This window comes from uncultured Leifsonia sp. (assembly GCF_945957465.1).
Taxonomy (GTDB): domain Bacteria; phylum Actinomycetota; class Actinomycetes; order Actinomycetales; family Microbacteriaceae; genus Leifsonia.
The window spans coordinates 55,107-109,975 of the sequence record NZ_CAMFLC010000005.1; the positions used below are offsets into that span (position 1 = coordinate 55,107).

The 54,869-nt window shown below is 71.6% G+C and carries 58 protein-coding genes and 1 pseudogene (2 of these 59 cut by a window edge); 34 read left to right on the plus strand and 25 right to left on the minus strand.

Annotated elements, in window-relative coordinates:
* The 6 genes from Q0Q23_RS04120 to Q0Q23_RS04145 all read left to right on the plus strand — a co-directional run.
* On the plus strand, positions 1–387 hold the final stretch of the coding sequence (locus Q0Q23_RS04120; RefSeq protein ID WP_295119724.1) for a LacI family DNA-binding transcriptional regulator. It extends 618 nt beyond the left edge of the window; 387 of the gene's 1,005 nt are visible here — the last part of the coding sequence; its start codon lies off the left edge, out of view; its stop codon occupies positions 385–387.
* 102 nt (positions 388–489) lie between these two features.
* Positions 490–1,998, plus strand: coding sequence for an alpha-N-arabinofuranosidase (locus tag Q0Q23_RS04125; RefSeq protein ID WP_295119727.1), 1,509 nt, complete (start codon positions 490–492; stop codon positions 1,996–1,998).
* A 65-nt stretch (positions 1,999–2,063) separates the two neighbouring features.
* The gene (locus Q0Q23_RS04130; protein WP_295119730.1) at positions 2,064–2,771 is read left to right on the plus strand and encodes a YafY family protein; all 708 of its coding nucleotides are present in this window, start codon (positions 2,064–2,066) and stop codon (positions 2,769–2,771) included.
* An 80-nt stretch (positions 2,772–2,851) separates the two neighbouring features.
* Positions 2,852–3,265 (plus strand): VOC family protein, encoded by a 414-nt coding sequence (locus Q0Q23_RS04135; protein WP_295119733.1) that lies wholly within the window; start codon positions 2,852–2,854, stop codon positions 3,263–3,265.
* A gap of 76 nt (positions 3,266–3,341) precedes the next feature.
* Positions 3,342–3,794 (plus strand): helix-turn-helix domain-containing protein, encoded by a 453-nt coding sequence (locus Q0Q23_RS04140; protein ID WP_295119736.1) that lies wholly within the window; start codon positions 3,342–3,344, stop codon positions 3,792–3,794.
* A 1-nt stretch (position 3,795) separates the two neighbouring features.
* The gene (locus Q0Q23_RS04145) at positions 3,796–4,350 is read left to right on the plus strand and encodes a PIN domain-containing protein (protein WP_295119739.1); all 555 of its coding nucleotides are present in this window, start codon (positions 3,796–3,798) and stop codon (positions 4,348–4,350) included.
* 384 nt (positions 4,351–4,734) lie between these two features.
* On the opposite strand, the gene Q0Q23_RS04150 is transcribed toward Q0Q23_RS04145, so the two are convergent.
* Positions 4,735–5,280, minus strand: coding sequence for a hypothetical protein (locus Q0Q23_RS04150; protein WP_295119741.1), 546 nt, complete (start codon positions 5,278–5,280; stop codon positions 4,735–4,737).
* A 145-nt stretch (positions 5,281–5,425) separates the two neighbouring features.
* Between Q0Q23_RS04150 and Q0Q23_RS04155 the strand changes: the two genes are divergently transcribed.
* The gene (locus tag Q0Q23_RS04155; protein WP_295119744.1) at positions 5,426–5,656 is read left to right on the plus strand and encodes a hypothetical protein; all 231 of its coding nucleotides are present in this window, start codon (positions 5,426–5,428) and stop codon (positions 5,654–5,656) included.
* A gap of 136 nt (positions 5,657–5,792) precedes the next feature.
* Positions 5,793–6,353, plus strand: a complete 561-nt coding sequence (locus Q0Q23_RS04160) for a GNAT family N-acetyltransferase (RefSeq protein WP_295119746.1) — start codon at positions 5,793–5,795, stop codon at positions 6,351–6,353.
* On the opposite strand, the gene Q0Q23_RS04165 is transcribed toward Q0Q23_RS04160, so the two are convergent.
* Positions 6,343–7,038: an ABC transporter ATP-binding protein gene (locus Q0Q23_RS04165; RefSeq protein WP_295119748.1), complete on the minus strand. Its 696-nt coding sequence runs from the start codon at positions 7,036–7,038 to the stop codon at positions 6,343–6,345. The genes Q0Q23_RS04160 and Q0Q23_RS04165 overlap by 11 nt on opposite strands.
* Positions 7,035–8,111, minus strand: coding sequence for an ABC transporter permease (locus Q0Q23_RS04170; protein WP_295119751.1), 1,077 nt, complete (start codon positions 8,109–8,111; stop codon positions 7,035–7,037). The genes Q0Q23_RS04165 and Q0Q23_RS04170 overlap by 4 nt, the downstream gene beginning before the upstream one ends.
* 151 nt (positions 8,112–8,262) lie before the next feature.
* Between Q0Q23_RS04170 and Q0Q23_RS04175 the strand changes: the two genes are divergently transcribed.
* Both Q0Q23_RS04175 and Q0Q23_RS04180 read left to right on the plus strand, forming a co-directional pair.
* The gene (locus Q0Q23_RS04175; protein ID WP_295119753.1) at positions 8,263–9,441 is read left to right on the plus strand and encodes a sensor histidine kinase; all 1,179 of its coding nucleotides are present in this window, start codon (positions 8,263–8,265) and stop codon (positions 9,439–9,441) included.
* Positions 9,438–10,058, plus strand: coding sequence for a response regulator transcription factor (locus Q0Q23_RS04180; protein ID WP_295119756.1), 621 nt, complete (start codon positions 9,438–9,440; stop codon positions 10,056–10,058). The genes Q0Q23_RS04175 and Q0Q23_RS04180 overlap by 4 nt, the downstream gene beginning before the upstream one ends.
* Before the next feature lie 514 nt (positions 10,059–10,572).
* On the opposite strand, the gene Q0Q23_RS04185 is transcribed toward Q0Q23_RS04180, so the two are convergent.
* Both Q0Q23_RS04185 and Q0Q23_RS04190 read right to left on the minus strand, forming a co-directional pair.
* Entirely contained in the window at positions 10,573–11,268 is a 696-nt protein-coding gene (locus tag Q0Q23_RS04185) for an SDR family oxidoreductase (RefSeq protein WP_295119759.1), read from the minus strand.
* A 166-nt stretch (positions 11,269–11,434) separates the two neighbouring features.
* Entirely contained in the window at positions 11,435–12,175 is a 741-nt protein-coding gene (locus Q0Q23_RS04190; RefSeq protein WP_295119762.1) for a hypothetical protein, read from the minus strand.
* Between the two features lie 197 nt (positions 12,176–12,372).
* On the opposite strand from Q0Q23_RS04190, the gene Q0Q23_RS04195 reads away from it, so the two are divergent.
* Entirely contained in the window at positions 12,373–13,782 is a 1,410-nt protein-coding gene (locus tag Q0Q23_RS04195) for a 3' terminal RNA ribose 2'-O-methyltransferase Hen1 (RefSeq protein ID WP_295119764.1), read from the plus strand.
* The gene (locus Q0Q23_RS04200) at positions 13,779–16,319 is read left to right on the plus strand and encodes a polynucleotide kinase-phosphatase (RefSeq protein WP_295119767.1); all 2,541 of its coding nucleotides are present in this window, start codon (positions 13,779–13,781) and stop codon (positions 16,317–16,319) included. Before Q0Q23_RS04195 ends, Q0Q23_RS04200 begins: the two co-directional genes overlap by 4 nt.
* A gap of 37 nt (positions 16,320–16,356) precedes the next feature.
* On the opposite strand, the gene Q0Q23_RS04205 is transcribed toward Q0Q23_RS04200, so the two are convergent.
* A complete protein-coding gene (locus Q0Q23_RS04205; RefSeq protein WP_295119770.1) occupies positions 16,357–16,494 on the minus strand; it encodes a hypothetical protein in 138 nt (45 codons plus the stop codon).
* A gap of 46 nt (positions 16,495–16,540) precedes the next feature.
* On the opposite strand from Q0Q23_RS04205, the gene Q0Q23_RS04210 reads away from it, so the two are divergent.
* From Q0Q23_RS04210 to Q0Q23_RS04220, 3 genes are all read left to right on the plus strand, one after another.
* Entirely contained in the window at positions 16,541–17,380 is an 840-nt protein-coding gene (locus Q0Q23_RS04210; protein ID WP_295119774.1) for a thioesterase family protein, read from the plus strand.
* A gap of 85 nt (positions 17,381–17,465) precedes the next feature.
* The gene (locus Q0Q23_RS04215; RefSeq protein WP_295119779.1) at positions 17,466–17,900 is read left to right on the plus strand and encodes a VOC family protein; all 435 of its coding nucleotides are present in this window, start codon (positions 17,466–17,468) and stop codon (positions 17,898–17,900) included.
* Between the two features lie 5 nt (positions 17,901–17,905).
* A complete protein-coding gene (locus tag Q0Q23_RS04220; RefSeq protein WP_295119784.1) occupies positions 17,906–18,547 on the plus strand; it encodes a helix-turn-helix domain-containing protein in 642 nt (213 codons plus the stop codon).
* A gap of 79 nt (positions 18,548–18,626) precedes the next feature.
* Here Q0Q23_RS04220 and Q0Q23_RS04225 read toward each other — a convergent pair whose 3' ends face one another.
* Both Q0Q23_RS04225 and Q0Q23_RS04230 read right to left on the minus strand, forming a co-directional pair.
* A complete protein-coding gene (locus tag Q0Q23_RS04225) occupies positions 18,627–19,163 on the minus strand; it encodes a dihydrofolate reductase family protein (RefSeq protein ID WP_295119787.1) in 537 nt (178 codons plus the stop codon).
* Between the two features lie 19 nt (positions 19,164–19,182).
* The gene (locus Q0Q23_RS04230) at positions 19,183–20,112 is read right to left on the minus strand and encodes a carbohydrate-binding protein (protein WP_295119789.1); all 930 of its coding nucleotides are present in this window, start codon (positions 20,110–20,112) and stop codon (positions 19,183–19,185) included.
* Positions 20,113–20,332: 220 nt separating this feature from the next.
* Between Q0Q23_RS04230 and Q0Q23_RS04235 the strand changes: the two genes are divergently transcribed.
* Positions 20,333–20,656, plus strand: a complete 324-nt coding sequence (locus Q0Q23_RS04235; protein ID WP_295119793.1) for a hypothetical protein — start codon at positions 20,333–20,335, stop codon at positions 20,654–20,656.
* 398 nt (positions 20,657–21,054) lie between these two features.
* Here Q0Q23_RS04235 and Q0Q23_RS04240 read toward each other — a convergent pair whose 3' ends face one another.
* Positions 21,055–21,459 (minus strand): hypothetical protein, encoded by a 405-nt coding sequence (locus Q0Q23_RS04240; RefSeq protein ID WP_295119796.1) that lies wholly within the window; start codon positions 21,457–21,459, stop codon positions 21,055–21,057.
* A gap of 131 nt (positions 21,460–21,590) precedes the next feature.
* Here Q0Q23_RS04240 and Q0Q23_RS04245 point away from each other — a divergent pair, with 131 nt between their 5' ends.
* Positions 21,591–22,772: an MFS transporter gene (locus tag Q0Q23_RS04245; RefSeq protein ID WP_295119799.1), complete on the plus strand. Its 1,182-nt coding sequence runs from the start codon at positions 21,591–21,593 to the stop codon at positions 22,770–22,772.
* Between the two features lie 495 nt (positions 22,773–23,267).
* Here Q0Q23_RS04245 and Q0Q23_RS04250 read toward each other — a convergent pair whose 3' ends face one another.
* From Q0Q23_RS04250 to Q0Q23_RS04280, 7 genes are read right to left on the minus strand one after another with little or no spacing between them, the layout of a single operon-like run.
* A complete protein-coding gene (locus tag Q0Q23_RS04250; RefSeq protein ID WP_295119802.1) occupies positions 23,268–24,854 on the minus strand; it encodes a CDP-alcohol phosphatidyltransferase in 1,587 nt (528 codons plus the stop codon).
* Positions 24,855–24,907: 53 nt separating this feature from the next.
* On the minus strand, positions 24,908–25,690 hold the full coding sequence (locus Q0Q23_RS04255; protein ID WP_295119805.1) for a dihydrofolate reductase family protein: 783 nt from the start codon (positions 25,688–25,690) through the stop codon (positions 24,908–24,910).
* The gene (locus tag Q0Q23_RS04260; RefSeq protein WP_295119808.1) at positions 25,687–26,721 is read right to left on the minus strand and encodes a lysylphosphatidylglycerol synthase domain-containing protein; all 1,035 of its coding nucleotides are present in this window, start codon (positions 26,719–26,721) and stop codon (positions 25,687–25,689) included. Before Q0Q23_RS04260 ends, Q0Q23_RS04255 begins: the two co-directional genes overlap by 4 nt.
* Complete coding sequence (locus tag Q0Q23_RS04265; protein WP_295119811.1) at positions 26,718–27,560, minus strand: SAM-dependent methyltransferase; 843 nt, start codon at positions 27,558–27,560, stop codon at positions 26,718–26,720. The genes Q0Q23_RS04260 and Q0Q23_RS04265 overlap by 4 nt, the downstream gene beginning before the upstream one ends.
* Positions 27,557–28,606 carry a glycosyltransferase family 4 protein gene (locus Q0Q23_RS04270; RefSeq protein WP_295119814.1) on the minus strand — a complete coding sequence of 350 codons (1,050 nt, stop codon included), beginning with the start codon at positions 28,604–28,606 and terminating at the stop codon, positions 27,557–27,559. The genes Q0Q23_RS04265 and Q0Q23_RS04270 overlap by 4 nt, the downstream gene beginning before the upstream one ends.
* Positions 28,607–28,619: 13 nt before the next feature.
* Positions 28,620–29,018, minus strand: coding sequence for a 6-carboxytetrahydropterin synthase (locus Q0Q23_RS04275; RefSeq protein WP_295119817.1), 399 nt, complete (start codon positions 29,016–29,018; stop codon positions 28,620–28,622).
* Positions 29,018–29,995 carry a zinc-binding alcohol dehydrogenase gene (locus Q0Q23_RS04280; RefSeq protein ID WP_295119821.1) on the minus strand — a complete coding sequence of 326 codons (978 nt, stop codon included), beginning with the start codon at positions 29,993–29,995 and terminating at the stop codon, positions 29,018–29,020. Before Q0Q23_RS04280 ends, Q0Q23_RS04275 begins: the two co-directional genes overlap by 1 nt.
* Before the next feature lie 109 nt (positions 29,996–30,104).
* Here Q0Q23_RS04280 and Q0Q23_RS04285 point away from each other — a divergent pair, with 109 nt between their 5' ends.
* The 4 genes from Q0Q23_RS04285 (at position 30,105) to Q0Q23_RS04300 (ending at position 32,003) form a co-directional block, all read left to right on the plus strand.
* Entirely contained in the window at positions 30,105–30,869 is a 765-nt protein-coding gene (locus Q0Q23_RS04285; RefSeq protein WP_295119824.1) for a CDP-alcohol phosphatidyltransferase family protein, read from the plus strand.
* The gene (locus Q0Q23_RS04290) at positions 30,847–31,065 is read left to right on the plus strand and encodes a hypothetical protein (RefSeq protein WP_295119827.1); all 219 of its coding nucleotides are present in this window, start codon (positions 30,847–30,849) and stop codon (positions 31,063–31,065) included. The genes Q0Q23_RS04285 and Q0Q23_RS04290 overlap by 23 nt, the downstream gene beginning before the upstream one ends.
* Before the next feature lie 93 nt (positions 31,066–31,158).
* Entirely contained in the window at positions 31,159–31,422 is a 264-nt protein-coding gene (locus Q0Q23_RS04295; RefSeq protein WP_295119830.1) for a DUF1905 domain-containing protein, read from the plus strand.
* A gap of 17 nt (positions 31,423–31,439) precedes the next feature.
* Positions 31,440–32,003, plus strand: a complete 564-nt coding sequence (locus Q0Q23_RS04300; RefSeq protein ID WP_295119833.1) for a YbhB/YbcL family Raf kinase inhibitor-like protein — start codon at positions 31,440–31,442, stop codon at positions 32,001–32,003.
* Between the two features lie 102 nt (positions 32,004–32,105).
* On the opposite strand, the gene phoA is transcribed toward Q0Q23_RS04300, so the two are convergent.
* The 3 genes from phoA to Q0Q23_RS04315 form a co-directional block, all read right to left on the minus strand.
* Positions 32,106–33,986 carry an alkaline phosphatase gene (phoA, locus tag Q0Q23_RS04305; protein WP_295119836.1) on the minus strand — a complete coding sequence of 627 codons (1,881 nt, stop codon included), beginning with the start codon at positions 33,984–33,986 and terminating at the stop codon, positions 32,106–32,108.
* A gap of 189 nt (positions 33,987–34,175) precedes the next feature.
* Positions 34,176–35,582: an MATE family efflux transporter gene (locus Q0Q23_RS04310; protein WP_295119840.1), complete on the minus strand. Its 1,407-nt coding sequence runs from the start codon at positions 35,580–35,582 to the stop codon at positions 34,176–34,178.
* Between the two features lie 87 nt (positions 35,583–35,669).
* Complete coding sequence (locus Q0Q23_RS04315) at positions 35,670–36,221, minus strand: MarR family winged helix-turn-helix transcriptional regulator (protein WP_295119844.1); 552 nt, start codon at positions 36,219–36,221, stop codon at positions 35,670–35,672.
* Positions 36,222–36,285: 64 nt separating this feature from the next.
* Here Q0Q23_RS04315 and Q0Q23_RS04320 point away from each other — a divergent pair.
* The 9 genes and pseudogenes from Q0Q23_RS04320 to Q0Q23_RS04360 all read left to right on the plus strand — a co-directional run bounded on the left by Q0Q23_RS04320 (position 36,286) and on the right by Q0Q23_RS04360 (position 46,800).
* A pseudogene (locus Q0Q23_RS04320) lies at positions 36,286–37,206 on the plus strand (ABC transporter ATP-binding protein).
* Positions 37,203–38,018: an ABC transporter permease gene (locus tag Q0Q23_RS04325; protein WP_295119846.1), complete on the plus strand. Its 816-nt coding sequence runs from the start codon at positions 37,203–37,205 to the stop codon at positions 38,016–38,018. Before Q0Q23_RS04320 ends, Q0Q23_RS04325 begins: the two are co-directional and overlap by 4 nt.
* Positions 38,019–38,237: 219 nt before the next feature.
* Positions 38,238–39,233, plus strand: coding sequence for a 5-dehydro-2-deoxygluconokinase (gene iolC / locus Q0Q23_RS04330; RefSeq protein ID WP_295119850.1), 996 nt, complete (start codon positions 38,238–38,240; stop codon positions 39,231–39,233).
* A complete protein-coding gene (locus Q0Q23_RS04335) occupies positions 39,220–40,140 on the plus strand; it encodes an aldolase (protein WP_295119852.1) in 921 nt (306 codons plus the stop codon). Before iolC ends, Q0Q23_RS04335 begins: the two co-directional genes overlap by 14 nt.
* A 35-nt stretch (positions 40,141–40,175) precedes the next feature.
* Positions 40,176–41,801 (plus strand): CoA-acylating methylmalonate-semialdehyde dehydrogenase, encoded by a 1,626-nt coding sequence (locus Q0Q23_RS04340; RefSeq protein ID WP_295119855.1) that lies wholly within the window; start codon positions 40,176–40,178, stop codon positions 41,799–41,801.
* A 10-nt stretch (positions 41,802–41,811) separates the two neighbouring features.
* The gene (iolB, locus tag Q0Q23_RS04345) at positions 41,812–42,714 is read left to right on the plus strand and encodes a 5-deoxy-glucuronate isomerase (protein ID WP_295119858.1); all 903 of its coding nucleotides are present in this window, start codon (positions 41,812–41,814) and stop codon (positions 42,712–42,714) included.
* Between the two features lie 71 nt (positions 42,715–42,785).
* Positions 42,786–44,699 (plus strand): 3D-(3,5/4)-trihydroxycyclohexane-1,2-dione acylhydrolase (decyclizing), encoded by a 1,914-nt coding sequence (gene iolD / locus Q0Q23_RS04350; RefSeq protein ID WP_295119989.1) that lies wholly within the window; start codon positions 42,786–42,788, stop codon positions 44,697–44,699.
* A 47-nt stretch (positions 44,700–44,746) separates the two neighbouring features.
* Positions 44,747–45,685, plus strand: a complete 939-nt coding sequence (locus tag Q0Q23_RS04355) for a sugar phosphate isomerase/epimerase (protein ID WP_295119861.1) — start codon at positions 44,747–44,749, stop codon at positions 45,683–45,685.
* 50 nt (positions 45,686–45,735) lie between these two features.
* The gene (locus Q0Q23_RS04360) at positions 45,736–46,800 is read left to right on the plus strand and encodes a Gfo/Idh/MocA family protein (protein ID WP_295119864.1); all 1,065 of its coding nucleotides are present in this window, start codon (positions 45,736–45,738) and stop codon (positions 46,798–46,800) included.
* Between the two features lie 55 nt (positions 46,801–46,855).
* On the opposite strand, the gene Q0Q23_RS04365 is transcribed toward Q0Q23_RS04360, so the two are convergent.
* Both Q0Q23_RS04365 and Q0Q23_RS04370 read right to left on the minus strand, forming a co-directional pair.
* A complete protein-coding gene (locus Q0Q23_RS04365) occupies positions 46,856–47,614 on the minus strand; it encodes a GntR family transcriptional regulator (RefSeq protein WP_295119867.1) in 759 nt (252 codons plus the stop codon).
* 101 nt (positions 47,615–47,715) lie between these two features.
* Entirely contained in the window at positions 47,716–48,345 is a 630-nt protein-coding gene (locus tag Q0Q23_RS04370) for a LysE family translocator (RefSeq protein WP_295119870.1), read from the minus strand.
* Positions 48,346–48,376: 31 nt separating this feature from the next.
* Here Q0Q23_RS04370 and Q0Q23_RS04375 point away from each other — a divergent pair, with 31 nt between their 5' ends.
* Positions 48,377–49,114 (plus strand): class I SAM-dependent methyltransferase, encoded by a 738-nt coding sequence (locus Q0Q23_RS04375; RefSeq protein WP_295119873.1) that lies wholly within the window; start codon positions 48,377–48,379, stop codon positions 49,112–49,114.
* A gap of 132 nt (positions 49,115–49,246) precedes the next feature.
* Here the strand turns inward: Q0Q23_RS04375 and Q0Q23_RS04380 are convergent, their stop codons facing one another.
* The 3 genes from Q0Q23_RS04380 to Q0Q23_RS04390 are packed head-to-tail and all read right to left on the minus strand — an operon-like array spanning position 49,247 to position 51,654.
* Positions 49,247–50,233 (minus strand): sensor histidine kinase KdpD, encoded by a 987-nt coding sequence (locus Q0Q23_RS04380; protein WP_295119877.1) that lies wholly within the window; start codon positions 50,231–50,233, stop codon positions 49,247–49,249.
* A 13-nt stretch (positions 50,234–50,246) separates the two neighbouring features.
* Positions 50,247–50,912, minus strand: a complete 666-nt coding sequence (locus Q0Q23_RS04385; RefSeq protein WP_295119880.1) for a response regulator transcription factor — start codon at positions 50,910–50,912, stop codon at positions 50,247–50,249.
* 10 nt (positions 50,913–50,922) lie between these two features.
* Complete coding sequence (locus Q0Q23_RS04390) at positions 50,923–51,654, minus strand: phosphatase PAP2 family protein (RefSeq protein WP_295119884.1); 732 nt, start codon at positions 51,652–51,654, stop codon at positions 50,923–50,925.
* A 122-nt stretch (positions 51,655–51,776) separates the two neighbouring features.
* Between Q0Q23_RS04390 and Q0Q23_RS04395 the strand changes: the two genes are divergently transcribed.
* On the plus strand, positions 51,777–52,544 hold the full coding sequence (locus tag Q0Q23_RS04395) for a hypothetical protein (protein ID WP_295119887.1): 768 nt from the start codon (positions 51,777–51,779) through the stop codon (positions 52,542–52,544).
* A 180-nt stretch (positions 52,545–52,724) separates the two neighbouring features.
* Positions 52,725–53,453, plus strand: coding sequence for a hypothetical protein (locus Q0Q23_RS04400; protein ID WP_295119890.1), 729 nt, complete (start codon positions 52,725–52,727; stop codon positions 53,451–53,453).
* Between the two features lie 96 nt (positions 53,454–53,549).
* Here Q0Q23_RS04400 and Q0Q23_RS04405 read toward each other — a convergent pair whose 3' ends face one another.
* Positions 53,550–54,560, minus strand: a complete 1,011-nt coding sequence (locus Q0Q23_RS04405) for a PHP domain-containing protein (protein WP_295119992.1) — start codon at positions 54,558–54,560, stop codon at positions 53,550–53,552.
* Positions 54,561–54,709: 149 nt separating this feature from the next.
* Between Q0Q23_RS04405 and acs the strand changes: the two genes are divergently transcribed.
* Positions 54,710–54,869, plus strand: the 5' end (the start) of a protein-coding gene (gene acs, locus Q0Q23_RS04410) for an acetate--CoA ligase (protein ID WP_295119893.1). It continues 1,826 nt past the right edge of the window; only the first 160 of its 1,986 coding nucleotides appear in the window; its start codon is at positions 54,710–54,712; its stop codon lies beyond the right edge, outside the window.

Below are 54,869 nucleotides of genomic sequence, written 5' to 3' on the forward strand. Positions count from 1 at the left end.
GCCGGGGTGCCGGCCGATCCCGCCCTCATCACCTACACCGACCCCTGGCACCGTCGCAACGGCGCCACCAGCACGCGGGCGCTCGTCGAGAGCGGCGTGCCCTTCGACGCCGTGTTCGCGTTCAACGACGCCCTCGCGTTCGGTGCCATGCGCGCCCTCGAGGAGGCCGGGCTGCGCGTGCCCGACGACGTCGCCGTGATCGGGTTCGACGACGTCGAGGAGGCCGAGTTCTCCATCCCGTCGCTGACGAGTGTGGACCCCGGCCGCAGCTGGATCGCGCGCGAGGCCGTGCGGCGCCTGCTGGAGAGGATCACCCGGCCGGACGCCGCGGGCCCGCCGCGCCTGATGCTGGCCGACTACCGCATCGCGGAGCGCGAATCGGCGTAGCGCACGCGCCCGCAGCGCACCCGCCTTGACGCCTCGACGTTCCGCTGGCTAACATCCTCTACAACGTTTACCTCCATCGTTGTAGAACACGAAAGCCTCCTCATGACCAACGCACATCTCACCATCGACCCGCAGTTCGCCATCGGCGCCGTCCGGCGGCGGCTCTTCGGCGGGTTCGTCGAGCATCTCGGCCGGCACGTCTACGACGGCATCTACGAGCCCGGCCACCCGGAGGCCGACGAGGAGGGCTTCCGCCGCGATGTGATCGAGCTCGTCAAGGAGCTCGGTGTGTCCACCATTCGCTATCCGGGCGGCAACTTCGTCTCCGGCTTCCGCTGGGAAGACAGTGTCGGCCCGCGCGAGCAGCGCCCGCGGCGGCTCGACCTGGCGTGGCATTCGACCGAGACGAACGAGGTCGGCCTCCACGAGTTCGCCTCCTGGCTCGACAAGGTCGGCAGCGACCTGATGATGGCCTTGAACCTCGGCACCCGCGGCACGCTGGAGGCGATCGACCTGCTCGAGTACGCCAACGTGCCGGGCGGCAGCGCCCTCAGCGACCAGCGCGTCGCGAACGGACGGACGGAGCCGTTCGACGTGCGCATGTGGTGCCTGGGCAACGAGATGGACGGTCCGTGGCAGCTCGGTCACCGCTCGGCCGACGACTACGGCAAGCTCGCCTCCCAGACCGCGAAGGGCATGCGGCAGCTCGACCCGTCGATCGAACTGGTGGTGTGCGGGTCGTCCGGCGCCGGGATGCCGACCTTCGGCGAGTGGGAGCGCGTCGTCCTCTCGCACACGTACGACGACGTCGACTACATCTCCCTGCACGCGTACTACCAGGAGCGCAACGGCGACCTGGCGAGCTTCCTGGCGTCCTCCACCGACATGGACCACTTCATCGAGTCGGTGATCACCACCGCCGACCACGTGAAGGCCGTGCGTCGCAGCGACAAGACGATCAACCTCTCGTTCGACGAGTGGAACGTCTGGTACCTCGACCGCTGGGAGGGCGTCGACAAGATCACGGGCATCGACAACTGGCCGGTCGCGCCGCGCCTGCTCGAAGACGTCTATTCGGTCGCCGACGCCGTCGTGTTCGGAAGCCTGATGATCTCGCTGATCAAGCACGCCGACCGCGTGACCAGCGCCTCCCTCGCACAGCTGGTCAACGTGATCGCGCCGATCATGACCGAGCCCGGCGGGCCGGCCTGGCGTCAGACGACCTTCTTCCCGTTCTCGATCACCTCCCGCCTGGCCCGGGGCAACGCCCTGCGGCTGCCGATCGAGAGCCCGCAGTACGACACGACGGTCTACGGCACCGTGCCTCTCGTGGACGCCGTCGCGACCAACGACCCCGAGACCGGACGGACCGCCGTCTTCCTCGTGAACCGCAGCCTGACCGAGACGATCACGGTGACCGCCGGGATCGCGGCGCTCGGCGACGTGCGGGTGCTCGAGTCGCACACGCTGGCCGACGACGACGTCAACGCGAAGAACACGCTGCAGGAACCGGAGCGGGTGACTCCCGGGGAGGCCGCGGTCGCGATCGCGGACGGCGTCCTGACGGTGAAACTGCCTCCCGTGTCGTGGACGGCGGTGTCGCTCGGCTGAGCGGGCGGGCGGCCGGGCGGCCGGGCGGCGCGTCGCGGGACGGACGTGCCGCCTAGAGTCGACACGTGAACCGCACCGACCGCCTGTACGCCCTGGTGGAGGAGTTGCGCGCCGTGGCTCCGCGCCCGCGCTCCGCCCGCTGGCTGGCCGAGCGGTTCGAGGTCAGCTCTCGGACCATCGAGCGTGACCTGTCCGCCCTCCAGCAGTCGGGCGTGCCGATCTGGGCGGAGCCGGGCCGCGCCGGCGGCTACGCCATCGACCGGTCGCACACGCTCCCGCCGCTCGGCTTCACCGTCGGCGAGGCGCTCGCCGTCTCGGCGGCCCTCGGGGTGCTGGCGTCGAGCCCGTTCGCCGCGTCGGCGGCCTCCGCGCTGCGCAAAGTCGTGGCGGTGATGGACGACGGACGACTCCGCGAGACGGCGGAGTTGACAGCGCGCATCCACGTGCTCGACGACGGCGGGGCGCCGCAGACCGTCGCCGGCCTCGACGGCGCCCTGACCTCCGGCCGCGTGCACCGGATCACCTACCGCGACCGCGCCGGCGCCGAGACGGTTCGCGATGTGGAGCCGCTCGGGTTCGTCAACAAGGGACGCGACTGGTACCTGGTCGCGTGGTGCCGGCTCCGCGACGGCCTTCGCGCGTTCCGCGTCGACCGAATCGTGACGGTGGAGGCCACGGCCGAGCGCCCGCCGCACCGCTCCCTCAGCGCCGACGATCTCGACATCGTCTACGGGGAGCTGCGCACACTGACACTCGGCGAAGATCGCGCCTGAACACCGACAGGACGGTGTCGCGGATGGCGGCGAACCTGGATGCATCGAGGCCGGATGGCCTCGTGCCGAAAGGATCGCTCATGGACTTCGCATCCGTCCGCATCATCACCGACGACCTCGACCGTCTCGTCGCGTTCTACGAGCACGTGCTGGCTGCACCCGCTGCGCGACCGGCCCCTGTGTTCGCCGAGTTCCGCACACCGACCGGCACGCTCGCCATCGGAACCACCGCCACGGTCGCGATGCTCGGCGCGGACGCGCCGCAGCCGGGCTCGAACCGATCGGTGATCCTCGAATTCCTGGTCGACGACGTCGACGCCGAGTTCGCCCGCATCGAGGCGGCGGCGCGGGACGTCGTGCTCCCGCCGACGACGATGCCCTGGGGCAACCGGTCGACACTGTTGCGCGACCCGGACGGGAACCTGGTGAACCTGTTCAGCCGGCGGTGGGTAGGAAATGAATCAGTTATAGCGACTATCGTTTATCGCGATTAAATCACTAAGATTGATTGTGTCATTTATCGCGTTTACCTAGACTGTTTGGGTAATCACCAAACCATTGGAGGCTAACGTGACGCTATTGAGCCCACACGCGACCGACGCAATTGTGGATACGTCCGAGTTGACGGAAGTGCGCGAAGCCGCGGTTCGTCTGAGTGAGTCGGTGGCTCCGCCGCGGCTGCTGGCGGGCGATCAGGTGATCGAGCTTCCACGTGAGGTCACGGACGCCTTCCGGGACCTCCTTGAGCGCTTCGCTAACGGTGAGAGTGTCGTGATCGGATCGACTCGCACACTATTGACCACCTCGCAGGTGGCCGATTTTCTGGGTGTTTCGCGATCGTTCGTGGTCAACCTGATCGATGCGGGCAAGCTCGAATTTGAGTACCGGGGTACGCATCGGCGTGTGTCGCTGACGGAAGCCGTCCGGTATTTGGAGGAATCGAAGCATGCTCGCCGTGACCGGCTCGATGCGATTGCCGAGTTGACGGCCGACAAGGGCGGTTACGACGGCGACCCGTTCTAACGTGCCGTTCCGTGTATTCATCGACGCGAACGTCCTCGTCCCGGGGCGTTGGCGCGACATTGTCTTGACCCTCGCGGAAGCCGAGGTGTGCGAAGTTCTCTGGAGCGGCCCCGTGCTCGAGGAGGTTGCTCGTCACCTGCCGGACACCATGACGGTCGAGGATCGCGAGTTCTTGTTCGAGCAGATGAATGCCGCATTCCCGGACGCGCTTGTCGCTTGGCCTGGCGCCGTCGATGTTGAAGTCAGGTCGCAGGTCAACGAGAAGGATCGGCATGTGGTCGCCGCGGCACTCTGGGGGCACGCGGAAATCCTCCTCACCGAGGACGCAACCCTCCACGATGAGGTACTCGCGAGCGGCCTGCTGGACGCTCAACACATGCCGGTGTTCTTGGCCTATGCGATCGACTCCGCGCCGCGAGAAACGACCCTGGCGTTGGTTGAGATGGCGCGCCGGCGGTGGCTTCGCGACCCCTTCGCGAACGAGCAAGACGTCCTGGGCCGCCTACGTAACTACTTCGACAGACAGGGCTGGCCCGCCGGGTCACTGACTCGTTGACATTAGCCGGTCACTTGGTCGGCGACTGGAATTCGATGCATGACGCTGGACCCACGTGAGCCCAGTCCAGCGTGTCGCCAGGGAGCCTCCGACCCGCCTGGAGCAGTTCAACGTCGGTTTCTTGTACGTTGCCCGGCATGTTGGCGCCGTCACGGTATGCGACTGCGGGCTCGAGCTACAGAGGGCAGCCTTGCCGGTAGAAAAGCCGCCAACGAAAAGGCAGAGGGCCGCGCGAAAGGCTGGCAAGAAGGGCCGCTCAATCCGCGGCGTGGGCGGAGGCGTGCCGGGCTTGGCCGATAGGCGCCTCTGGCGGCGTCCTACGTGACGGTGGGTGGCTGGGGAAGGCCGAGGCTGTTGCCATCCCGACAAGGAGGCTGGTGGATCTCAGTGCGATGATCCCGCGGAACCGTCCCAGCGCCCGGATACCTGCCCGAAGGTCATGGACTCCCATTCACCGGTGAGGAGATGGAGGGCGCAGGCGCGCAGCCGCCACGTCGCGGTGACGAGCTCGAGCACAAGGCTCACGGCATCCTCGAACGAAGTGGCCACGGCACGCGGAGCCTCGTCGCCCCGGCGGCTGAGGCTCGCGCCCTCCCATCGGTGATCGAGAAGGTTCTCGGTGAGCACGTCGTGGATGTAGCGATTGCGCTTGGTGTACGCGGTGCTACCTGCACTGATGGCGCTAAGGACGGCTCGTCGGAATGCGTTGGAGAGCTGAGAGTGGTCTTTGACCAGCTGTCGGCATGTCTTGGCGTTGGTGCTGAAGAAGTCGGGGGCGTCGAGTAACGCATCAAGGTCGTGACGATCCTGTAAAGCCGCGTGCAGCAGGCGAAGGGCGGCGTCCATCTTTGTCGTTTCTGACGCAATACGACCGAGCAGAAAGGTCCTTTGGTCCGACTCCGACAGCGTACGCAGATGCTCAAGTTCCACCCGAACATGCTGGCATCTTGGAGCGGCCGCGCCGAATCCTAGCAATCCGCGCCGCGCCACGGCGCCGGGCCGACCCGACCGGCGGGTACGCCGAGGCGAGAGGTGCGGAACGCAGAACAGGTAAGTCTTAGGGCGGGAGGATCACATGGAGCTGATCGATTGGCGACGCCTGGAAGCGAGTGTCTTCAACCATCTGGTCGAGAACTTGCCCGTGACCGAGAATACTCGCGACGGTCTGGTAGCCATGGTAGTTGACGGTCGCGGCGGCGGCGGCGACGGCGGAGTCGATATTGATGTCACCAAGCAAACCGGCCAAATGGTCGAGGTCTCCAAGCTCAACTACTTCCCGAAGAGCTTCTCCGGCGGACACCGATAGCGACGACGCCAGATCAAGGATTCGGTGGATAAGGCGATGAAGGGACCCCATCCGCCGGTCTGGGCACGGGTAACCCCGACTAGGGTGACCCCGACGTGTGACGCGCAGACGAACAGCCCCGAAATAGACTGCCCCCATGTTCTCCACCCCTCTTCCCCCCGGCGCCGTCCTCCGCCCCCTGGAGCCGTGGCGGGCGGAGGAGTTCGCGGCGCATCTGGATCGGGCGAGGGAGCATATCCGGCCGTGGGTCGGGCCGTCGTTCGTCACGACCGACGTCGAGGGTGCCCGGGCCACGCTCGGCCGTTACGCCGAGCGTGCGGCCCGGGAGGGGGCGGGCATCTACGGGATCTGGGCGGACGGGCTTCTCGTCGGCGGCGTCATGTTCGTCGAGTTCTCCGCCGCGACCGGGTCGTTCGAGGTCGGCTGCTGGCTCGAGCCCGGGGCCGAAGGACGCGGATACGTGACGGCTGCGGTGCGCGAGCTGCTCGCGTACGCGTTCGACGAGCGCGGCATGCACCGTGCCGAGTGGCGGTGCCGCAGCGACAACGAGCGCAGCTCCGCCGTGGCCCGCCGCCTCGGGATGTCGCTCGACGGCGTACTGCGCGAGGCGTGGCCGGTCGGCGGCGTGTTCCACGACAAGCAGGTGTGGTCGCTGCTCGCCGGAGAGTGGGAGGCACAGCGTCCCGCTACGCCGTGACCGGGCTCCCGCTCGCGATCCGGCCGTCCACCACGGTCACGATCTCGTCCAACGTCGGCGAGTGGACGAGGTCGTGCGTCACGAGCAGCGTCGCCGTGCCTTCCGCGTGGGTGAGCCGGGCGAGGAGGTCCATGATCGCCGCGCCGCGTTCCTGGTCGAGTGCGCTCGTCGGCTCGTCCACGAGGAGCACGGACGGCCTCCGCACGAGCGCCCGCGCGATCGCGACCCGCTGGCGCTGACCTCCGGAGAGCTGGGCCGGCCGCTTGTCGGCGTGGCCGGCCAGGCCGACCGACTCCAGCAGCTCGTCCACGCGTTCGCGGACGGCCGCGCGCACCTCCCGCCGGCGGGAGCCGCCGAGCTCGCCCATCACCTGCAGTTGCTCGCGTGCGGTCAGCGACGGGAGCAGGTTGGACTGCTGAAAGACGATGCCGATCTTCTCGCGGCGCAGCCGGGTGGCCTGCTCCGCGGTCAGGCCGGTCGTGTCCTCCCCGTCGACGAGCACCCGGCCGGAGTCCGGGCGGATGAGGGTCGCGGCGAGGGCGAGGATGCTCGACTTGCCCGAGCCGGAGGGCCCGGTGATGCCGGTGACCATGCCGGGGCGGCCGTGGAGGGTGGCGCGGTCGACCGCGGTGATGCGGCCGGCGCCGTCGGGGAAGGTCAGGGTGACGTCGTCGAGGGTGATCATCGGTTGCTCCCGAGTGCGGTGAGGGGGTCGGCATGGGTGACGGTGCGGAGGGCGACGGCGGCGCCCGCGAGACCGAGGACGGTCATGGCGGCCGCGGGCACGAGCGTGGTGATCGGCGCGACGAGGAACGGCAGCGCACTGCCCGCGAGCGCCCCGAGGCCGAGGACGGCGAGCATCCCGACGGCGATGCCGCCGACGAGGACGACCAGCGCTTGCCCGAGGGCGTCGAGCACGAGCGAGCGCTGGGTCGCACCGAGCGCCTTCAGCACCGCGATGTCGCCGGACCGCTGCATCGTCCAGACGGTGAAGAACGCGCCGACCACGAGGGCGGAGATCCCGAACAGCATCGCGACCATCAGACCCAGGGAGCCGATCTCGCTCTTGAAGGTCTCCAGCGCCGTCAGACTGAGCAGAGTCGGCTGCGCGGTCGTGCGCGTCTCCGCCGCGACGGCATCCCAGTCCGGCGACCCCGTCACGGCGATGAGCGTCGCGCGGCCGTCGCCGCCCATGCGCCGGTCGGCCTCGGCCCAGGCGGCGGGCGTCAGCGCGACGACCGGGGTGTGGCTGTACCAGGCATCCCCGCCGACGGTCGCCACGCGGTAGTCGGCGCCCAGGATGGTGACCGTGTCGCCGGTCGAGGCGTGCAACTCCTTGGCGGCGCCCGCCGAGAGACCGACCGAGCCGTCGGCGCGCGGGGCCAGAGCGGTCAGCTCGGTGGAGCCGGCGCCGTCGGGCAGACCGAACAGGGCGACCCCGGTGGAGGTCGACCCCGACTGCGCACGGGTCTGCGCGATCCCGACCGGGACCGCCGCGTCCACGCCGTCGGCGTTCCGCCAGCGCTCCGTCGTCGCCGCGGAGAGCGACGACTCGCTGAAGCTCGCCGACCCGTCGGCCGGCTTCTCGAGCACGAGGCGGTCGCCGGGCAGGCCGAGCACCGCCGAGACGTTCTGGGCGGCCAGGCCGCCGGTGAGGCCGGCCAGGAAGCCGACCAGCACGGTGATGAGGGCGACGACGGTCCCGATGAGGAGGAACCGGCCGCGGGCGTGGCGCAGATCCCGCCAGGCGACGAACACGAGGAGTCCTTTCCGGAAGCGGAGCGGTTCCGCCTTCCGAGATTCCAGCCTTCTCCCGCCGCGGTTCCGTCACATCGTCAGCACGGTCCACCCTCGTCTCCGACTTTCCATTGATGCCGCGGCCGGTCCCGATCCCTAGGCTGGTCGTGTCATGTCCCACAGCGCCCTCACCCCGGTCTTCGTCGGTCTGCGCGTCGGGCTGCACGTGCTCATCGCGGGCCTGCTGATCCTCGTGGTCGTTCGGCTGCCCGGTCTGCAGCCGCAGGCCGCCGTCGCCGGCCTGATCCTCGTGGTCGTGTTCGCGGCCGTGTACCTCACCAGCCTGCTGATGCGCGTCGTTCCGCGGTCGCGCCGCAAACAGGCGGGAGTCGTGTGGATCACCGCGCTCGCCCTGGTCTGGACGGGGCTGGTGATCGTCGTCCCCGAGGCGTCGTACCTCGCGTTCCCACTGTTCTTCCTCTGCCTGCACCTGCTGCCGAGCCGGGTCGGCCCCGTGGCGGTGCTGCTGATCACCGCGGTCGCGATCGCCGCGCTGAGCGCGCACCTCGGGTTCTCCGCCGGCGTCGTGGTCGGGCCGGTGATCGGCGCGGCCGTGGCGATCCTCCTCGGCCTCGGCTACCGCGCACTGGCCCGGGAGGCCGAGGAGCGGGAGGCCCTGCTCACCGAGCTGATGGCCACGCGCGACCGGCTCGCCGAGACCGAGCGCGAACAGGGGGCGCTGGCCGAGCGCGGCCGGCTCGCCCGCGACATCCACGACACGGTCGCGCAGGGCCTGTCCAGCATCCAGTTGCTCCTGCACGCCGCCGAACGGGCCGACCCGGCCGGCCCCGGAGTCGAGCAGATCCGCCTCGCCCGGACGACGGCTGCGGACAGCCTCGCCGAGACCCGGCACATCATCCGGGAGCTGACGCCCCCGTCGCTCGACGGCGGTCTCACCGAAGCGCTCCAGCGGCTCGGCGCCGCCAATGCGGTGCCGGGGTCGCTGCGCGTGGACGTCGAGACGCCCCCGGCGGTCGACCTGCCGATGGAGGTGCAGACGGCGTTCCTCCGCATCGCGCAGGGGGCGATAGCGAACGTGCGCACGCACGCGCGAGCGACTCACGCGCGCATCCTGCTGCGGGACGCCGACGACGAGACGGTGCTGCGCATCGCCGACGACGGCGTCGGCTTCGACCCGGCGGCGGTCGGCTCCGGCGCCGGCGGGGCCGACTCGTTCGGGCTCCGTGCCATCGCCGAGCGCGTCGACCAGCTGGGAGGCGACCTCAGCATCGAGAGCACGCCGGGCGAGGGTGCTTCGGTGACGGTGACGCTGAGGAAGGACCGCTCGTGATCCGCATCCTGATCGCCGACGACCACCCGGTGGTGCGCGCCGGCATCCGCGCCCTGCTCGACGGCGAGCCCGACCTCGAGGTGGTCGGCGAGGCCGCCGGCGCCGACGAGGCGGTCGCGCTCGCGTCGGCTTCGGGACCCGATCTGGTCCTGATGGACCTCCAGTTCGCCGACGGCCCGCGGGGTGTGGAGGCCACGCGCCGCATCCGCGCCCTGCCGTCGGCGCCGCACGTGCTCGTGCTGACCAACTACGACACGGACACCGACATCCTGTCGGCGATCGAGGCCGGAGCGAGCGGCTACCTGCTCAAAGACGCGCCGCCCGACGAGCTGGTCGCGGCCGTGCGGGCCGCCGCCGCGGGCGAGAGCGCCCTGGCGCCGGTGATCGCGAGCCGGCTGATGGAGCGGATGCGTTCGCCGCAGGTGACCCTGTCCGTGCGCGAGCTCGAGGTGCTCGAACTCGTGGCGGAGGGCGCGAGCAACGCCGAGATCGGCGCTCGCCTGCACATCGCCGACGCCACCGTGAAATCGCACCTGGTGCACATCTTCACGAAACTGGGAGTGGCCTCCCGCACCGCCGCCGTAAACGCCGCGCGCTCCCAGGGCATGCTGCGCTGACGCGCGCCCCCTAGGGGCGTCCGAAGGGCGTCCCAAGGGCGTCCCGGTGCCGCCGAAGGGTGCCTTAACGCCCTCAAAACGCGCGTTTAGGGGCGTTTACGTGCCCCTCGCCCCCCCTTCGGGCGCCCCTCGCCCGCCCTTCGGGCGCCCTCGAGGGGCTTCCAGGGGCGTCCGAAGGGCGTCCCGGGGCCGTCGAAGGGCGTCTTAACGCCCTCAAGACGCGCGTTTAGGGGCGTTTACGCGCCCCTCGCCCGCCCTTCGGGCGCCCCTCGAGGGGCTTCCACCGGCGGCCGAAGGGCGTCCCGGGGCCGCCGAAGGGCGTCTTAACGCCCTCAAAACGCGCGTTTAGGGGCGTTTACGCGCCCCTCGCCCGCCCTTCGGGCGCCCCTCGAGGGGCTTCCACCGGCGGCCGAAGGGCGTCCCGGGGCCGCCGAAGGGCGTCTTAACGCCCTCAAAACGCGCGTTTAGGGGCGTTTACGTGCCCCTCGGGCGCCCCTCGGGTGCCCCTCGGGCGTCAGCGTCGGCGCATCGGGCGCACGCTGAGGGACTCGACAGTGCCGACGGCGGGGAGGTCGACGGCGACGCGCACGGTCGCGGCGACCATCTCGGGCGTGATCGTGAACGCCGGATCGTAGTCGTGGCCCTCGCGCGCGACGAGCGCCCGCTGCATGTCGGTGTCCACCCGGCCGGGGTGGATGCTGGTGACGCGCAGGCCGTTCGGCCGCTCCTCCTCGCGCAGGGCGTCGGTGAGCGCGCGCAGTGCGAACTTGGAGCCGGAGTACACGCCGCCGCCCGCCCCGCTCGAGAAGCCGGAGCCGCTGTTGATGGCGACCACCAGCCCCTGCGCCGTGCGCAGAGCCGGGAGGGCGCGGCGGAGCAGCGCCGCTACCGAGAAGACGTTCACCTCGAACACGTGACGCCAGGTCGCATCGTCGGTGTCGGCGATGGTGCCCCCGTCCTCCACGCCGGCCGACAGCACGAGCACGTCGAGCCGTTCGGGCAGGGCGGGGAGGGCGTCCCCGGTCACGTCGCCGACGAACGGCTCGGCGGACGGCAGCGAGGCGACGACCTCCGCGACGGCGGCGGCATCCCGACCGCCGACCAGCACGTGGTGCGTTGCGCCGAGTTCCTCCGCGATGGCGCGGCCGATGCCGCGCGAGGCTCCGGTGACGAGGGCGACGGGGCGGGGGAGAGGATCGGTGCTGGCCATGTCCCGACTCTACGGCGCGCGCAGCCGGCCCGATTCCGAGTCGGCGCCGAGAATCGCCCGGCACAGTCAGATGCGGCGCCGGCAGCCTGTGTCCCCCCGGTCTCAGGCTGCCGGCGCCTCCCACCCCCTGCGTGGGATCGTGACGCGCTCGGGCCCTCCGCGCGTGCTACTTGAGCGCCTGCCGGATCGTCTTCGCGTCGTCGGCAGCCTTCTTCGCCGCGGTGCGCGCCGACTCCAGCGACGACTTCACCGACGACAGCGCCGAGTGGTTCGCGTCGTACGATGCGGGCGTCACCGCGAGCGCCGCGGCCGCCTGACCGCTCGCGTCGTGGGAGGCGGTCGCGATCTGCGCGCTCATGTCCTTCAGGTCGGACTGCAGCGCGTCGGTCGACTTCGCCTTGTCCTTCCCGGAGAGGAGACCGGCCAGCGTGGACTGCTCCTTCGTGAGCTTCGGAACGGTCGTCCCGGTCAGGCGATCGGCGGCCGAGGCGAGTCGCGCCTGCGGCAGAGCGACGGCATAGACCCGGTACTTGGTGTAGACCGTCTTGAGGTCGGCTGCGGCCTGGGTTGCCGTCGTGTCCGCGGCGATGGCGGACGCGGACGCCTTCATCGCAGCCAGGTCGGCGTCCAGGGTGCCGAGGATCGTGGAGCGGTCGCCCGAGCTGAGCGCGTGATCGCCGGTGACCTTCGCGATGGCCGCCGTGAGCTTGGTCTCGCGGTCGCTGGTCGCCTTGGCCCCCGCGGCCTGGAGCTCCGCGAGCGTGCGCGGCGCGTGCGTCTTCGCGCTCGCGCCGGGGGTGGGCGTCGGAGTGGGCGCGGTGTCGGCGAACGCCGGCGTCCCGATCAGGGCGAGGCCGGTGATCCCCGCAGCCGCGGCGACGACGAGACCGGTGATGCGTGTGGGCATGATTCTCCCGTTCATGAGGTGAGCGCCGGAGGTCCTTCCGGCTTCCTCCAGCGTCGCTGCCGAATGTTCGGGCGACGTAAAGGGCGGGTTCGGGACGGGTATCGCGCGGCGCCGCGACGGAGCCGAACGCCAGGCACTAGGCTGCTTGCGCTGTCCGGCGGACGAGCTCGCCGTGACCCGAGCCGCAGAGGACGCCCATGTTGCTGACCATCTCGTACCGCGGGGACGACCCGGGCGACCTGGGGTATCTGCTGCACAAGCATCCCGACCGCGTGCACGACTTCGACCTCCCGGTGGGCGACGCGCACGTGTTCTACCCGGAGCTCGACGCGACGCACTGCACGGCGGCCCTGCTGCTGGAGGTGGACCCGATCGAGCTGGCGCGCAGCTCGCGGTTCCGCGGCGACGCGGGAACCCTCGGGCATTACGTCAACGACCGCCCGTACGTGTCGGGCTCCATGCTCGCGGTCGCGCTCGGTTCGGTGTTCCGCACGGCGATGACCGGGCGGTGCGACGCGCGGCCCGAGCTCGCCGCCTCGCCGATCGACCTGCGCATCGGCCTCCACGCGGTGCCGTTGCGCGGCGGAGCCGACCTCGCCGAGCGGCTTCTCGCTCCCCTCGGCTGGCGGCTGGAGGTGTCGGAGGCGCTCCTCGACGAGCGGTTCCCCGAGTGGGGGCCGTCGCCGTACGCGTCGATCGCGCTCAGCGGCACGATGCGGCTGGGCGAGGCGCTCCGCCAGCTCTACGTCCTCCTGCCGGTGCTCGACGACGCCAAGCACTACTGGGTGGCCGACGCCGAGGTCGACAAGCTGCTGCGCGCGGGGGAGGGCTGGCTGCCGCAGCATCCCGAGCGCGAGCTGATCTCGCGGCGCTACCTCGCGCATCAGCGCGAGTACGTCGCCGCTGCGACGGCCCGGCTGGCCGAACTCGACCAGGGCTCGGCTGGGCTGCCCGAGGCCGCGACCGGGCAGGAGGAGACAGCCGAGGAGCGCGTGCGCCCGCTGAACCGGCTGCGTGCCGACGCGGTGCTGACCGCGCTCGACGACGTCGGCGCCCGCACCGTCGCCGACGTCGGGTGCGGCCCGGGAGCGCTGCTCGCGCGCCTCGCGGTCGACCCGCGCTTCACCCGGATCGTCGGCACCGACGTCTCGCCCGCGACGCTCGAGACCGCGGCCAAGAGACTCGGCCTGGCCGAGCGCAGCGACGCGCAGCGGGAACGGATCACGCTGTATCCGTCGTCGGTCACCTACCAGGACGACCGCATCGCCGGGCTGGACGCCGTCGTGCTGATGGAGGTCGTCGAGCACGTGGAGCCCGAGCGGCTCGACGCCCTCGCCCGCTCGGTCTTCGGCCTCGCGAAGCCCGCGTCGGTGGTCGTGACCACCCCGAACGCCGAATACAACGCGCTGTACCCGGCCTTGGCGGCCGGCGCCTTCCGGCATCCCGATCACCGCTTCGAGTGGACGCGCGCGGAGTTCGCCGCGTGGGCCGGCGCGGTCGGCGGACGCTACGGCTACCGGGTGGAGTTCCGTGCGGTGGGGGAGGCCGACCCGCTCCTCGGCCCGCCGACCCAGCTGGCCCTGTTCCGGAAGGAGGCGACCGCATGAGCGAGCTGACCGTCCCCGCCACCTCGCTGGTCGTGCTCGTCGGGGTCAGCGGCTCCGGCAAGTCGACGTTCGCGCGCGAGAAGTTCGGCCGGTGGGAGACGCTGTCGAGCGACGCCTTCCGCGGGCTCGTTTCGAACGACGAGAACAGCCAGAGCGCGACGGGCGACGCCTTCGACGCGCTGCGATTCGTCGCAGGAACCCGCCTGCGCAACGGTCTGCTCACGGTCATCGACGCGACCAATGTGCAGCCCGCCGCACGCCGATCGATGGTGGCTCTGGCCAAGGAGCACGACGTGCTGCCGGTGGCGATCGTGCTCGACGTGCCAGAGCGCGTCGCGGTCGAGCGCACCGAGGCCCGCGACGACCGTCCTTTCGGCGCGGAGGTCGTCCACCGGCAGGCCAGGCAGCTGCGCGGCGGTCTGACGAACCTGCGCCGGGAGGGTTTCCGGACGGTGCACGTGCTCCGCGACCAGGAGGAGATCGACGCGGCGACCATCGTCCGCACGCGCCTGCTGAACGACCGCGCAGACGAGCACGGGCCGTTCGACGTCATCGGCGACGTGCACGGTTGCCGCTCCGAGCTCGAGTCCCTGCTCGTGAGCCTCGGGTACGACCTCCGCCGCGACGCGGAGGGACGCCCGATCGACGCGGCGCACCCGGAGGGCCGCCGCGCGCTGTTCCTGGGCGACCTCGTCGACCGCGGGCCGGACACCCCCGGCGTCCTGCGGCTGGCGATGGGGATGGTCGGCGCCGGCCACGCCATCGCGGTCCCCGGCAACCACGAGGACAAGCTCGCGCGGGCGCTCCGCGGCGACAAGGTGACGGTCGCGAACGGCCTGGAGACGTCGCTCGCGCAGCTGGCGGATGAGACGCCGGAGTTCCGCGACCGGGTGCAGGAGTTCTGCCGCGAACTGGTCTCGCACCTCGTCCTCGACGGCGGCAGGCTGGTCGTCGCGCACGCAGGTCTGCCCGAGCAGTACCACGGCAGGGCGTCGGGCCGCGTGCGGGCGTTCGCGCTGTACGGCGACGTGACCGGCGAGAAGGACGAGTACGGCCTCCCGGTGCGTCTCGACTGGGCGCGCGACTACCGAGGATCGGCGACGGTCCTGTACGGCCATACGCCGGTGCCGCGTGCCGAGTGGGTCAACAACACGATGTGCCTCGACACCGGATGCGTCTTCGGCGGCGCGCTGACCGCGCTGCGGTACCCCGAGAACGAGGTCGTGTCGGTTCCGGCCGAGCGGGTCTGGAGCGAGCCGGTGCGCCCCTTCGCGCTCGCCGCGGACACCTCGGCCGACCGGGAGGACGACGTCCTGCGCATCGAGGACGTGCTGGACACGCCGGTCGTCGAGACGCGCAGCTCCGGGAGGATCCGGTTGCGGCCCGAGTTCGCGCTCGGGGCGCTGGAGACGATGAGCCGCTGGGCGGTGGATCCGCGCTGGCTCCTGTATCTGCCTCCGACGATGTCGCCTCCCGCGCCGTCGTCCCGTCCTGGGCTGCTGGAGCACCCGGATGAGGCGTTCGGGGCCTACCGCACGAGCGGCGTGACGCGCCTCATCGCCGAGGAGAAGCACATGGGCTCGCGCGCGATCACGCTCGTCACCCGCGACGGCACCCGGTTCGGGGCGGAGCCCGGCTGGCGCGGCATCGTCCACACGCGCACGGGCCGCCGGTTCTTCCCTGATCGCCACGACGAGGAGCTGTTCCTCTCCGGTGTGCACGACGCCGTCGCGCGCGCCGGTCTCTGGGACGAGCTGGACACCGACTGGCTGCTGCTCGACGGCGAGATCCTGCCCTGGTCGCTGAAGGCCGGAGCGCTCATCCGCGAGCAGTACGCCGCCGTCGGTGCGGCGGCGGCGTCCGCGCTGCCCGCTGCGGTCACGGCGCTGGAGCGCGCGGCCGCGCGCGGGCTCGACGTCGCGGCGGTCCTGCACCGGACCCGCAGGCGGGAGGCCGACGCAGCGCTCTACACCGACGCCTACCGCCGCTACGTGCGCCGCACGAACGGCATCGACGGCGTGCAGCTCGCACCGTTCCAGGTGCTCGCCGGCGCCGGCGGCGTGTACGCGGAACGGGAGCACGCCTGGCATCTGGCGCTCGCCGACCGGCTGGTCGAGGCGAACCCGGCGCTGATCCGGGCGACGCGGCACATAGCGGTCGACCTCGACGACACCCGTTCGGTCGACGCGGCGGTCGAGTGGTGGACGGCGCTGACGGAGGCCGGCGGGGAGGGCATGGTCGTCAAACCCGCGGCCGGTCTGGTGCGCACCGAGCGCGGGCTGGCGCAGCCGGGGATCAAGGTGCGCGGGCGCGAGTACCTGCGCATCATCTACGGTCCCGACTACACCGAGGAGTCCAGCCTGGAGCGGCTGCGGGAACGCAACGTCGGCCACAAGCGGTCGATGGCGCTGCGCGAGTACGCCCTGGGTCTCGAGTCGCTCCACCGGTTCGTGGACGGCGAACCGCTCTGGCGGGTGCACGAGGCGGTGTTCGCGGTGCTCGCGATGGAGTCCGAACCGGTCGACCCGCGGTTGTGACGGGGCGGGGTCGGCCGCGGCCGTGCGAGCGCGGCGGCTAGCCCGGCTCCTCCTCGGATTCCAGCGCCTCGTCGGCGTCCACGAAGTCGTCGTCCGTCTCGGTGGCCTCCACCGCCTGCGCCGCCTGAGCGCGCGCCTCCGCGTCGGCCTCCCGCTCTCGCTTCTCTCTGCTCATGCCTCCAGTCTCTCCCTGCTGTGCTCCCTGCGCCTAGGTTGGAGTCGTGGATGCAGAGCTGATCGCACAGACCGACCCCGACGCGTACTTCGTTCCCCTCGGTGGCGGGAGGTACGCCCCCACCGCGCACGCGGGCGGCGCCTGGGCCGACGACGAGATGCACTTCAGCCCGCTGGGCGGCCTGATCACGCACGAGATCCTGCGCTTCGCCGGCGGGTCCGGCGGGTCCGGAGCGGCTGGCGGGGCCGGCGGGTCCGCGCTCCAGCTCGCCCGGATCAGCTTCGACATCCTCGGCTTCCTCGCCCTCGACGAGGTGGAGGTCGCCGTCCAGACCGTCCGGCCGGGCCGCACGATCGAGCTCGTCGAGGCGACCGTCGTCATCCGCGGGCGCACCGCTGTGCGGGCGCGGGCCTGGCTGCTGTCGGCGTTCGACACTGCGGAGGTCGCCGGCGGCGCCCCGGAGCCGCTCCCGGCTCCCGAGACCGCCACGCCGTGGTCGATGTCGGCCGACTGGATCGGCGGCTACGTCTCCTCGCTCGACTCGCGCGCGGTCCGGCCGCCGCAGGCCGGGCGCGGAACGGCGTGGCTGTCGACGCACTGCGCCCTCGTGGAGGGCGAGGAGGTCGACCCGGTCGCCGCCTGGATCACGCTCGTCGACACCGCCAACGGCGTGGCCGTGCGCGAGCATCCGACCCGGTGGATGTTCCCGAACGTCGACCTGACCATCCACTTGCACCGCGCGCCGAGCGGAGGCTGGCTGGGGCTCGACACCGAGGTCGTGTTCGGCGCCAGCGGCCTGGGCGTCACGCGGTCGGTCCTCCACGACCGCGACGGCGCCGTCGGCTTCGCCGAGCAGGCGCTCACGGTGCGACGGCTGAACGAGTAGCCGAGCGGTCGGAAGGGGTATTGACGACTCACTTGTTTTTTGCAAGTATGGGCTCGTTCACACACGAGCCCTGAGGGGGATCACCATGACCACGATGTTCGTCAACCTGCCGGTGACCGATCTGGAGCGCGCGAAGGCGTTCTACTCGGCGGTCGGCTTCACCATCAACCCGCTCTTCACCGACCACAACGCCGCGTGCGTAGTGGTGGAAGAGGACCACAACTACTTCATGATCGTCACGCGCGAGTTCTACCAGACGTTCAGCGACCTCCCGGTCGGCGAGCCGTCCAAGTACGTGTCCGCGTCGACGTCGCTCATGCTCGACAGCCGCGAGGCCGTCGACGCCACCATCGCCGACGGCCTTGCCGCGGGCGGCACCGAGACCAAGGAACCGGCCGACTACGGGTTCATGTACCAGCGCCAGCTGACCGACCCCGACGGCAACGTCCTCGAGTTCGGCTGGATGGACCCGGTCGCCGCGGCCAAGGGCCCGGAGGCCTACTTCAGCCAGCAGGCCTGAGGCCCATGGTCGCGCGCGACTACGGGCAGTACGACGGCATCACGCGCGGCCTGGAGCTGGTCGGGGAGCGCTGGGCTCTGCTCATCGTCCGTGATCTCCTCGTCGGGCCGCGCCGCTACGGTGAACTCGCTGCGGGTCTTCCCCGCATCCCGAGCAACATCCTGGCGGCGCGGCTCAAAGAGCTGCAGGCGGCCGGCATCATCCGCCGGGCGCCGCGCTCGCGCATCATCCTGTACGAGCTGACGCCGTACGGCCGCGAGCTCGAGCCGATCGTGCTCGCTCTCGGCGCCTGGGGGTTCAAAGCGATGGAGGATCCGCGGGACGAGCAGATCGTCACCCCGGACTCGATGGCGATCTCGCTCCGCACCGCGTTCCAGCCGCAGGTTGCCGCCGCACTGCCGGCGACGGCGTACGGCGCACGTTTCGGGGAGGGCGGCCTCCTCATCCGCGTGGAGGGCCCGACGCTGGCGGTGACCCGCGGCGACGGCCCGGTCGACCTCGCCTTCGCGAGCGGACCCGGGCTGCACCGGCTCATCTCCGGGGAGCTCGCCCCGGCGCGCGCCATCGAGACCGGCGTCGTGGAGGTGCTCCGCGGCCCGGGCGACCTCCTGACGCGTTTCGCCAGCACCTTCCACCTCGCCGCCTGACGCGTCCCTCCGGCCGAAGGGCGCCCAAACGCCCCTAAAGCGCTCCCGAAAGGGCCTCTACTCGCCCCTCGGCGGCCCTTCAGTGGAGGATGCGGTAGTCCACGAGGAGGTGGCCGGTCGCGGAGGTGACCGTTCGGAGCGTCTCCAGGCGCATCGCCGGGAGATCGTCGAGCAGCCTCCGGCCGACGCCGGCCACCCGCGGCGCGATCACGAGCCGGAGCTCGTCGACGACACCGGCGGCCAAGAGCGTCCGCGCGACCGTGATGCTCGCGTGCACTCCGATGTCGCCGCCGTCGCCCTCCATGAGGCGCCGCGCGAAAGCGACCGGGTCGCCGTCGACGGCCGCAGCGTTCGTCCAGCCCCCGTCGAGGGGCGACGAGGTCACGACGTGCTTCTCGACGGTGTTGATGAACGAGGCGAACGGCTCGATCGCGGCCGTCGGCCAGAACCGCGACCACTCGTCGTAGCTGCGCCGGCCGAGGATCACCGCATCCTGCGACGCGATCACCGCGCCGAGCTCCGCGTCCATCGCGTCATCCCAGTCGGTGATGAACTCGTCCGGATCCTCCGCCACCCCGTCGAGCGAGAGCAGCTCGTACACCACGATCTTGCGCATGCGAGGCACCTCCTGGGCCTCACGCTAGTCCGCTGTGGATGACGTGGCCTGGAGGCTTCCCTGTACAGAACAGGAAACGCGCCCGCCGATCTCCTCTCAGGTGGCGCCTTAGAGGAGATCGCGGGCGCGTCTCGCGCGGGTTCCGTTTTAGGAGAGGAGTTTCCAGGCGCTGTTTTGGGTGCGGGGGGGGCGTGCCGGTTGAATACCACTGGGCCTGGTACGTGTGGCCCTGGTAGGTGACCTTCTCGCCGCCGGTGTAGACGGTGGCGCTGCTCCAGGCGGGGATGCCGCCCGGCGTGCTCGGCGTCACGATCTCGCTCCACGGACCGCCGGCGACACCCGGGGTGGTGCCGCGCGTGTACCAGAGGGCCGTGAACACGCGGTTCTGGTAGACCACCACGTCGCCCGTGTTGAAAGGGCGGGTGACCGTCCACAGCGTGTGCCCGTCGGCGGCGATCGCGAGCTGGGACCACGCGCCGTTCTTCTTCGACCCGGGAGCCTCGCCCGAGGTGTACCAGAGCGCCTGGTAGACGGAGCCGTCGTAACTCACCGAGTCGCCGCTGAAGTAGACCTTCTTCGAGTCCCACGCGACCGGCTTCGGCACGCCCTGCGAGCCGAGGCGGAGGTCGCAGTCGACCCGGCCGCTGTAGAGCGCGTGGCCCTCGGTGGCGCTGCCGGTGCCCGTGCCGTAGATGCCGTCGTCGGACCAGACGGCTTCCTTCGTGCCGTCGACGCAGGTCGAGTTCGGCGCCAGGGCGAAGCCCTCCAGGTTGTCGACAGGGAGGCCGGCGGGCTTGCTGTAGGCGACGTCGGGGACGATCGCGCCGGTCGTATCCACCTTCAGCAGGGTCGAGACGACGCCGCAGGTGTTGTCGCACAGAGCCCAGATCCGCTGGGTGTCGGCGTCGAACTGCACGTCCATGACGTGGCCCATGCCGGTGTCGACCACGGCGACGCGGTGGAAGGAGTGGTCGCCGTTGAGCGCGTAGGCGTACAGCTTGCCGTCGTTCTCCAGCGCCGCGAAGTAGAGGCCGGAGGCGTGCTGCGCGCCCTTATCCGCGCGGAATGAGGGCCGTTACGCGCCGACCGCAGCAGCTAGCCGCCGGCGACGGAATCCGGTTCTATGGAGGCGGACCTCGATGGAGGCCGACCCGACCGAGAGGACTCCCATGACCGACAGCCCCGTCGTCGCCTTCGACCTGCTCACCACCCAGCTGCTCAACGACCCCGACCTCGACGTGTCGCTGACCGCGACCGGCCTCCACGTGCGCGGCCGGCTCTTCGCCTACGTCGACGCGGGCTCGCTCGTGGTCGACCTGCCGGAGGCACGTGCTGCCGACCTGGTCGGCCGGGACGTCGCCGCGCCGGTCGCCGCCGGTCGCGCCGAGCCGAAGGGCGCCTGGGTGTCGATCGACGATTCCGACGACTGGCCGGAGCTCGCCGCCGAGGCGCACCAGTTCGTCGGCGAGCCCGCTGTCGGCAAGGACTCCTGAGCCTGCCCGCCCGCCCGCCCGCGCGTGCGCGAGGGGCGGCCGAAGGGCGCCCACACGCCTCTTCCCGCGGGTTTTGAGGGCCGTAAGGCGCCCTTGGGCGCCCCCTCAGCGCCCCTCAGCGCCCCCTCAGCGCAGGCAGCGCGATCGGGTCGGGCGCGAAGCCGGCCTCCTGTCGCAGCCGCGCGCCTCGACATCGACGAGCGCTCGGCCGAGGGACCGCGGAACGCATCCGGCTGCGGCTCGGCTTCCGCTCCCGCGCGCAGATCGCCGCCTGGTGCGCGGCTCAGGGCGATCGGTCTGCGTCGGCGGAGTGAGGCACCGGCTATGGGAGGTGCCGCGAAGTGAGGTGGTTCCCCGCCTGCGGCGCCTGTTGCCTGTGACGCCCTACGCCGGTTCGATCAGCCCTGTGCCACCTGCGCCCGCCGCCGCAGCGTCACGCCGGACGTGATCGCCAGCACCACGATCCCGATCGCCTCGACGACCACGGTCTCGGGCACGAGGGTGAAGCTCCACACCTCGGTGATGCCGAACAGGCCGACCGTGAGGGCGAGCAGCAGGGCCGCGAGGCTCGCGATCAGGAAGAGCAGCGACAGGATGGTGGCGATGCGCAGCCAGGTGCCCCGCAGTACCAGCATGCCGACCGCGAGGACGATTCCGGCGATGCCGTTGAGCACGAACAGCGTGCCGAGCAGTCCGCCGACGCCGTCGAAGATGAGGAACAAGTGGATGGCGCCCGTCAGGGCGAGGACGATCGCACTGAGGATGCGCAGGGCCCACACGGGACCCTGTCTGGCTTCGGTCATGGTGCTACCCGCTTCCGGTCCGGGCCTTGCGGGGCGAAGGCCTCATCGGGAACACGAACGAGCATCAGGATAGGTTCAATCGCGTCACGGCGGCGAGGGGCGCGTCGCCGACCAGGGCTAGCATCGCAACCATGCCTCCCGCGTCGGCCTGGAATCCCGGAACCGTGCGCGATGCCGCCGGGGGACTGGCCGCCCTGACGCTGGCGACGTTCCTCGCGGTGACCACCGAGATGCTGCCGGTCGGGTTGCTGCCCGCCATCGGCGGGAATGTGCGGGTGTCCGACTCCATCGCCGGGTTGCTCGTCACGGTGTATGCCTTCATGGTGGCGGTGCTCGCGGTGCCGCTCACGCTGTCGACGGCGCGGTTCTCGCGCAAGGGGCTGCTGCTCGCCACCCTCGTCGCCTACACCGTGGGCAATGCGATGGTGGCCGTCGCGCCGAACTTCGGCGTCCTGGCTGCGGGGCGGGCGTTCGGCGGGATCGCCCACGCCCTCTTCTTCTCGGTGAGCATCGGGTACGCCTCCCGCCTGGTGCGCACCGAGTTCACCGGCCGCGCACTCGCGTTGGTCACCGCCGGGGCTGCGGCGGGCTTCGTGCTCGGCGTGCCGCTGTCCACCTCACTCGGCACCGCGCTGGGCTGGCGCGCGGCGTTCGGACTGCTCGCCGGGGTCTGCGCCCTCTCCTGCGTGATCGTCGGGGTGCTGCTGCCGCCGGTGCCGGGAGGCGGGACCGCTCACCAGGGGTCGGGGGCCGGAGCCCGGCGCACGCGGCTGGCCATCGTGTCGGGGGCGAACGCCGTCGTGTATCTGGGCCAGTTCACCGTCTACACGTTCGTCTCGGTGCTGCTGCTGGCGACGGGACTGCCTGCGGCCGCGATCGGTCCGGTGCTGCTCGGGATGGGCGCGGTCGGGCTGATCGGCACCTGGTTCGCCGCTGCGACACTGGACCGCCGCCCGCGTGCGACCGTGCTCATCCTGCTCTGCACCGTGATCGTCGGCATGGTCGGCGTCGGCGTCGCCTTCCCCGCGCTCGTCGGAGTGCTGGCGGCCGCCGTGGTGTGGGGCGCCGGCTTCGGGGGAATGGCGTCGGTGTTCCAGACGGCGGCGATCCGCACCAGAGGGGCGACGCCTGAGGTGATCGGCGCGCTCATCAACTCCACCGCGAACATCGGCATCGGGGCGGGGGCGGCCGTGGGCGCGGCGGTGCTCGCCGGGCCGGGACTCGGCTGGCTCCCGTTCGCCGGAGCCGCGCTCGTGCTCGCCGGCCTGGTCGTCGTGCTCGCCGCCCGCAACTCCTTCCCGCCCGAACCGTAGCCGAGCGCCCCCGGGCGCCACCGAAGGGTCGACGAGGGGCCGACGAGGGGCCGCCGAGGGGCGCCCAAACGCCCCCAAAACTCGGGTTTGGGGGCACCAACGCGCCCCTCGTCCCCCCCTCGCGTGGCCCGTGCGCCCCTCGTCCACCCTTCGCGTGGCCTCGTGCTCGCCGGCCCGGTCGTCGCGCTAGCACGGACGCTGCATCATCCCACCCGCCGCAAGCGAGGGGCCGCCGAGGGGCGCCCAAGCGCCCCAAAAACGCGGGTTTGGGGGCACCAACGCGCCCCTCGCGCACCTCTCGCGCGCCCCTCGTGCGCCCCTCGCGCCCAGCGGGCATGGGCTCGGATGGCTCGCTCCGGCCACGTGGCACTCGTTCCCGACCGCGCCGCAGGCGAGGGGCCGCCGAGGGGCGCCCAAACGCCCCTAAAGTACGGGTTTAGGGGCACTAAGGCGCCCCTCGGGCGGCGCGGCGCGTCGCGCGGCGCGCGGGCGGCGTCAGGGGCCGTAGGCCGCGAGGAAGCGGTCGCGGAAGGCGTCCATCCTCCAGACCGGCGCGGTGGAGGTCGGGAGCACGCCGGGCTGCCACTTCCACGAGCCGATCCGGTCGATGACGGTCGGGTCCTTCGCGATGATGCTGATCGGCACCTCGTGGTTCGCGCCGACGCCGCTGACCACCGTGGCCGGCTGGTGGTCGCCGAGCACGACGACGACGAGGTTCGGGTCGTCGAACGCGGTCAGGAACGAGAACAGCGCTCCCATGGTGTACTCGACCGACCGGCCGTACAGCTGCTGCACGTGCCGCGGGTCCTGCCAGACCACGCCGGGCGCGAGTCCCTCGCCCGGCTGCGGGTCGTAGACCGAGCCGTCGCCGATGGCGTCCCAGGGCAGCAGCCGCGGCAGCGGCGTCCACGGGGTGTGCGACGACACGAGGTCGATCTCGGCCATGAGCGGCGCGTGCGGCACGCCCAGCTCGTGCTGCTGGAGGTAGGCCCACGTGTACTGGTCGGGCACCCGCGCATAGCTGAAGCGGGGCCCGCGATACCCGACGTTGGTCGCGTTGAGCTGCTTTCCGAAGTGGTAGAACGAGCTCCCGACCGGCCACGGCTCGGTGTCGGACGGCACGTCGCTCAGCGTCTGCCAGCCCGCCTTGCGGAAGGCGTCGCTCAGCGTGAACCGCGTCGTCGACGTCACCTGGTCGTACTTCTGCTGCGAGTCGATCCAGAGCCCGGTCTGCAGTGTGGAGTGCGCGAGCCAGCTGATCCCGCCGAAGGTCGATGACGTCAGGAAGGCGCTGCGCTCGGAGTAGCCGTGCGCGGCGAGGTCGGTGTTCCCGCGCCGGAGGACGGCATCCACCCCCGGCGAGAACGACGTGCCCTGCACGGCGACCTGCCCGTAGCTCTCGACGAACACGACGAGCACGTCCTTGCCCTTCAGGCCGGTGAGGAGGTCGGCCGCGGGCAGCTGCGCGTACGGGTCGCTCGCGGCCGACCGCTCGAAGACGGCCCGGTCGCGGGCGGCGACCTCCACCTGGCCGACGCTCGCGGTCGCCGCCGAGACCGAGTCCGCCGCGGCTACCGGCTCGCCGGCGACGAGCTGGGCGCCGACGAGTGCCAGCACCAGCCAGCCGGCCGTCAGCGCCGAGGCGCCGATCAGGCTGGCGCGCCGCCGCAGCGCGAGCACGCGGGCCAGCCGCAGCAGCAAGGCCGCGATCGCGATCGTCGCCGCAGCGGCCAGGATGGCGACCAGCACCAGCAGCGCCAGCGCGCCGGCCGACCCGGCGGAATCGGTGACGACACCGTAGCCGTCTCCGAGCTCCGACCATCCGGACACGACGTCGAACGGACGGCCGACCGTCGCGAGGAAGACCCGGTCGAGCCCGGCGAGGACGGTCGCCGCCACGAGCAGCGCGGCGGCGACGGATGCCACGGTGCGGCGCGCCCAGCGCCACGGCAGCACGACCAGCACCACGATCACGACAAGGCAGTCGAGCGGGAGGCGGAGGAGCGCGAGCGGAGAACCGGAGTCGATCAGTCCGGGCGCGACGGCGGCGACGAAGACGGTCACCGCCGACAGGATGGTCACGGTCGCCGACCGGGCGCGCGAGGGTGCGCCCTGTGGGGAGCTCGTCCGGCGCATCAGGTCCGCCCGGCGCCGGGCGGCCACACGTCGACGCGCTCCGAGCGCGCGTAGCGGAGCAGGACGACATCGCCGATCGGTCGGGCCTCCACCAGTCGTGCCCGGTGGTCGCTCGTCCACGGGAAGTCCGCGTCGCGGACGAATCGCGGGGCGTCGGGGTCGCCGACGAAGAACGGGGCGACCGCGAGGTGAAGCTCGTCGACGAGGTCGGCGGCGAGGAACTCCGTCAGTGTTGTGCCTCCGCCCTCGACCATCAGCCGACGCACACCGCGCTCGCCGAGATCGGCGAGGACGGCAGGCATCGTCGGCTCGTCGCCGAGAGCCACGACGGTCGCGAGGGTGCCGAGCCGGCGGCGGAGGGCGTCGGCGACGCCGCGCGGGCAGTAGACGAGCTTCGTGGTGTCGCCGAGCGTGAAGAACCGGGCGGCAGGGTCGAGGTCGCCCGACAGCGTCACCGTCGCCTTCCACGGCGTGCGGCAGCGGCCCTCGGCCTCCCGCCGGTCCTGCCGTTCGCTGCTGCGCACCAGGAGGCGCGGATCGTCGCGCCGCACCGTACGCGCCCCGACGAGGATGACGTCGTTCTGAGCTCGGACCTCGTCCACCCGGTCGAAATCGGCGGCGTTCGACAGGGCGAGCTTGGGGGGCCGGGCGGTGTCGAGGTAGCCGTCGAGGGAGACGCAGCAGCTGAGGGTGACGTACGGCAGGTCGCTCATGACCGCAGTCTCCTCCGCGAAGGCGGCGCGGGCGACCGGTCCGACCGTCGCGGGAATGGGCGCGCTCATCGACCGCGCCTCCTCCCGACGAGGGGCGCCAGCCACGCGACGGCGGCACCGGGAGCGACGGCCAGGAGGGCGAGCACGCCGTACAGCGTCGCGGCCGAGATGCAGGCCGCGGCGCCGAAGCCGGCGACCGCGAACGCCCAGCCCGCCGCGCCCTCCCGCTGCCCCCACCCGCCGATGTTGAACGGGACGGCGGCGGCGAGCAGCACGACCGTGCCGAGCGCGAGCAGCCGCCCCGGCGGAACGGCGGCCCCGACGGCGGTCGCGGCGACGGCGAAGATCGCGAGGTGGCAGCCGAACACGACGATGGAGGCCGCGACGGCGTGGGCGCTCACGGGCAGGGAGCCGAGGCCGGCGCGCAGCTCACGGGCCTCCCTGCGCAGCGCGCGTCGCACCCGCTCGCTGCGGAGCGCGACGGCGACCCCCGCGGCGACGACCGAGAGCCCGATGCCGATGCACGGGAGCAGGACGCCCTCGAACTCCGCCCCGGCCAGCGCCAGCACGCCGATCGTGAGCACGAACTGCACGGCCTGACCCAGGACGCGCTCGATCGCGACGGCCCGGGCGGCCGCGCCGAGCCCGGCTCCTCCGTTCCGGGCCGACGCGCGGCCGTGGTCGACGACGCGCTGCACATCTCCGATGACCCCGCCGGGGAGCAGGGAGTTGACCAGCTGCGATCGGTAGTACATGCCGACGGCCGTGCGCCAGCGCAGCGCGGCGCCGAGTCGACGGGCGATCAGGGTCCAGCGCCACGCGGCGGCCGCCGTCGCGACGGCGAAGAGCACGACGGCGGCGATCACGGCGGTGAGGTCGAGGCTCAGGAGGCCGTGGATGAACGGTTCGGCTCCGACCCGCAGCACGATCGCCACCAGCACCGCCACGCCCACGACCGTCCGCACTGTGATGCGGAACCCGCGCGTCCTGAGGATCCGGCCTGCGTGTCCGAGCGCCCGTGCGAACGCGGATGCGATCGCGGGCGGGGTGCCCTCGGGCGCCTCCGGATTCCGGGCCTCTGCAGCCAGTCGGAGACTCATCGCGGCCACGCCAGCAGATCGAGGTGGTACACGACCGCGGAGAGCTTCCCGCGCTCCTGCTGCGCCCGGCGCAGCTGCCGGTAGCCCGCCGCTTCGCGACGCAACGCGGGCTCCTGCTCCAGGGCGGCGTCCGTCCAGCCATCGAACCACTCGGCGAGCAGCAGGCGGTCGCGCGCGTCGAGCCGCCAGGTCGTCAGCGCGGTGCGCACCCGCCACCCCGCCTGGCGGAACAGCCCGAGCACGATCGGTGCGCCGTACCGACCGAGCAGCCGGCGGCCGGCGACCTCCCTGCGCTGGTGGGCGTTGAACGCCCGGGCGAAGCGGATGTCGCGGGCGTCCCACGGCGTCAGCTCCACGTCGCCGGTGACGCTCAGCGACAGCAGCACCGGGGCTCGCGCCGACAAGCAGGCCGCCACGATGGCGTGGGCCTCTGCTGCTGTCAGCACGTCCAGCAGTGCGGAGGCCGTGACCAGGGAGGCGCCGTCGAGAGCGGAGGGGTCCAGTGCGTCGAGCTCGCCGATGCGCGAGCGCAGCTCAACCGGCCGGCCCGACGCGTCGCGCGGGCGCCGGCCCTCCGACGCGCGGGCGACGAGGGCGGGGTTCCAGTCGTGCAAGACCCAGGTCTGCGGTCCGGGCAGTCGCGGGGCGAGCCAGCGCATCATCGAGCCCGTGCCGCTGCCGAGGTCGTGCACCACGACCCGACGGCGGTCGCCGGCGTCACCGCGACCGGCACCGAGCAGCCCCGGCACGGCGTCCGCGAGCACGCCGGCGCGGGCGCGGGCGTCCTCCGGCTCGCGCAGCGACAGCCAGTCGACGCTGACCTCGAGGACTTCGCTCACGATCTCACCGCCTGCGTCTCCCCGGCGTCTTCGAGCGCCGCGGCGAGCGCGGCCGAGACCAGCGCCGCCGTGGAACGCCACGATCGTCCCGCCTGCCGCGAGTCGCGCGCTGCGGACGTGAGCGCTCGCCGCCGCACGGGGTCGGCCCACCACTGCTGAAGCACGACGTGCAGCGCCCATACGTCGTCGGGCGGCACGAGCACCGCCGCCTGCGGCACGGCGATCGCCTCGGGGAGGCCGCCGACCGCGGTCGCGAGCACCGGGACGCCGTGGGCGAGCGCCTCCGCCACCGCCATGCCGTAGCTCTCCGTCCGGGAGGGCAGGACCATCAGGTCGGCTTCGGCGTACGCCGCCTCCAGGTCGCGGCCCGTCAGCACGCCGGGGAACCGGATCCTGTCGCTCAGCCCGACCGTGTCGACCTGCGTCTTCAGGGCGTCAGCGAAGTCCGGGTCGACACGGGGCGACCCGACGATCGTGCACGTCCAGTCGTCCCGGTCGGCGAAGCCGATCAGGGCGCGCACGAGGAGGTCCTGCCCCTTGTGCGGCGCGATCGCCGCGACGCACAGCAGCCGGCCTCCCGACGGGGAGGCCTCCGTCGCCGGCGCGGGGTCGACGCCGGGGTGGGCGACGGCGATGCGCTGCGGGCGGGCGGCGTCCTGCGCGAGCAGCTCCGACCGCGTCCAGTCGCTGGTCGTGATGATGCGGCGTGCGCCGCGCAGCGCCGTCAGCCCCGCGTCGCCGATCGCACCGGCGACCATGTGCACGAGGACGACGAGACGGAGGCGTTTGGCGTGAGCGATCAGCGCCTCGGGTTCGCGCGTCGCCAGCAGGCCGTCGACGAGCGTCAGCGCGCCATCGGGCAGCTGCGCGAGTGCGCGGGCGGTCCACCCGTCGCCGCGATCGGTGACGGGCACCGAGCGCACCTCCCAGCCGTCGGCCCGCAGGCCGTCGCGCAGCCGACGGTCGTAGACGTTGCCGCCGCTGACCCGCGCCGCGTCGTCGATCGCGTCGGGCACCACGAAGGACACCGTCCGCGGCTCGTTCACGGCGACACCGTCCTCACAGCGACCGCTCATAGCTCGCCCACGCGATGTGCGACTCGTGCAGTGTCACCGAGACGGAGGTCAGCCCGGTCGCCCTGCCGAGCTCGCCCGCGGCGGCGCGTTCCGCCAGGCGATCCGCGATCACGCGGCAGAGCACCTCGGTCGTCGTGTTGGTGCCGGCGAACTCCGGGTCGTCGTCGAGGTTGCGGTAGGTCAGAGCTCCGGTGATCTCGGCGAGCGCCGCAGTCGCCCGCCCGATGTCGACGACGACGCCGTCGGCGTCCAGCTCGTCGGCACCGAAGCTCGCGTCCACGACGAAGGTCGCGCCGTGGAGGCGCTGGGCCGGCCCGAAGACCTCTCCGGTGAAGCTGTGCGCCACCATCAGGTGATCGCGCACGGTGACCGTGAACGGCATCAGGCATCCCTCCAGTCGATCGTGTGGCAGAGTTCGGCACCCGGGTCGGAGGCGAGCCGGGAGAGCACGTCGGGCAGGTCGCGCCACGACGACTCGCCGGTCAGCAGCCGGTCGAAGGCCGCGTCGCCCAGCAGGTCGAGGGCGAGCGCGAGGCGGTCGGTGGTGCTGCGGCGGTCGCGGCGCGCGGGCGGCACCGCCCCCACCTGGCTGGAGCGGATGGTGAGCCGGCGGGAGTGGAAGTCCTCGCCCAGCGGAAGGCTCACGGCACGATCGCCGTACCAGCTCGCCTCCACGATCACGCCCTCGGTCACGGCCGTCTCGAGCGCGAGCCGCAGCCCGGCCTCCGACCCGCTCGTGTTGACGACGAGGTCCTGGCCGTGCGGGGCGTCGTCCGGCACCCGGAAGTCGACGCCGAGGGTGTCGGCGATCGATCGGCGCGCCGGGTCCACATCGACCAGCGTCACCTCGGTGCCCGGGACGCCGCGTGCGAGCCGGGCGAGACAGCACCCGACCATACCCGCCCCCACGACGGTGATACGGTCCCCGACGAGCGGGCCCGCATCCCACAGGATGTTCACCGCGGTCTCGACGGCGCCGGCGAGCACGGCGCGTCGCGCAGGGACCCCGTTCGGCACCGGCACGACGGCGGAGGCGGGGACGACGTACGCCGACTGGTGCGGATACAGGGCGAACACCGTGCGGCCCGCGAGCTCGGGAGGCCCCTGCTCGACCGTGCCGACGTTGAGGTAGCCGTATTTGACCGGCCCGGGAAAGTCGCCCTCCTGGAACGGCGCCCGCATCCGTTCGCGCTGGCTCGCGGGAACGCGGCCTCCGAACACCGTCGACTCGGTGCCGCGGCTGACCCCCGTGAACAGCGTGCGCACGCGCACCTCGCCGTCGGCGGCGTCGGGAACGGGCTGACGCCGCAGGGCGCCGACCTCGGGTTCCTCGACCCAGAACGCGGTGGCTTCGAGCACGTCATCACCCCTCTCTGAACCATCCGTCCACGTGCAGCGTGTAAACACAAGGCCGCTCAACACAAGGGTTGACAGTGCGGTGGCGTTACAGACGAGACACGAGGCTCACGTGAAAAGGGTTCAACTCGCGGCGATCGGCTGGGCCGCGGCGGGCGCGATGGTCGTGCTCCTGGCGTGCGAACTCGAGCTGCGCTGGTGGATGATGCCGTTGCCGGCGTCGGGCCGGCTCGCAGCGGTGGCCTACCTCGCGATCTCGAACGCGCTGGTGATCCGGGGCCTGCAGCGGCGCCGATCGGAGCGGTTCGGTCCGGCGAACATGGTGACCTCGATGCGGTCCGCTCTCGTCGGCGTGATCACCGGGCTGGTGGTGGCGTCGTTCACCGACCCCATCCCTGTCGCCCTGCTGGTCGGCCTCGTCGCGCCGGCTCTGGCGCTCGACGCGGTGGACGGCTGGGTCGCCCGCCGCACCGGATCTACCAGCGAGCTGGGCGCACGGTTCGACATGGAGGTGGATGCGTTCCTGCTGCTCGTGCTGAGCGTGTATGCGGCGCCGGCGCTCGGGGGCTGGGTGATCGCGATCGGGGCGCTCCGCTACGCGTTCATCGCAGCGGGCTGGGCGCTGCCGTGGATGCGGGCGACGCTGCCGTACCGCTACTGGCGCAAGGTGGTGACGGCGTTCGCCGGCATCGCGCTGGCCGTCGCGGCCAGCGGCCTCCTGCCGCGCATCGACGCCCTGCTCGTCGCGGCGGCCCTGGCGCTCCTCCTCGAGTCGTTCGCGCGCGACACCGTGTGGTTGGTGCGCAGGAGGCTCGCCCCTCGACCCGTGCTCGCGACGGGGCGACAATACGGGCATGGACAATCTGGAGACGGCTGAGGCGGCCATCCGCGAGGCGCGCGCGAAGCTCGCGGCGGCGACGGGCGCGCCCGCCGCGGCCTCCGGCGCCTGGGCGGAACCGCTGCGGCTCGCGCTCGACGCGATCGAGAGCGCGGTGGCCGAGCTCAGCGAACTGCGGGACCAGCCGCGCGAGAACACGGGCGAGACCGGCCCGGACGCGTCGTACATCCCCTGAGTCGGGCGCCCTGCGCGTCGCGCACGCCTGCCCCTGACGGCGGTAGGGTCGGCTTGTCGCATCCTGACGCGGCATCCCGACGCTGGAGGTCCGATGACCGTCTTCCGCACCGTGCTCGAACCGACCGGCGGCAACAACGTCGGCATCGTGGTCCCCGAGGAGATCGTGCTCGGGTTCGACCGCGGCAAGCGCGTCCCCGTCATTGTCACCATCGACGGCGGTTACAGCTATCGGACCACGATCGGCGTGATGGGAGGCCGTTACCTGGTCTCGTTCAACGCCGAGACCCGCAAGAACACCGGCCGCGGCGCAGGCGACGAGATCGAAGTCGAGCTCGTCGTCGACCCCGACCGCTGAGCCGAGGACGCACTCGCATGCCGAATCCCATCGGACGCGCGCTGCGCGACCACCGCGCCGGCCACGACAGGGTGGCCTGGGAGCGCGCCGGCCTCCAGGCGCCCGAGTCGTTCGCACTGACCAGTCCCGCCTTCGCCGACGGCGCCCCGATCCCGCCGGAGTACAAGGGCCGGCTGTTCGGACAGGACCTCTCGCCCGCGCTCGCCTGGACGTCTCCGCCGGCCGCCGCCGAAGAGCTGGTCCTCATCGTGGAGGATCCCGACGCTCCGCGTTCAACGCCCGCGGTGCACACGATCGCGCGCGGCATCGATCCGGCGCTCGGCGGCCTCCCGGAGGGTGCGCTCGCCCGCCGCACCCCGCCGCAGGGCGTCTCGTACGGTCGCGGCTCCCTCGGCTCCCGCGGCTGGCACGGCCCGATGCCGGTGCCGTCGCACGGCCCGCACGCGTACGTCTTCCAGCTGTTCGCCGCGGATCGCCGGCTCGACCTCCCCGAGTCCTTCGGCCTGGAGGACGTCGTTCGTGCACTGAACGGCCACGTCGTCGCGCGCGCCCGCCTCGACGGCACGTACGAGAACCCCTGACCCGCGCCTCGCGCGCCCCGAGGTGCGACACGATGTCACCTCTCGGCGGGACGCGCCGACGCGCCCACCCGGCGGGGTGGGTGCGTCTCGCGCGCCGCGGCGTTACTGCGGCAGGCCGCCCAGGCGGCGGCGCCGCGCCACCAGGAGGTACCCGGCGAGGATGAGCGCCAGGGCGACGATCGCGATGATCGGCGCCACGACCGAGCCGGTCGAGGCGAGCGAACCGGCGGCGGTCGTGCCGGTTCCGGTGCCGCTGCCCGGGCCTCCCGCGGCGGGGAGGGCGCCCGACGGCTGTCCGTCCGCGGTCACCTCGAACGGGACGGTGACGCTCGCGCCGCTCTGGGCGCCGGTGATCGTGATCGTGTGGCGTCCCAGCTCCGTTGGGGCGATGGCCGCGATCGTGGCCGCGCCCGAGATGACGTCGGTGCGCGGGAGGTCGACCGGGTCCGACTTCACGACGCCCGCGACCTGGCGGTCGCCGTTGAAGCCCGAGAGCGTCACCGAGATCGGGTCGCTGGGCTTCACCGACGTCGCGTCCAGGGCGACCGACGCCCGGGCGCTCAGCGCGGCGTAGCTGCGTTCGAGCTGGAGGGCGCGCGAGATGGTGAAGAACGTGTCGGTCTGGTCGGTCAGCCCGACCACGTCGGCAGCGCCGGGACCGTAGCCGGCGATGCGCAGCTGGGCGCCGGTGTGCTGCTGCGAGCCGCCGGCCGCCGCGGTGCCGTAGGCGACCTTCATGACGGTGCCGTCGGCCGTGGTCAGCGCGGTGCTGAGCGTCGCGGGCGGCGTGCTGTCGACGATCTGGCTGGTGTGCGCGTGGTCGGCGGTCACGATGACGAGCGTGTTGCCGTCCTTCTCGGCGAACGCGAGAGCAGCCTGCACGGCCTCGTCGAGGTCGACGGTCTCGCCGATCTGGCCGCACGCGTCGGCGGAGTGGTCGCGCTTGTCGATGCTCGCGCCCTCCACCTGCAGGAAGAAGCCGGACCCGCCGGGCTTGTCGAGCAGCGAGATCGCCTTGTTCGTGAGCGACGCCAGCGAGAGATCGGTGGACAGTCGGGCGGGATTGGGCGTGCAGGTGACAGGCGCCGCGTCGGCGCCGCCGACCGTCGCCGTGGTCGAGGAGTACCGGGTGGGGAAGTTGCCGGGCGTGAACAGGCCGAGCAGCGGCTTCTGCTGGTTCGCCTCGGTGACCCCGGCCAGGCCCGCGGCGTCGCCGACGACCTGGTACCCGCGCTCCTGGGCCTGGTCGAAGAGGGTCTTGTCCTTCCAGGCGCCCGCCTTGGCCGTCTGGCCGAAGGAGGTCGACCCGCCGCCGAGCGTCACATCGGCCCGGGCGTCGAGCAGCTGCTCGCTGATCGAGCCGAGGCCGCCGTTGACGAGGGCGTCCGCGCCGCAGGAGGCGCTGTCGGGGCCGTAGCAGGAGCGGGCGCCGACGTGCGCGACCTCGACGGCGGGCGTCGCATCCTGGATCTCGGCCGTGCTCACGTTGCCGGTGCGCAGCCCGTTGGCGCGCGCGAGCTCGAGCAGGGTGGCGTGCGGGGTGCCGTCGATGTCGACCGAGACCGCGTTGTCGTACGACTTGGTGCCGGTCGCCCAGGCGGTGCCGGTGGCGGCCGAGTCGGGCACGTAGTCCGGCTTGCCCTTGTTCGCGCCGTCCTTGTAGAGCGAGTAGGTCGTGTACTGGCCGGTTAGGGGCAGTGCGTCGATGCCCGGCAGCATCCCGGCCGCCCCGTACTGGTAGTTGCGGGCGACGGTGATCTCGCTGTCGCCCATCCCGTCCCCGATGAGGAGGATCACGTTCTTCGCGGGACCGGAGACGATCGACTGGCGCAGCGCCGTCGTCGAGTCGTCCGGGTTGCGTGCAGCGCCGCCGGTGTCGGAGGTCGCGGCCAGGGCCGACGCGGGCGCGAGCGCCGCGGCAAGCACGCCGGCCGACGCGGCGAGCGCGAGGCCGGTTCTGAGTCGTGTGGTGAGCAGGGGCATGGAGGTCGTCCTTCCGTTCGAGACCCGCAACAGCCCAGTGCTCGCGTATGAACCCCGCCTTAACCTGAACGAACTCTCATGTGAATTCGTACAGATTTCACCCACTACCGCCACCGAGACGTGAGTAATCGCGGGAATCCCGACTCGGATTCCCGCGATTACTCACGTCTCGGCGGCTGGGGGGCGGGGTTACGCGGTGGCGAGGGCCTGCGCGGCGGCCTCGGCGGAGGGCGCGTTCAGGGCGCGACGGGAGCGGGCGAAGAGCACCGCGCCGAGCGCGAAGCAGAGCGCCTCGGTGACGGTCATCGACCAGATCACCCCGCCCATCCCGAACAGTGCGTCGGCCAGCAGCACGATGGGGATGAACAGCACGCCCTGCGCGACCGACATGATCGTCGCGTTGCGCATCTGCTCCGTCGCCTGGAAGACCGCGATGATCAACCCGGTGAACCCGTTGAAGAGGGTCGAGACCAGCATGGCGGTGAGGATGAGCGTGCCGTCCGCGATCACGGAGGGGTCGGCGCTGAACAGCGCGAACACCTGGTCGCGGAACACGAACACGATGGTCGAGAAGACCGCGGTGACCCCGGCGATGGCGACCGCGCTGCCGGTGATCGCCTTCGTGAGGCGGCCGCGGTCGCGCGCCCCGAAGGCGTAGGCGAACAGCGGGATCGCGCCCAGGAAGACGCCCATGCAGATCATCTCGGGCAGCTGCGAGATGCGCAGCGCCACGCCCATCGCGGCCAGCAGGGATGCGCCGTAGCCGATCGCGATCCAGTTCATGACGAGCGTGGTGACGATCAGGAACGACGACATCAGCAGCTCCGACACACCGACCCCGAACACGGTGGCGAGCATCGAGCGGTCGGCCCGGAAGTGCCGTAGGGCGAGCGAGGTGGTCTCGCTGCGGCGGCTCAGCCACCACGCGTAGTAGCCGACCGTCACCAGATTGGAGAGCCCGAGTGCGATGCCTGCGCCGAGGACGCCCCAGCCGAGCACCAGGATGAACAGCACGTCGAACAGCAGGTTGGCGATGGTGGAGGCGATCAGCCCGGTCATGGAGGCCACGGCCGCGCCCTCCGCCCTCACCAGCTGTTCGAGGGCGAACGCCGCCACGTACACCGGTGCGAAGGCGAACATCGCCCCGATGTAGAGGGCGGTCGGCGCCACCGAGGCGCCGGTCGCGCCCACGGCGACGGCCAGCGGGGTCGCGAAGATCAGGCCGACGACGCCGATGACCGCACCGGCGACGAGCGCGCCCCAGAGGGTGAACGACGAGACCTGCTTGATCCGCTCGGCGGTGGCGGCGGTGGCGGCGGGGTCGGCGTCCTCCTGATCCTGCGATCCGAGCAGGCGGGACACGTACGTCCCGCCGCCGACGCCGAAGACGCCTCCGACGGCCATCAGCAGCGCGAACACCGGCAGCGAGAAGGTGAGCGCAGCCAGCAGCGGAGTCGAATGGAGCGAGCCGATGAAGCCGGCGTTGATGATGTTGTAGACGCTGCCGACCGAGAAGCCGGCGATCATGGGCACGCACAGGTGCACCAGGGAGCGCCAGATCGGCGCGGACGAGAGGTAGTGGCGATTCGAAGACATGACGGGACCTCCGTTCCGTGAACGGCTTTCAAGACGGTGAGAAGAGAAGTGGCGTGTGCGGAGTGCGCGGACCGTGCCGGCCGCCGGTCAGTGGCGACGGTCGGTGCGGGGCGCTGTGCGGGACGGGGCTGTGCGGGAGGGGCCGGTGCGGGACGGGCCGCTGTGGGACGGGCCGGTGCCGGACGGGGCGGTGCCGGACGGATCCACGTGCGACGGATCGGCGCCGACCACGCGCTCGAGCAGCGCGATCAGCCGATCCTGGTCGGCCTCGTCGAGGACGTCGAACAGCTTGCGCTGCTCGGCCGCCATCGACTTGTCGAACCCGGCGACGACCCGCGCGCCCTCGGCGGTGACGCGGACGATCTTGACGCGGGCGTCGCTCGGTGACGAGGTGCGGGTGACGTAGCCGCGCTCCTCCAGCCCCTGCAGGAGGCTGGTGACGCTGGCGGCTGTGGTGCCGGACATCTCGGCCAGCTCGCGCGCGATCACGTCGCGATGCTGGTTCTGCTCGAGGTAGCCGAGCGTGAACGCCTGCTGACGGGTGAGTCCGCTGTCGCGCACCCACTCCTCGGCCGCCGCGCGGCCCGCGAAGGCGACGCTGCGGACGAGCTCGGTCAACCGGTCGATCCTCGATGCCATAGTTAGAACTCTAATAGTTTGAATTCAAACTGTCAATCGTGCGCGGGCGCGCCATGATGAACGCATGACTGTTCGTCCTCCCGCGGTGGTCGTCCGGGGCCTCCGCAAGTCGTACGGATCGTTCGAAGGGCTGCGGGGAGTCGACTTCGAGATCGCCGACGGCGAGACCTTCGCGCTGCTCGGTCCGAACGGAGCGGGCAAGAGCACCACGATCGAGATCCTCGAGGGGTACCGCGATCGCGATGCCGGCGAGGCCCGCGTGCTCGGCGAAGACCCGGGCAAAGCCGGCACCGCCTGGAAGGCCCGGCTCGGCATCGTGCTGTAGTCGGGCTCGGAGGCGGCGAACGTCACCGTCCGCGAACAGCTCACCCAGTTCGCCCGCTACTACCCGCACAGCCGCGACGTCGAGGAGGTGATCGTGGCCGTCGGGCTGGAGGAGAAGGCCAAGACCCGCATCCGCAATCTCTCCGGCGGGCAGCGTCGCCGCCTCGATGTCGCGCTCGGCGTGATCGGGCGCCCCGAGCTGCTCTTCCTCGACGAGCCGACCACCGGCTTCGATCCGGAGGCGCGGCGGCAGTTCTGGGATCTGGTGCGCGCGCTCAAACGCGAGGGGACCACCATCCTGCTGACGACCCACTACCTCGACGAGGCCGCGCAGCTGAGCGACCGGGCGGCGGTCATCGCCCACGGCGCGCTGCTCGACATCGGCGCGGTCGACGAGATCGGCGGATCCGTCGCGCGCGTCCCGATCGTCCGCTGGCGCGACCGCGCCGGCGCACTCCACGAGGAGCGCACGGATGCACCCGGTGCGCTGGTGGCGCGGCTCACGGCCGAGGCGGGAGGCGAACCGCGCGACTTGGAGGTGATCCGGCCGAGCCTGGAGGACATCTACCTCGGGCTCGTGCGGGAGGCAGACGAGCGCGCGAGCGCGGCTGCGGGCGCGGGCGTCGCGACCGGCACCGGAGCAGAGGAGGCCGCCGCATGACCGCGGTCGCGCTGGGCTGGTCCCGCATCCGCTACGAAGTGCTGGTCTACTTCCGGCAGTCCGACACGATCTTCTTCACGTTCCTCTTCCCGGTCGTCATGCTCGGGATCTTCTCGGTGGCCTTTCAGGGCCTCGGCAAGGTCGGGGCGGCGCCCGACGGCAGCGGAGGGATCAGCCAAGCGGCGTACTACCTTCCCGGGATGATCGCCGCCGGCATCCTGCTCAGCGGGGTGCAGAATCTCGCGGTCGACATCGCCGTGGAGAAGAGCGACGGCACGTTGAAGCGGCTCGGCGGCACCCCCTTGCCCGTCGTGTCGTACTTCCTGGGCAAGATGGGCCAGGTCATCGCGACGAGCGTCCTCCAGATCGGCCTGCTGCTGCTGATGGCGCGCGTCGCGTTCGGTGTCGCGCTCCCCACCGACCCCGCGCTCTGGCTGCGGTTCGCGTGGATCTACGCGCTCGGGATCGTCACCTCGGCCGTTCTCGGCATCGCCCTGTCGGCCGTGCCGCGCACGGGCAAGAGCGCGACGGCGGTCATCATCCCGATCGTGCTTGTGCTGCAGTTCATCTCGGGTGTGTACCTGGCGTTCAACCTTCTGCCGACGTGGCTGCAGAACATCGCGAGCCTGTTCCCCCTCAAGTGGATCGCGCAGGGCATGCGGAGTGTCTTCCTGCCTGCGAGCTTCGAAGCGGCGGAGCCGAGCGGCAGCTGGCAGCTCGGCTGGATCGCCGTGGTCCTGCTGATCTGGCTCGTCGCCGGGCTAATCGCCTGCCGGCTGACCTTCCGCTGGATCCGCAAAGACGGCCGCTGACGCGCCTCCTATCGCAGCCCGAGGGGCCGCCGAAGGGCGCCCAAACGCCCTCAAAACGCGCTTTTGAGGGCGTTTGGGCGCCCCTCTGCAGCGTACGCTGCCCGCTCCGGCGACAAGCTGACGCAGCTTGGCAAACGAGTTGTCAGTTTGATAGAACATACGGTGTAGGCTGATTCAGCGACACCAGGACGAGACGGCACCGACGAAGGAGTCCACGACATGACGAACGAGATCCCGGCACCGGCGCAGTCCGCGCAGGTGGCGCCGTTCGACCTCATCACCATCGGGCGCATCGGAGTCGATCTCTACCCGCTGCAAGACGGCGTCGGTCTCGAAGACGTCGAGACGTTCGGCAAGTTCCTCGGCGGGAGCGCCACCAACGTGGCGATCGCGGCCGCCCGCCACGGCCTCCGCTCGGCGGTGGTCACGGCGACCGGCGACGACCCGTTCGGCCGTTACGCCCACCGCGAGCTGCGCCGGCTCGGCGTCGACGACCGGTTCGTGGGCACGGTCGATACGCTCAAGACGCCGGTGACATTCTGCGAGATCTTCCCGCCGGACGACTTCCCGCTGTACTTCTACCGTGACCCGATCGCCCCCGACCTCGCGATCACGGCGCGCGATCTCGACCTCGACGCGATCCGCCGTGCGCGCATCTACTGGTCGACCGTCACCGGGCTCTCCCGCGACCCCAGCCGCACCGCGCACCACGCGGCATGGCAGGCCAGAGGCCGGCGCGCCCTCACGGTCCTCGACCTCGACTACCGGCCGATGTTCTGGTCGAGCGGGGCCGCCGCCACGGCCGAGGTCGAGCAGGCGCTGGGTCAGGTCACCGTGGCCGTGGGCAATCGCGAGGAGTGCGAGATCGCCGTCGGCGAGACCGATCCGCAGCGCGCAGCCGACGCCCTGCTCGAGCGCGGCGTCGAGCTCGCCGTCGTCAAGCAGGGCCCGCGCGGAGTGCTCGCCAAGACCCGCGACGAGACGGTGGAGGTGCCGCCGTACTTCGTGGAGGTCGTCAACGGCCTCGGGGCCGGGGACAGCTTCGGCGGCGCGCTCTGCCACGGCCTGCTGCAGGGCTGGTCGCTGGAGCGCGTCATCCGCTTCGCGAACATCGCCGGGGCGATCGTGGCGACCCGCCGCGAATGCTCCACCGCCATGCCATCGACCGACGAGGTCGAGTCGGTGCTGAAGGAGCTCCAGAATGTCCGCAGCTGATCTCATCGCGGGCTCCGCGCCCCTCCTCGACGCCGCGGCCTTCGCCCGTCTGCGCGCGCAGCGGCACTCGAGCCCGCGCGATGTCGAGACGGCGCTCGCGGCGCGGGCACGCCGCCCGCTCGTCCGCGACGACGGCCGCCTGTTCATCGTGGCCGCCGACCACCCGGCCCGTGGAGCACTCGGCGTCGGCGCCGACCCGATCGCCATGGCCGACCGGTACGACCTCCTGCAGCGCCTCGCGCTCGCGCTCTCGCGGCCCGGCGTCGACGGGGTTCTCGGCACTCCGGACATCATCGACGACCTGGCGTTGCTGGGTGTCCTCGACGACAAGATCGCGGTCGGGTCGATGAACCGCGGCGGCCTGCGCGGCGCCGTCTTCGAGATGGACGACCGGCACACCGGCTACGACGTCGACGCCCTGGTGCGCGACGGCCTCGACGCGGCCAAGCTGCTCGTGCGCGTCAACCTCGAAGACGTCGGCACCGCCCGCACGCTGGAGGCCACGGCCAACGCTGTCACGGCGGCGGCGCGCGCGCACCTCCCGATCCTGCTCGAGCCGTTCCTGAGCCAGTGGTCCGACGGCCGGATCGTCAACGACCTGACTCCCGACGCCGTCATCCGGTCGGTCGCGATCGCGTCCGGCCTGGGCACATCGTCCGCCTACACCTGGCTAAAGCTTCCGGTCGTGCCCGAGATGGAGCGCGTGATGGCGGCGACCACTTTGCCGACGCTGCTGCTCGGCGGTGACTCCGAGGCCGCACCCGACGAGACCTTCGCCTCGTGGGAGTCCGCGCTCGCCCTCCCCGGCGTGCACGGTCTCGTCGTGGGGCGCACCCTGCTCTATCCGAAAGACGGAGATGTCGGCCGCGCCGTCGACATCGCCGCCACCCTCGTCCACGGCCGCTGACGCACGGCCGACGCACCATCGCGCTAAGGAAGATCATGACCAGCACCGAGACCACCGCAGTCGGCAGCACGACCGGCGACCTGCCCACCATCACGCACTGGATCGACGGAACGGAGCACCCCTCGCGCAGCGGGCGCACCGCGCCGGTCTTCAACCCGGCCCTCGGCGTCGCGACGGCCCGCGTGGCGCTCGCCGATCAGTCCGAGATCGACGCCGCCATCGCGTCGGCGCAGCGCGGTTTCGAGGTCTGGGGTCAGTACTCGATCGCCAAGCGGCAGGCGGTGCTGTTCGCGTTCCGCGAGCTGCTGAACGCACGCAAGGGCGAGCTGGCCGCGATCATCACGGCCGAGCACGGCAAGGTGCTCTCCGACGCGATGGGCGAGATCCTCCGCGGCCAGGAGGTCGTCGAGCTGGCGACCGGATTCCCGCACCTCATCAAGGGCGCATACTCCGAGAACGCTTCCACAGGCATCGACGTGTACTCGCTCAAGCAGCCGCTCGGCGTCGTGGGCATCATCTCGCCGTTCAACTTCCCGGCCATGGTGCCGATGTGGTTCTTCCCGATCGCGATCGCCGCCGGCAACGCGGTCGTCCTCAAGCCCTCGGAGAAGGACCCTTCTGCGGCGCTCTGGCTGGCGAAGCTGTGGCAGGAGGCCGGGCTCCCCGACGGCGTCTTCACGGTGCTGCAGGGCGACAAGCTCGCCGTGGACGGCCTCCTGAACAGCCCGGTCGTCCAGTCGATCTCGTTCGTGGGCTCGACCCCGATCGCGCAGTACATCTACGAGACGGCGTCGAAGAACGGCAAGCGCGTCCAGGCGCTCGGCGGCGCCAAGAACCACATGCTGGTCCTGCCGGACGCCGACCTCGACCTGGTCGCCGATCAAGCCGTCAACGCCGGCTATGGTGCGGCGGGGGAGCGGTGCATGGCCGTGTCGGTCGTGCTGGCGGTGGATGGGCCCCTCCCCGCCGGTTCCGACGCGGCGCGGAGCGACGGGGCGGCCGTGCCGAGAGGGACCGTGGCCGACGAACTCATCGCCAAGATCACCGAGCGCATCGGCGCCCTCCGCATCGGCAACGGCGCGGGTGACGCGGCGGGGGAGCCGGACATGGGCCCGTTGATCACCGGAGAGCACCGCGACAAGGTCTCCGGCTACGTCGACATCGCGGAAGCCGACGGTGCGGACATCGTCGTCGACGGCCGCGGCTTCACCGTTGAGGGTCACGAGGACGGCTTCTTCTTCGGCCCGACCCTGCTCGACAAGGTGCCGACGACCTCGCGCGCCTACACGGAGGAGATCTTCGGCCCGGTGCTGTCGGTGGTGCGCGTGCAGACGTTCCAAGAGGGCCTCGACCTGATCAACTCCGGGCGGTTCGGAAACGGCACGGCGATCTTCACCAACGACGGCGGCGCGGCGCGACGCTTCCAGAGCGAGGTGCAGGTCGGCATGATCGGCATCAACGTGCCCATCCCCGTCCCCGTCGCGTACCACTCGTTCGGCGGCTGGAAGGCCTCCCTCTTCGGCGACGCCAAGGCCTACGGCGTGCACGGCTTCGACTTCTTCACACGGGAGAAGGCGATCACCAGCCGCTGGCTCGACCCCGCCACGCGGCACCACACCGACAACCGCGGCATCGACCTCGGCTTCCCGCAGAACACCTGAGGACATCCGGATGGCCGAGCACAACGAGTGGTTCTTCCCGCGTGGCGCACTGAGCGACGACGGCTGGGAATCCGCTGTCGACGCGCGTCTCGCGGGCTGGCAGCACACCGGACTCCGCGTCGCGGAGCTGTCCGGCGGCACGGTGAGCCAACCGGCCGGCGAGGTGGAGCGGATCGTGGTGCCGCTGGCAGGTTCCTTCTCCGTCGAGCACGAGGGCCGCACGACGCGGCTGGCCGGCCGCTCGAGCGTTTTCGACGGGCCGACCGACGTGCTCTACGTCGGCGCCGGTCAGGGGCTCGCCATCACCGGCTCCGGCCGCGTGGCCGTCGCCGAGGCGCCGACCCGCGTGCGCAAGCCGTCGATCCACATCCCCGCGGATCAGGTGCCCGTCGAGCTGCGCGGCGCGGGCCGTGACAGCCGTCAGGTGCACAACTTCGGCACCCCGGGCGCGCTGGACGCCGCCTCCCTCATCGTGTGCGAGGTCATCACGCCGGCGGGCAACTGGTCGTCGCATCCCGCGCACAAGCACGACGAGGACCTGCCGGGACACGAGTCTCGGCTCGAGGAGATCTACTATTTCGAGTCGGCCCCGGTCCGGGGCGCGAACGCTCCCCGTGACGCGGACGCCTTCGGCAGCTTCGCGACCTACCGCTCCGCCGCCGGCGACATCGAGACCAACGCCCTCGTGCGCACCGGCGACATCGCGCTGGTCCCCTTCGGCTACCACGGACCGGCGGTCGCCGCGCCCGAGTACGACCTCTACTACCTCAACGTCATGGCTGGACCGGCAGAGAGCCGGCAGTGGCTGATCAGCGACGACCCGCGTCAGGCCTGGCTGCGCGACACCTGGACCGACCAGGAGATCGATCCCCGTCTGCCCTACCGTCCGACCACGCAAGGAGCCGCACAATGACGACCGACACGGCGACGACCCGCACGGCGAAGACGAACACGGCGACGACCAATAAGGCGACGATCCGCAGGATGACCGTCGGCCAGGCGCTGGTGGAATTCCTCGCCAACCAGTGGACGGTCGACGGGGACGTGCGCGAGCGCACCATCCCCGGGATGTTCGGCATCTTCGGGCACGGCAATGTGGCCGGTCTCGGCCAGGCGCTCGCGCAGGCGAACGCTCACGACCCCGGACTCATGCCGTACCACCAGGCCCGCAACGAGCAGGCGATGGTGCACCAGGCGGTGGGGTTCGCGCGCATCCACCGCCGCCGCGCCACGTTCGCGTCGACCGCGTCGGTCGGCCCCGGCGCCGCGAACCTGATCACGGGTGCCGCACTGGCCACGGCCAACCGCCTGCCCGCCCTGCTGCTGCCGTCGGACACCTTCGCGACCCGCGTCGCCGACCCGGTGCTCCAGCAGCTGGAGCACCCGCACGACCTCGGCATCCAGGTCACCGACGCCTTCCGTCCGGTGTCCCGGTTCTTCGATCGCGTGCAGCGCCCCGAGCAGTTGTTCTCGATCGCGCTCGCCGCCATGCGGGTCCTGACCGACCCGGCTGAGACGGGCGCGGTGACGATCGCGCTGCCCGAAGACGTGCAGGCCGAGGCGTTGGACGTGCCGGAGGAGTTCCTGGCGCCGCGCGAATGGCGCCTCCGCCGGCCCACGCCGGAAGGCTGGGCCCTCGCCGCGGCCGTCGAGGCGATCCGGAACGCGCGCCGGCCGGTGATCGTGGCCGGCGGCGGTGTGCTCTACTCGGGCGCCGAGCGGGAGCTCCAGGCGTTCGTCGAGGCCACGGGCATCCCGGTCGGCACCACCCAAGCCGGCGGCGGCTCCCTCGACTGGGATCACCCGCAGTACCTGGGCGGCGTGGGCGCGACCGGAACCACGGCCGCCAACCGCCTCACGGGCGAGGCCGACCTGGTGATCGGCGTCGGCACCCGGTACAGCGACTTCACGACCGCGAGCCGCACGGTGTTCCAGAACCCGGGCGTCCGGTTCGTCAACGTCAACGTCGCGGCGTTCGACGCCTACAAGCACGGCACGCAGCTCCCGGTCATCGCCGATGCCCGTGAGACGTTGGTCGCGCTCACCCGGGCGCTGGCCGGTCACCGGGTGGAGGGCGCGTATGCCGAGCGCATCGCGAGTGAGAAGGCGGCCTGGGACGCGGTGGCCGACGCGGCGCTCGCACCGAGCCCTGCGGACGTCTCGCGACCGGACGCCCTCCTCGGGCAGCCGGAGATCATCGGTGCCGTGCAGCGGGCCAGCGGGCCGCGCGACGTCGTCGTCCAGGCCGCAGGATCGCTCCCCGGCGACTTGCACAAGCTGTGGCGCGTGCGCGACCCGCTCGGCTACCACGTCGAGTACGCGTTCTCGACGATGGGGTACGAGATCGCCGGCGGCCTCGGCGCCAAGCGCGGTCTCGAAGCGCTCGGTGACGACCGCGACGTGATCGTGCTCGTCGGCGACGGCTCCTACCTGATGCTGCACACCGAGTTGGCCACCGCGGTCGCGGAGGGCATCAAGATCGTCGTCGTGCTCATCCAGAACCACGGCTTCGCGTCCATCGGCCACCTGTCGGAGACGGTCGGCTCGCAGCGCTACGGCACCCGCTATCGCTACCGCGACGCGGACGCGCTCAACTTCGAGCGCGGCGACTTCCTGCCCGTCGACCTCGCCGCCAACGCACGCAGCTTCGGCATCGACGTGATCGAGGTCACGCCGGGCCCGGACGCCGCGGCCCGCCTCGAGGACGCCGTGAAGACGGCGAAGGCGAGCAGCACCTCGACGCTCATCCACGTCGACTCAGACCCGTTCGTCTACGCGCCCGACGGCGAGGGCTGGTGGGACGTGCCGGTGGCGGAGGTCTCCGAGCTGGAGAGCACGCGTACCGCGCGCGCCGAGTACGTCGAACAGCAGAAGAAGCAGCGACCCCTCCTCGGGTGAGCCCCGGATCCGATCGCCACGAAGGCCGCACAGACAGAAGGACAGCGTTGACCGATAACGACACCGCGACAGCCACCACCACCGCCACCGGTCTCCGCATCGGCACGGCCCCCGACTCGTGGGGCGTGTGGTTCCCCGACGATCCGCGGCAGACCCCCTGGGATCGGTTCCTCGACGAGGTGCAGGCCGCCGGCTACCACTGGATCGAGCTCGGGCCGTACGGTTATCTGCCCACCGAGCCGGCGCAGCTGCTCGACGAGCTCGCGAAGCGCGAGTTGCGCATCAGCGGCGGAACGGTCTTCACCGGCTTCCACAAGGGCCCGGACCAGTGGGATCGCGCGCTCGAACAGGTCGAGAAGGTCGCCACGCTGACGCGCGCCGTCGGAGGCGAGCACATCGTCGTGATCCCGGACCTCTGGCGTTCCGACGCCACCGGTGAGACGCTCGAGCCCCGCACGCTCACCGACGAGCAGTGGGACTCGCTGGCCGCCGGACACGACCGCCTCGGTCGTATGCTCCTCGAGGAATACGGCCTGCGCCAACAGTTCCACTCGCACGCCGACTCCCACGTGGGCACCCACCGCGAGGTCGAGCGCCTGCTCGCCCAGACCGATCCGCGGTATGTGAACCTGTGCCTCGACACCGGGCACCTCGCCTACTACGGCGGCGACAGCCTCCGGCTCATCGGCGACCACCCGGAGCGCATCGGCTACCTGCACCTCAAGCAGATCGATCCCGAGCTGCGCTTCGAGGTGCTGAAGAACGACGTGGCCTTCGCCGACGCCGCGATCGACGTGATGGTCGAGCCGCCGGCCGGCATCCCCGACTTCGCCCCGATCATCGAAGCGGTGGCCGCGATCGATCCCGAGATCTTCGCGATCGTCGAACAGGACATGCCCGGCATCGACATCACGGTGCCGCTCGGGATCGCGACCCGCACCCGCGACCACATCTTCGGCTGCACGCCGCTGACCCGGGCGCGCTGACCCGGTCGGCAGCCGGCCTCCCGCCTTCACAGAGAAACGAGCCACACCGCATGAGCAGCACCACTCCCCAGGACCTCCGAGCGCAGCAGGACCTCCGGTCGAGCGCTGACCTCCGGGTCGGCGTCGTCGGCGCCGGTCAGATGGGCGCCGACCACATCCGGCGCATCACGCGCACGATCAGCGGCGCGACGGTGGCCGCCATCGTCGAGCCCGACGCCGGCCGCGCGGCGACGGCGGCGGCCGCCGCTCCGGGCGCGCTCGCGTTCGGCAGCGTCGAGGACGCCATCGACGCGCAGGCCCTCGACGCGGTGATCATCGCCACGCCCGGCCCGTTCCATGAGCCGGTGCTGGCGCCGGCGCTGGAGGCCGGTCTGCCGATCCTCTGCGAGAAGCCGCTCACGCCCGACAGCGCCTCGTCGTTGCGCGTCCTGGAGCTGGAGCAGAGGCTCGATCGACCGCACATCCAGCTCGGGTTCATGCGGCGATTCGACGACGAGTACCAGGCCCTCCGCACCCTGATCGAGGCGGGCGACGCGGGTGAGCTGCTCATGCTGCGCGGCGTGCACCGCAACCCGTCGGTGCCCGAGAGCTACACCCAGTCGATGCTGATCACCGACTCGGTCGTGCACGAGTTCGACGTCATGCCCTGGCTGGCCGGGTCGCCCATCCGCAGTGTCGAGGTCAAGTACCCTCGTCGCAACGCGCTGGGGCCGGAACGCCTGCGCGAGCCGATCCTCGTGCTCATCGAGCTCGAGAACGGCGTGCTGGTCGACGTCGAGATGAATGTGAGCGTGCGGTTCGGATACCAGGTCGCGACAGAGGCCGTGTTCCAGACCGGCATCGCGCGCATCGGGCAGCCGGCCGGACTGCAGCGCTGGTCGGACGCCTCGTTCTCCGTCGCCGAGCACACCACGTACACCACCCGCTTCGCCCGCGCGTACGACGCACAGGTGCAGGCGTGGGTGGATGCGGTCCGCGACGGCTCGCTCGTCGCCGGCCCGAACGCGTGGGACGGCTACCTCGTCGCCCTCGCGTGCGAGGCCGGAGTGCGCGCACTCGACGAGTCCGGTCCGGTCGCCGTCGAGTCGCCGGAGCGCCCGCACTTCTACGCCTGACCGGCCCGCGATCCTTTCGGGCTCAGCGGTCCGTCGGGCAGCGGGTCCGTCGGGCTCAGCGGTCGACGAGCGTGAGCTCGAACGAGTAGAGGTCGGGGCGGTAAACGTGCTGTCCGTACTCCACCGCACGCCCGGAGTTGTCGAAGGCCGTGCGCGACATCGTCAGCAAGGGCGAGCCTTTGCGGATCTCGAGCAGCTCCGCCTCGGTGGCGCTGGCGGCGCGTGCGCCGATGCGCTGGTTGGCGACCCGGATCGAGACGCCGCGCGCCTTCATCAGCTGGTAGAGGCCGCGCGCTTCGAGGTCGTCCCGCGTGATGTCGGTGAAGTCCTCCGGCAGGGTGTTCTCCAGGACCGCGAGCGGGACGCCGTCGGCGGAACGCAGGCGCGTGAGGTGGAGGACCGGAGCGCCGACGTCGACGCCGAGCTCTTTCGCCGTCGTGTCGTCCGCCGTTCCATGCGCGTACGAGATCACACGCGTGGTCGGGGTCTGCCCCGACTGTCCGAGGTCTTCGTACAGACTGCTCAGCTCGACATTGCGCGTCACCCGGCCGTGGACGACCTGGGTGCCGATGCCCCGGCGGCGCACCAGCAGGCCCTTGTCGACCAGTTCCTGGAGGGCGCGCCGGATGGTCGGGCGCGAGAGGCCGAGCCGGTTGCCGAGCGAGATCTCATTCTCGAGCCGCGATCCCGGGGGCACGCGCTCGTCGCGGATCGCCTGCTCCAGAGCTGTCGCCAGCTGGTAGTACAGCGGCACCGGGCTCGACTTGTCGAGACTGTCGAACAGGTCCACGGGGAGCGGGTACTCGACTTGCATCCGTGTCCTCCACGACGTGGTGTATATGTCAGCACAACCGTACACCAGCCGTCCCATGTCCGGCCCGACCAGGGCGGGCCGGCCTCCCAGCGCCTTCGCCGCTACTGCTCGGCGCTCAGCGCGATCGTGCCGATGCCGAGCACGGCGAGGATCGCAGCCGACACCCGTTCCAGCACCTTCGTCACCGACGGCTTCTTGAGCCAGGCGACGGCCCGGGAGGCCAGCAGCGCGACGATGGCGAGGTAGCCGGCGGCCACGACGGCGTCGATCGCGCCGAGGAGCAGGGTGTTGCCGATCGTGTGGCCGTCGCGCGGGACGAACTGGGGAGCGATGGCCAGGAAGAACAGGCCGACCTTGGGGTTCATCACAGTGGACACCATTCCCGCGATGAAGCCCGAGCGCAGCGTGGTCGTGCGGACCTGCAGATCCGGCCCGTGGGCGGCACGACGGCGGCTCGCGATGAACGCGGAGACGCCGAGATAGATGAGGTAGAGCCCGCCGGCGATCTTGACGACGCGGTAGATCTCGGCGGACTGCTCCAGCAGCGCGGCCAGCCCGAACGCGACGGCGAGGGCCCACAGCATCGAACCGACCGCCGAGCCGACCGAGGCCGTGAGTCCGGCGCCCGGTCGCGCGAGGCTGTAGCGGAGCACCAGGAAGGTGTCGGGCCCGGGCGTCACGGCGAGCAGCACGCACAGTCCCGCGAACGCGAGCAGAGCGGGGGCGGTCATGGAGGGAGTCTAATCGGCGTACACTCCCGCCATGACCGACGACCTCCTCGCCGCCGTCCGCGCCCGCTTCGACGGGCGCTCGAGCGAGTACGACGACAGCGCGATGCACCATGAACTGGCGGAGGCGGTCGCGCAGTTCGCCCTCGAGGGCGCCGAGGGTGCCGAGGGTGCGGAGGGCGCCGAGGGCGCCGAGGGTGCGGAGGGCGCCGAGGGCGCCGAGGGCGTCGAGGGTGCGGAGGGCGTCTGGGACGTCCTGGATGTCGCCACGGGCACCGGCCTCGTGCTGCGGGCCCTGCACGAGCGGGACACCGCGCTGCGGCTGACCGGCATCGACCTCTCCGCCGGCATGCTCGGGGTCGCTCGTGCCGCGCTCCCGGCCGCCTCCTTCGTGGAGGGTGATGCCACGACGCTGCCGTTCGACGATGCGGAATTCGACCTGGTGACCTGTGTCACGGGGCTGCACCTGTTCCCCGACGCCCGCGCGGCGATCGCGGAGTGGGTGCGCGTGCTGCGCCCGGGCGGCCGTGCCGTTACGGCCACCTTCGGCGACATCGACCGCGCTCAGCACGGCGGTCGACCTGGCGGGGCCGTGCCGGGTCTCGGTCATCACGGCTCGGGAGGGTCCGACTACCCGACCCACCACGAGCTCTTCCGGACACCGCGACTGCTGGCCGAGACCGCGTCGCCGGTCGGTCTGGAGGTCGTCCGCCACGCCTGGTGGACCTTCGGCGGCGACCGGGTGCTGCTCGCCGAGCTGCGACCGAGTTAACCTCCCCCCCTCCCCCCCCGTCCCCAACCGGCGAGTACGCGCATAATCGGTCAGAAACCGCCGAGTACGCAGACAGTCTGCGTACTCGGCGGTTTGTCGCGGTCGCGGGAGGGGGGATCAGCTCGTGACGGGTCAGCGGGCGGGGAGGCGGAGCTCGAGGGCGGTGCCGGCGGGGCCGGTGGAGGCGACGGCCACCTCTCCGCCGTGGCGCACCGCGACCTCGCGCACGAGTGCCAGGCCGATGCCGAAGCCCGAGCGGGAGCGGCCGGCGGCGGCGGGCTCCGCGCGGGCGAACCGGTCGAAGATCCGGGCCGGGTCGATGCCCTGGATGCCCGGCCCCTGGTCGGCGACGATCAGGGAGGCCGCACGGCCGTCCCGGCGAATCGTCGCGGTCACGATGCCGCCCGCCGGGGAGTGCGCGACCGCATTGTCGAGCAGTGCGGTCGCGCAGCGCTGCAGCGTCGTGGCGGGCACATCGCTCGCCACGTCGTCGCGCTCGACGAGCCGGACCTCCACGCCGGCCTCGCGGGCCAGCACGCGCAGCGACTCCACCGCGCGCCGCACCGGGCCGGAGAATGCGACCGGTCCCTCCGCGGCTGCGGCGCGGTCGCGCTCCGGGTCGGCGGCGAGCAGCAGGTCGTTGACGACGTCGATGAGCGTGCGGGTGTCGTCGCGAAGCTCGGCGACGGTCCCCGTCGACGGGTCGCCGGGCGGCAGGCCGCGCTGCAGCACCTGGAGCCGGGCATCCAGCACGGCGAGCGGGGTGCGGAGCTCGTGGCTGGCGTCCGCGACGAAGTCCCGCTGGCGGCGCAGCGCCTCCCCGAGCGGGCGCACCGCCCGTCGTGTGACGATGACGGACAGTGCGCCCGCGACGATCACGGCGAGCACACCGACGATGATGAACGCGAGCATCGCATCCACGGTGTCGATGTAGATCTTGTGCTCGCCGGGCCGTGGGGCCTCCCGCAGCTCGGAGGGCTGCAACTGGTCGAGCACGAAGAAGAACGCGACCCCGATCGCCGCGACCACCAGCGCGCCGGACGCGATGGCCAGTTGCAGGCCGACCGTGCGGGAGGCGCGGCGCACCTCGAGCGAGTCGACCTCCCTGTTCCTGCTCACGATCGGCCGCGGCTCACAGCTGCCCCAGTCGATAGCCCTCGCCGCGGACCGTCGCGATGAGGTCGGGGTCGGTCTTGCGGCGCAGGTAGTGCACGTAGGTGTCGACGGTCCCGGGCTGTTCGTCCGCCTCGAACACCGCCTCCAGGATGTGTGCGCGCGAGAACGTGCGCAGCGGGCTCTCGGCGAGCAGGCGGAGCAGGTCGGACTCGCGCGCGGTGAGCTGGATGCGGCCGTCGTACGGCGAGTAGATGCTGCGGCTCTCGGGATAGAACCGCCACTCGCCGACCGGCAGCTCTCTGCCCTCGCCGGTGAAGGTGCGCGTCAAGGCGCGCAGCCGGGCGAGCAGCTCGTCGAACTCGAACGGCTTGACCAGATAGTCGTTCGCCCCGGCGTCGAGTCCCTCGACCCGGTCGCGCACCGAGCCGAGCGCGGTCAGCATGATGATCGGCGCGACGACCCGGCCGTCGCGGAGCTTGCCGACCAGCGTCGCACCGTCGAGGCCGGGGAGGCGGCGGTCGACGACCAGGGCGTCGTAGCGGCCGTCCAGGCCCTCCCGGAGCCCGGTCTCGCCGTCGGTGACGAGGGTCACGTCGTAGGTTTCCGAGAGCACCTGCTCGATGAGCGGCCCGAGGCGCGGATCGTCCTCGACCAGCAGCACGCGCAGTCGGGTGGCCTCCATATCGCTCACCCTAACTCCCGTCGGCTCGGGCGGGCCGCACGGCGACCGCGGAGGCGACCGGCGCCGGCGCGAACCGCCGCAGCAGCGCGAGCACGAGCAGCACGGCGGCGGGGGCGTACACCAGCGAGGCAAGCACGTCCGTCGGGTTGTGGACGCCGAGGTACACGCGCGAGAACGCCGTGACGAGCGGCGCGACGATCGCGAACGCGAGCAGCGGCGTCCGCAGCCGGCCGCGGCCGAACACGATCAGCAGTGCGAGGCCGAGCGCGACCGCCAGGGTGGTGTGGCCGCTCGGAAAGCTGAAGCCGGTGTCGGTGAGCAGATGGTGCGGGAGGTCGGCCGTCAGTGGGCGCGGACGGCGCACGATGTCTTTGACGACCGTGCTGCCCAGCCAGGGGAGCAGGGCGAGCGCGGCGAACGCGATGGCCGCCCCCGGCCTGCGCTGCCCGAGCCACGCGACCGCCGACACGACCGCGATGACGACGAGCGCGGCGACGGGCGAGAACAGCACCGAATCGGCGAGCGCCACCGCATCGACCACTGGTGTGCGCGCGGACTCGATCGCCTGGATGACCGCCAGGTCGCCTGCGGTGACGGCGGGCGATGCCGCGATCGCCAGCCCCGCGAGGACGACGAGGAGGATGACGCAGAGCGGGATCACGATCGCGCGCGGCGACGGAAGCGGTGTCGCGCGCGGTCTCGGCTGCGGTGCCGTCGCTCGGCGGTGCGGTGCTGCGGTCATGGGCGTCCCCTCCTCGAGCATCCACAGTGCGCCGTGCGTCCCCAGAGTTCGCTAAGGATGGCGCCGGCCGGCCGCGTGCCCTTCTCAGAGGATTCTGGGATGCACTGCGCGAGGCTGACGGGATGCTCCGCAACAAGGTCCCCGCGGTCACCGCGCTGTTCTGGGTCACGAAGCTCCTCACCACGGCGATGGGTGAGACGACGTCCGACTTCCTGGTCAAGAACTACGACCCGGTGATCGCCGTGATCGCGGCCTTCGTCGTGTTCGCCGGCGCCCTGGTGCTGCAGTTCGTCGTGCGGCGCTACATCCCGTGGGTCTACTGGCTGGCCGTCCTGATGGTCGCCGTGTTCGGCACGATGGTCGCCGACGTCCTCCACATCGTGCTCGGCGTCCCGTATCTGCTGTCGGCCGGGTTCTTCGCGGTCGTCCTCGCCGTGGTGTTCGTGGTCTGGTACCGCTCGCAGCGCACCCTGTCGGTGCACCACATCGATACGCGCGCCCGGGAGTTCTTCTACTGGTGCGCCGTGCTGGCGACGTTCGCGCTGGGAACCGCAGTCGGCGACCTCACCGCGACGACCTTCGGGCTCGGCTACCTGGCCTCTGGCATCCTGTTCGGCGTGCTGTTCGCGATCCCGGGCGCCGCCTACCGCTGGTGGGGGCTGGGTGCGACCGCCGCCTTCTGGACCTCATATGTTCTGACGCGCCCGTTCGGAGCGTCGATCTCCGACTGGCTCGCCATGCCGCACGCGCGCGGTGGGCTTGATCTCGGGACCGGCCCGGTGAGCCTGGTGCTGTTCGCGGCGATCGCGGTGTGCGTGATCCTGCTGTCGGCCCGGCGCCCCGCGGACCCGGCCGCGACCTCCGCCCCCGAGGCGTCGCCCGCCGCCTGACCCCGTCACCGACCCCGAGGAGCATGCCGCTGTCACTTGTCGCGGCGAAAAGCGACAACGACGTGCCCTTCGAGAGGGATCTGCGCGATGAGCGGGCGGCGCGGGCGGGAGGGTTCGCTGGGTGACCGCTGAGCTTCTCGCGGTTCCCTTCGGACGGAGCGCTGGTACTCTCGGTCGGGTATGCCGTCCGCATCCGTCCCCTCCCGCACCCGCGGCCGCCGCTCGGCGGGCCGCCGCGCCGCGCTGCCGTCGCGGCCCAAGCCGGTGCTGCGGCTGCCGCTGCACCACCGGATGGGCGTCGCCCTCGCGGTGATCGCGCTCGTGTGCGGATTCTCGATCGTGCCGACGGATGCCGCCCTCGCCGCCACTGTTTTCCGCGTCCCGGAGGCGGAGCTCGCGCCGGGATCGCCGCCCGGGCAGCGCATCTTCGTCGATGCCACGATCGCCGCTCCGGTGGTCGACAGGGACACGCTCGGCGCGACCGACAGCATCCAGGGGCTTGCCCGCATCGGAACGAACGAGTCGTGGGCCAAGCTCGTCCTCATGTTCGGAGGCTGGCAGACGACCGACGCCAACGTCACGGTCATGCTGCGCTGGATGCGGCAGGAGAACGGGCCGCCCGACTGGTGGAACCGCAACAACCCGCTGAACAACGGCTACGGCTCCGGGGGAGGCGCCGGTCTGGGGAGCTACCCCGATCTCGTCACCGCGGCGAAGTACTGCGCCGAGAACCTGCAGCGCGGGTACCCGGGCATCGTCGCCGGCCTGAACGCCGGCACCAGCGCCGACGCGACCGCCGAGGCGATCTGGGCCTCCCCGTGGGCGTCGAGCCACTACGCCAACGGCGCCCACTGGAGCACCAGGCCCGTGGAGATCGTCCAGGCCCCCGCTTCCGCCTGGGGCTTCTGACTCCCTCGGTTGCACCGCCGAAGGGCGCGTATACGCCCCTAAAACTGAGATTTGAGGGCGATTGGACGCCCTTCGCGGACGCGGAATGCGCCGAACTCAGCTCTTGGCCAGCCATCCCCTCAGCTTCGGCAGCGGCCAGGTCGTCACGATGCGCTCGGCCGGCACGCCGTTGGCGGCGGCCCGGGCGGCGCCGTAGGCCAGGAAGTCCAGCTGCCCCGGGGCATGAGCGTCCGTGTCGATCGAGAACAGACAACCGGCGTCGAGCGCGCGCTGGATGAGCTCGTCCGGCGGGTCCTGCCGCTCGGGCCTCGAGTTGATCTCGACCGCCACATCGTTCTCGGCGCATGCGGCGAACACGGCGTCGGCGTCGAACTCGCTGGGCGGCCGCGTTCCGCGCGAGCCCTGCACCAGCCTCCCCGTGCAGTGGCCGAGCACGTTGGTGTGCGGGTCGCGGATGCCGCCGAGCATGCGCGCGGTCATCGTGCGGCTGTCGGCGCGCAGCTTGGAATGGACGCTCGCGACCACCACGTCGAGGCGGCCGAGCAGCTCGGGAGTCTGGTCGAGGGCGCCGTCTTCGAGGATGTCGACCTCGATCCCGGTGAGGAGGGTCACGCCGCCGGTGTCGAGCCCGGCGATGATGTCGAGCTGCTCGGTCAGCCGCTCGGCGCTGAGGCCGCTCGCGACCGTGAGGGTGGGGGAGTGGTCGGTGATCGCCTGGTACTCGCGGCCCAGCGTCGCGGCGGCGGCCGCCATGACCTCGATCGGTACGGTGCCGTCCGACCACTCGGTGTGGCTGTGGAGGTCGCCGCGGAGCTGCGCACGCAGCTCCGCGCCTCCCGCGTCGAGAGGCTCGGCGTTGCGCTCGCGCAGGTCGGCGAGGTAGCCCGGCACCTCCCCGGCGACGGCCTGCGAGATCACCTGGAACGTGCGGTCGCCGATCCCCTTGGTGCGCTTGAGCCGGCCGTCGGCGACGCGGGCGGCGACCTCGTCCGCACCCAGCGGCGCGATGATGGCGGCGGCCTTGCGGAACGCCTGCACCTTGAAGGAGGGAGCGAGCTCGCGCTCCAGCCAGAAGGCGATCTCGTTGAGCGCTGCGACCGGATCCATGCCCCTCATGCTCCCACCTCCCTCGCCGAGGGGCACGTAAACGCCCCTATCCGTGCGTTTTGAGGGCGTCTGCACGCCCTTCGGCGGCGGGTTACGAGGGGTTACGCGGGGTGAGCAGTGCAACCCCCTGGGCCGATAGCGTCGGAGGGGTGAGCAGCGCGATCGAGAACCTGGGCCGCGAGACCCGCCTGTTCGAGCCGACTCCGGAGTTCGCGGCGCAGGCGAACGTGGGCCCCGAGGTGTTCGAGCAGGCAGCGGACCCGGTCGCCTTCTGGGAGCGCCAGGCGGCCCGCCTCGAGTGGGCGGAGC

Coding starts and splice junctions, on each gene's coding strand:
- Q0Q23_RS04125 (WP_295119727.1), top strand. CDS start 490: ATGACCAACGCACATCTCACCATCGACCCGCAGTTCGCCATCGGCGCC.
- Q0Q23_RS04135 (WP_295119733.1), top strand. CDS start 2,852: ATGGACTTCGCATCCGTCCGCATCATCACCGACGACCTCGACCGTCTC.
- Q0Q23_RS04155 (WP_295119744.1), top strand. CDS start 5,426: ATGGAGCTGATCGATTGGCGACGCCTGGAAGCGAGTGTCTTCAACCAT.
- Q0Q23_RS04160 (WP_295119746.1), top strand. CDS start 5,793: ATGTTCTCCACCCCTCTTCCCCCCGGCGCCGTCCTCCGCCCCCTGGAG.
- Q0Q23_RS04165 (WP_295119748.1), bottom strand. CDS start 7,038: ATGATCACCCTCGACGACGTCACCCTGACCTTCCCCGACGGCGCCGGC.
- Q0Q23_RS04175 (WP_295119753.1), top strand. CDS start 8,263: ATGTCCCACAGCGCCCTCACCCCGGTCTTCGTCGGTCTGCGCGTCGGG.
- Q0Q23_RS04185 (WP_295119759.1), bottom strand. CDS start 11,268: ATGGCCAGCACCGATCCTCTCCCCCGCCCCGTCGCCCTCGTCACCGGA.
- Q0Q23_RS04190 (WP_295119762.1), bottom strand. CDS start 12,175: ATGCCCACACGCATCACCGGTCTCGTCGTCGCCGCGGCTGCGGGGATC.
- Q0Q23_RS04195 (WP_295119764.1), top strand. CDS start 12,373: ATGTTGCTGACCATCTCGTACCGCGGGGACGACCCGGGCGACCTGGGG.
- Q0Q23_RS04200 (WP_295119767.1), top strand. CDS start 13,779: ATGAGCGAGCTGACCGTCCCCGCCACCTCGCTGGTCGTGCTCGTCGGG.
- Q0Q23_RS04205 (WP_295119770.1), bottom strand. CDS start 16,494: ATGAGCAGAGAGAAGCGAGAGCGGGAGGCCGACGCGGAGGCGCGCGCT.
- Q0Q23_RS04215 (WP_295119779.1), top strand. CDS start 17,466: ATGACCACGATGTTCGTCAACCTGCCGGTGACCGATCTGGAGCGCGCG.
- Q0Q23_RS04220 (WP_295119784.1), top strand. CDS start 17,906: ATGGTCGCGCGCGACTACGGGCAGTACGACGGCATCACGCGCGGCCTG.
- Q0Q23_RS04225 (WP_295119787.1), bottom strand. CDS start 19,163: ATGCGCAAGATCGTGGTGTACGAGCTGCTCTCGCTCGACGGGGTGGCG.
- Q0Q23_RS04235 (WP_295119793.1), top strand. CDS start 20,333: ATGACCGACAGCCCCGTCGTCGCCTTCGACCTGCTCACCACCCAGCTG.
- Q0Q23_RS04240 (WP_295119796.1), bottom strand. CDS start 21,459: ATGACCGAAGCCAGACAGGGTCCCGTGTGGGCCCTGCGCATCCTCAGT.
- Q0Q23_RS04245 (WP_295119799.1), top strand. CDS start 21,591: ATGCCTCCCGCGTCGGCCTGGAATCCCGGAACCGTGCGCGATGCCGCC.
- Q0Q23_RS04255 (WP_295119805.1), bottom strand. CDS start 25,690: ATGAGCGCGCCCATTCCCGCGACGGTCGGACCGGTCGCCCGCGCCGCC.
- Q0Q23_RS04260 (WP_295119808.1), bottom strand. CDS start 26,721: ATGAGTCTCCGACTGGCTGCAGAGGCCCGGAATCCGGAGGCGCCCGAG.
- Q0Q23_RS04275 (WP_295119817.1), bottom strand. CDS start 29,018: ATGCCGTTCACGGTCACCGTGCGCGATCACCTGATGGTGGCGCACAGC.
- Q0Q23_RS04290 (WP_295119827.1), top strand. CDS start 30,847: ATGGACAATCTGGAGACGGCTGAGGCGGCCATCCGCGAGGCGCGCGCG.
- Q0Q23_RS04295 (WP_295119830.1), top strand. CDS start 31,159: ATGACCGTCTTCCGCACCGTGCTCGAACCGACCGGCGGCAACAACGTC.
- Q0Q23_RS04300 (WP_295119833.1), top strand. CDS start 31,440: ATGCCGAATCCCATCGGACGCGCGCTGCGCGACCACCGCGCCGGCCAC.
- phoA (WP_295119836.1), bottom strand. CDS start 33,986: ATGCCCCTGCTCACCACACGACTCAGAACCGGCCTCGCGCTCGCCGCG.
- Q0Q23_RS04310 (WP_295119840.1), bottom strand. CDS start 35,582: ATGTCTTCGAATCGCCACTACCTCTCGTCCGCGCCGATCTGGCGCTCC.
- Q0Q23_RS04315 (WP_295119844.1), bottom strand. CDS start 36,221: ATGGCATCGAGGATCGACCGGTTGACCGAGCTCGTCCGCAGCGTCGCC.
- Q0Q23_RS04325 (WP_295119846.1), top strand. CDS start 37,203: ATGACCGCGGTCGCGCTGGGCTGGTCCCGCATCCGCTACGAAGTGCTG.
- iolC (WP_295119850.1), top strand. CDS start 38,238: ATGACGAACGAGATCCCGGCACCGGCGCAGTCCGCGCAGGTGGCGCCG.
- Q0Q23_RS04335 (WP_295119852.1), top strand. CDS start 39,220: ATGTCCGCAGCTGATCTCATCGCGGGCTCCGCGCCCCTCCTCGACGCC.
- Q0Q23_RS04340 (WP_295119855.1), top strand. CDS start 40,176: ATGACCAGCACCGAGACCACCGCAGTCGGCAGCACGACCGGCGACCTG.
- iolB (WP_295119858.1), top strand. CDS start 41,812: ATGGCCGAGCACAACGAGTGGTTCTTCCCGCGTGGCGCACTGAGCGAC.
- iolD (WP_295119989.1), top strand. CDS start 42,786: ATGACCGTCGGCCAGGCGCTGGTGGAATTCCTCGCCAACCAGTGGACG.
- Q0Q23_RS04360 (WP_295119864.1), top strand. CDS start 45,736: ATGAGCAGCACCACTCCCCAGGACCTCCGAGCGCAGCAGGACCTCCGG.
- Q0Q23_RS04365 (WP_295119867.1), bottom strand. CDS start 47,614: ATGCAAGTCGAGTACCCGCTCCCCGTGGACCTGTTCGACAGTCTCGAC.
- Q0Q23_RS04370 (WP_295119870.1), bottom strand. CDS start 48,345: ATGACCGCCCCCGCTCTGCTCGCGTTCGCGGGACTGTGCGTGCTGCTC.
- Q0Q23_RS04375 (WP_295119873.1), top strand. CDS start 48,377: ATGACCGACGACCTCCTCGCCGCCGTCCGCGCCCGCTTCGACGGGCGC.
- Q0Q23_RS04385 (WP_295119880.1), bottom strand. CDS start 50,912: ATGGAGGCCACCCGACTGCGCGTGCTGCTGGTCGAGGACGATCCGCGC.
- Q0Q23_RS04390 (WP_295119884.1), bottom strand. CDS start 51,654: ATGACCGCAGCACCGCACCGCCGAGCGACGGCACCGCAGCCGAGACCG.
- Q0Q23_RS04395 (WP_295119887.1), top strand. CDS start 51,777: ATGCTCCGCAACAAGGTCCCCGCGGTCACCGCGCTGTTCTGGGTCACG.
- Q0Q23_RS04400 (WP_295119890.1), top strand. CDS start 52,725: ATGCCGTCCGCATCCGTCCCCTCCCGCACCCGCGGCCGCCGCTCGGCG.
- Q0Q23_RS04405 (WP_295119992.1), bottom strand. CDS start 54,560: ATGGATCCGGTCGCAGCGCTCAACGAGATCGCCTTCTGGCTGGAGCGC.